At 53.0% G+C, this 57,671-nt stretch carries 47 protein-coding genes (2 of these 47 running past the window's edge); 20 read left to right on the forward strand and 27 right to left on the reverse strand.

Going from position 1 to position 57,671, the window contains the following annotated elements; all coding sequences use genetic code 11:
* The 6 genes from H5P27_RS11895 to H5P27_RS11920 all read left to right on the forward strand — a co-directional run.
* Positions 1 to 323, forward strand: partial view of a hypothetical protein gene (locus H5P27_RS11895; RefSeq protein ID WP_185660611.1) — the end only. Its footprint begins 1,615 nt before the window's first position; 323 of the gene's 1,938 nt are visible here — the last part of the coding sequence; its start codon lies off the left edge, out of view; it ends in the stop codon at positions 321 to 323.
* Between the two features lie 91 nt (positions 324 to 414).
* Positions 415 to 933, forward strand: a complete 519-nt coding sequence (locus H5P27_RS11900) for an asparaginase domain-containing protein (RefSeq protein WP_185660612.1) — start codon at positions 415 to 417, stop codon at positions 931 to 933.
* 100 nt (positions 934 to 1,033) lie between these two features.
* Complete coding sequence (locus H5P27_RS11905; RefSeq protein WP_185660613.1) at positions 1,034 to 1,342, forward strand: DUF4870 domain-containing protein; 309 nt, start codon at positions 1,034 to 1,036, stop codon at positions 1,340 to 1,342.
* A gap of 195 nt (positions 1,343 to 1,537) precedes the next feature.
* Positions 1,538 to 2,413: a mechanosensitive ion channel family protein gene (locus tag H5P27_RS11910; protein WP_185660614.1), complete on the forward strand. Its 876-nt coding sequence runs from the start codon at positions 1,538 to 1,540 to the stop codon at positions 2,411 to 2,413.
* A 208-nt stretch (positions 2,414 to 2,621) separates the two neighbouring features.
* Entirely contained in the window at positions 2,622 to 4,163 is a 1,542-nt protein-coding gene (locus H5P27_RS11915) for a cache domain-containing protein (protein ID WP_185660615.1), read from the forward strand.
* A 126-nt stretch (positions 4,164 to 4,289) separates the two neighbouring features.
* Positions 4,290 to 4,946, forward strand: coding sequence for a YqjF family protein (locus H5P27_RS11920; RefSeq protein ID WP_221774692.1), 657 nt, complete (start codon positions 4,290 to 4,292; stop codon positions 4,944 to 4,946).
* A 255-nt stretch (positions 4,947 to 5,201) separates the two neighbouring features.
* Here H5P27_RS11920 and ppnP read toward each other — a convergent pair whose 3' ends face one another.
* The 10 genes from ppnP to H5P27_RS11970 form a co-directional block, all read right to left on the reverse strand.
* Positions 5,202 to 5,513 carry a pyrimidine/purine nucleoside phosphorylase gene (ppnP, locus tag H5P27_RS11925; protein ID WP_185660617.1) on the reverse strand — a complete coding sequence of 104 codons (312 nt, stop codon included), beginning with the start codon at positions 5,511 to 5,513 and terminating at the stop codon, positions 5,202 to 5,204.
* A gap of 106 nt (positions 5,514 to 5,619) precedes the next feature.
* Positions 5,620 to 6,870, reverse strand: coding sequence for an L-lactate MFS transporter (locus H5P27_RS11930; protein WP_185660618.1), 1,251 nt, complete (start codon positions 6,868 to 6,870; stop codon positions 5,620 to 5,622).
* Positions 6,871 to 6,928: 58 nt separating this feature from the next.
* On the reverse strand, positions 6,929 to 7,708 hold the full coding sequence (gene pflA / locus H5P27_RS11935; RefSeq protein ID WP_221774693.1) for a pyruvate formate-lyase-activating protein: 780 nt from the start codon (positions 7,706 to 7,708) through the stop codon (positions 6,929 to 6,931).
* Between the two features lie 33 nt (positions 7,709 to 7,741).
* Positions 7,742 to 10,015, reverse strand: coding sequence for a formate C-acetyltransferase (gene pflB, locus H5P27_RS11940; RefSeq protein WP_343075584.1), 2,274 nt, complete (start codon positions 10,013 to 10,015; stop codon positions 7,742 to 7,744).
* Positions 10,016 to 10,204: 189 nt separating this feature from the next.
* The gene (locus H5P27_RS11945; RefSeq protein WP_221774694.1) at positions 10,205 to 10,507 is read right to left on the reverse strand and encodes a DUF3817 domain-containing protein; all 303 of its coding nucleotides are present in this window, start codon (positions 10,505 to 10,507) and stop codon (positions 10,205 to 10,207) included.
* Between the two features lie 63 nt (positions 10,508 to 10,570).
* Positions 10,571 to 11,641 (reverse strand): methyl-accepting chemotaxis protein, encoded by a 1,071-nt coding sequence (locus H5P27_RS11950; RefSeq protein ID WP_185660620.1) that lies wholly within the window; start codon positions 11,639 to 11,641, stop codon positions 10,571 to 10,573.
* Between the two features lie 173 nt (positions 11,642 to 11,814).
* Positions 11,815 to 12,177: a rhodanese-like domain-containing protein gene (locus H5P27_RS11955; protein WP_185660621.1), complete on the reverse strand. Its 363-nt coding sequence runs from the start codon at positions 12,175 to 12,177 to the stop codon at positions 11,815 to 11,817.
* Positions 12,178 to 12,180: 3 nt separating this feature from the next.
* Entirely contained in the window at positions 12,181 to 12,561 is a 381-nt protein-coding gene (locus H5P27_RS11960) for a cupin domain-containing protein (protein ID WP_185660622.1), read from the reverse strand.
* A 96-nt stretch (positions 12,562 to 12,657) separates the two neighbouring features.
* The gene (locus H5P27_RS11965) at positions 12,658 to 14,085 is read right to left on the reverse strand and encodes a methyl-accepting chemotaxis protein (protein ID WP_185660623.1); all 1,428 of its coding nucleotides are present in this window, start codon (positions 14,083 to 14,085) and stop codon (positions 12,658 to 12,660) included.
* A 3-nt stretch (positions 14,086 to 14,088) separates the two neighbouring features.
* Complete coding sequence (locus H5P27_RS11970; RefSeq protein ID WP_185660624.1) at positions 14,089 to 14,586, reverse strand: hypothetical protein; 498 nt, start codon at positions 14,584 to 14,586, stop codon at positions 14,089 to 14,091.
* Positions 14,587 to 14,990: 404 nt separating this feature from the next.
* Here H5P27_RS11970 and H5P27_RS11975 point away from each other — a divergent pair, with 404 nt between their 5' ends.
* The gene (locus tag H5P27_RS11975; RefSeq protein ID WP_185660626.1) at positions 14,991 to 15,860 is read left to right on the forward strand and encodes a tetratricopeptide repeat protein; all 870 of its coding nucleotides are present in this window, start codon (positions 14,991 to 14,993) and stop codon (positions 15,858 to 15,860) included.
* Between the two features lie 13 nt (positions 15,861 to 15,873).
* Here H5P27_RS11975 and H5P27_RS11980 read toward each other — a convergent pair whose 3' ends face one another.
* The 5 genes from H5P27_RS11980 to H5P27_RS12000 all read right to left on the reverse strand — a co-directional run bounded on the left by H5P27_RS11980 (position 15,874) and on the right by H5P27_RS12000 (position 21,245).
* Entirely contained in the window at positions 15,874 to 16,521 is a 648-nt protein-coding gene (locus tag H5P27_RS11980) for a DUF2959 family protein (RefSeq protein WP_185660627.1), read from the reverse strand.
* Positions 16,522 to 16,573: 52 nt separating this feature from the next.
* Positions 16,574 to 17,794, reverse strand: a complete 1,221-nt coding sequence (locus tag H5P27_RS11985) for a glycosyltransferase (protein WP_185660628.1) — start codon at positions 17,792 to 17,794, stop codon at positions 16,574 to 16,576.
* 158 nt (positions 17,795 to 17,952) lie between these two features.
* On the reverse strand, positions 17,953 to 19,059 hold the full coding sequence (gene holA / locus H5P27_RS11990) for a DNA polymerase III subunit delta (RefSeq protein WP_185660629.1): 1,107 nt from the start codon (positions 19,057 to 19,059) through the stop codon (positions 17,953 to 17,955).
* Between the two features lie 70 nt (positions 19,060 to 19,129).
* Entirely contained in the window at positions 19,130 to 20,803 is a 1,674-nt protein-coding gene (locus H5P27_RS11995) for an ABC1 kinase family protein (RefSeq protein ID WP_185660630.1), read from the reverse strand.
* A gap of 85 nt (positions 20,804 to 20,888) precedes the next feature.
* Entirely contained in the window at positions 20,889 to 21,245 is a 357-nt protein-coding gene (locus H5P27_RS12000) for a phasin-related domain-containing protein (protein ID WP_221774695.1), read from the reverse strand.
* Between the two features lie 79 nt (positions 21,246 to 21,324).
* Between H5P27_RS12000 and H5P27_RS12005 the strand changes: the two genes are divergently transcribed.
* The 3 genes from H5P27_RS12005 to H5P27_RS12015 all read left to right on the forward strand — a co-directional run bounded on the left by H5P27_RS12005 (position 21,325) and on the right by H5P27_RS12015 (position 23,625).
* Positions 21,325 to 21,807 (forward strand): arsenate reductase/protein-tyrosine-phosphatase family protein, encoded by a 483-nt coding sequence (locus tag H5P27_RS12005; RefSeq protein ID WP_185660631.1) that lies wholly within the window; start codon positions 21,325 to 21,327, stop codon positions 21,805 to 21,807.
* A 30-nt stretch (positions 21,808 to 21,837) separates the two neighbouring features.
* Positions 21,838 to 22,707: a fructosamine kinase family protein gene (locus tag H5P27_RS12010; protein ID WP_185660632.1), complete on the forward strand. Its 870-nt coding sequence runs from the start codon at positions 21,838 to 21,840 to the stop codon at positions 22,705 to 22,707.
* 129 nt (positions 22,708 to 22,836) lie between these two features.
* Positions 22,837 to 23,625 carry an undecaprenyl-diphosphate phosphatase gene (locus H5P27_RS12015; protein WP_185660634.1) on the forward strand — a complete coding sequence of 263 codons (789 nt, stop codon included), beginning with the start codon at positions 22,837 to 22,839 and terminating at the stop codon, positions 23,623 to 23,625.
* Here the strand turns inward: H5P27_RS12015 and H5P27_RS12020 are convergent.
* Positions 23,622 to 24,275, reverse strand: a complete 654-nt coding sequence (locus H5P27_RS12020; RefSeq protein WP_185660635.1) for a hypothetical protein — start codon at positions 24,273 to 24,275, stop codon at positions 23,622 to 23,624. The two genes, H5P27_RS12015 and H5P27_RS12020, sit on opposite strands and share 4 nt — an antisense overlap.
* Before the next feature lie 235 nt (positions 24,276 to 24,510).
* On the opposite strand from H5P27_RS12020, the gene purN reads away from it, so the two are divergent.
* Positions 24,511 to 25,104 (forward strand): phosphoribosylglycinamide formyltransferase, encoded by a 594-nt coding sequence (gene purN, locus H5P27_RS12025; RefSeq protein WP_185660636.1) that lies wholly within the window; start codon positions 24,511 to 24,513, stop codon positions 25,102 to 25,104.
* A 13-nt stretch (positions 25,105 to 25,117) separates the two neighbouring features.
* Here purN and H5P27_RS12030 read toward each other — a convergent pair whose 3' ends face one another.
* Entirely contained in the window at positions 25,118 to 26,194 is a 1,077-nt protein-coding gene (locus H5P27_RS12030; protein WP_185660638.1) for a LacI family DNA-binding transcriptional regulator, read from the reverse strand.
* Positions 26,195 to 26,347: 153 nt separating this feature from the next.
* On the opposite strand from H5P27_RS12030, the gene H5P27_RS12035 reads away from it, so the two are divergent.
* The 4 genes from H5P27_RS12035 (at position 26,348) to H5P27_RS12050 (ending at position 30,389) form a co-directional block, all read left to right on the forward strand.
* Complete coding sequence (locus H5P27_RS12035) at positions 26,348 to 28,507, forward strand: glycoside hydrolase family 3 C-terminal domain-containing protein (protein ID WP_185660639.1); 2,160 nt, start codon at positions 26,348 to 26,350, stop codon at positions 28,505 to 28,507.
* Between the two features lie 6 nt (positions 28,508 to 28,513).
* Positions 28,514 to 29,545, forward strand: a complete 1,032-nt coding sequence (locus tag H5P27_RS12040; protein WP_185660640.1) for an NAD(P)-dependent alcohol dehydrogenase — start codon at positions 28,514 to 28,516, stop codon at positions 29,543 to 29,545.
* A gap of 189 nt (positions 29,546 to 29,734) precedes the next feature.
* On the forward strand, positions 29,735 to 30,181 hold the full coding sequence (locus H5P27_RS12045) for a DUF5069 domain-containing protein (RefSeq protein WP_185660641.1): 447 nt from the start codon (positions 29,735 to 29,737) through the stop codon (positions 30,179 to 30,181).
* A 43-nt stretch (positions 30,182 to 30,224) separates the two neighbouring features.
* Positions 30,225 to 30,389 (forward strand): hypothetical protein, encoded by a 165-nt coding sequence (locus H5P27_RS12050; protein WP_185660642.1) that lies wholly within the window; start codon positions 30,225 to 30,227, stop codon positions 30,387 to 30,389.
* Between the two features lie 76 nt (positions 30,390 to 30,465).
* On the opposite strand, the gene hflC is transcribed toward H5P27_RS12050, so the two are convergent.
* Together hflC and hflK are read right to left on the reverse strand one after the other, a co-directional pair.
* Entirely contained in the window at positions 30,466 to 31,440 is a 975-nt protein-coding gene (gene hflC, locus H5P27_RS12055; RefSeq protein ID WP_185660643.1) for a protease modulator HflC, read from the reverse strand.
* Between the two features lie 25 nt (positions 31,441 to 31,465).
* Positions 31,466 to 32,443, reverse strand: a complete 978-nt coding sequence (hflK, locus tag H5P27_RS12060) for an FtsH protease activity modulator HflK (RefSeq protein ID WP_185660644.1) — start codon at positions 32,441 to 32,443, stop codon at positions 31,466 to 31,468.
* Between the two features lie 142 nt (positions 32,444 to 32,585).
* Between hflK and H5P27_RS12065 the strand changes: the two genes are divergently transcribed.
* The gene (locus H5P27_RS12065; protein WP_185660645.1) at positions 32,586 to 35,912 is read left to right on the forward strand and encodes a 3-keto-alpha-glucoside-1,2-lyase-like domain-containing protein; all 3,327 of its coding nucleotides are present in this window, start codon (positions 32,586 to 32,588) and stop codon (positions 35,910 to 35,912) included.
* A 23-nt stretch (positions 35,913 to 35,935) separates the two neighbouring features.
* Here the strand turns inward: H5P27_RS12065 and mdoH are convergent, their stop codons facing one another.
* The 4 genes from mdoH to H5P27_RS12085 form a co-directional block, all read right to left on the reverse strand.
* Complete coding sequence (mdoH, locus tag H5P27_RS12070) at positions 35,936 to 38,029, reverse strand: glucans biosynthesis glucosyltransferase MdoH (protein WP_185660646.1); 2,094 nt, start codon at positions 38,027 to 38,029, stop codon at positions 35,936 to 35,938.
* A gap of 1 nt (position 38,030) precedes the next feature.
* Complete coding sequence (locus H5P27_RS12075) at positions 38,031 to 38,603, reverse strand: hypothetical protein (protein ID WP_185660647.1); 573 nt, start codon at positions 38,601 to 38,603, stop codon at positions 38,031 to 38,033.
* Positions 38,591 to 40,108 carry a glucan biosynthesis protein G gene (locus H5P27_RS12080; protein WP_185660648.1) on the reverse strand — a complete coding sequence of 506 codons (1,518 nt, stop codon included), beginning with the start codon at positions 40,106 to 40,108 and terminating at the stop codon, positions 38,591 to 38,593. The genes H5P27_RS12075 and H5P27_RS12080 overlap by 13 nt, the downstream gene beginning before the upstream one ends.
* A gap of 221 nt (positions 40,109 to 40,329) precedes the next feature.
* Positions 40,330 to 41,691 carry a voltage-gated chloride channel family protein gene (locus H5P27_RS12085; RefSeq protein WP_185660649.1) on the reverse strand — a complete coding sequence of 454 codons (1,362 nt, stop codon included), beginning with the start codon at positions 41,689 to 41,691 and terminating at the stop codon, positions 40,330 to 40,332.
* 161 nt (positions 41,692 to 41,852) lie between these two features.
* On the opposite strand from H5P27_RS12085, the gene H5P27_RS12090 reads away from it, so the two are divergent.
* Positions 41,853 to 44,390 carry a U32 family peptidase gene (locus H5P27_RS12090; RefSeq protein WP_185660650.1) on the forward strand — a complete coding sequence of 846 codons (2,538 nt, stop codon included), beginning with the start codon at positions 41,853 to 41,855 and terminating at the stop codon, positions 44,388 to 44,390.
* 15 nt (positions 44,391 to 44,405) lie between these two features.
* Here the strand turns inward: H5P27_RS12090 and H5P27_RS12095 are convergent, their stop codons facing one another.
* Positions 44,406 to 45,590, reverse strand: coding sequence for a XylR family transcriptional regulator (locus H5P27_RS12095; RefSeq protein ID WP_185660651.1), 1,185 nt, complete (start codon positions 45,588 to 45,590; stop codon positions 44,406 to 44,408).
* Positions 45,591 to 45,778: 188 nt separating this feature from the next.
* Here H5P27_RS12095 and H5P27_RS12100 point away from each other — a divergent pair, with 188 nt between their 5' ends.
* The 3 genes from H5P27_RS12100 to H5P27_RS12110 all read left to right on the forward strand — a co-directional run bounded on the left by H5P27_RS12100 (position 45,779) and on the right by H5P27_RS12110 (position 49,922).
* Positions 45,779 to 46,996: an AGE family epimerase/isomerase gene (locus H5P27_RS12100; RefSeq protein WP_185660652.1), complete on the forward strand. Its 1,218-nt coding sequence runs from the start codon at positions 45,779 to 45,781 to the stop codon at positions 46,994 to 46,996.
* Between the two features lie 21 nt (positions 46,997 to 47,017).
* Complete coding sequence (locus H5P27_RS12105; protein ID WP_185660653.1) at positions 47,018 to 48,241, forward strand: glycoside hydrolase family 130 protein; 1,224 nt, start codon at positions 47,018 to 47,020, stop codon at positions 48,239 to 48,241.
* A 295-nt stretch (positions 48,242 to 48,536) separates the two neighbouring features.
* On the forward strand, positions 48,537 to 49,922 hold the full coding sequence (locus tag H5P27_RS12110; RefSeq protein WP_185660654.1) for an MFS transporter: 1,386 nt from the start codon (positions 48,537 to 48,539) through the stop codon (positions 49,920 to 49,922).
* A gap of 92 nt (positions 49,923 to 50,014) precedes the next feature.
* Here the strand turns inward: H5P27_RS12110 and H5P27_RS12115 are convergent, their stop codons facing one another.
* The 3 genes from H5P27_RS12115 to H5P27_RS12125 all read right to left on the reverse strand — a co-directional run.
* Positions 50,015 to 52,336 (reverse strand): hypothetical protein, encoded by a 2,322-nt coding sequence (locus H5P27_RS12115; RefSeq protein ID WP_185660655.1) that lies wholly within the window; start codon positions 52,334 to 52,336, stop codon positions 50,015 to 50,017.
* Positions 52,337 to 52,428: 92 nt separating this feature from the next.
* Positions 52,429 to 55,950 carry a TonB-dependent receptor plug domain-containing protein gene (locus H5P27_RS12120; protein WP_185660656.1) on the reverse strand — a complete coding sequence of 1,174 codons (3,522 nt, stop codon included), beginning with the start codon at positions 55,948 to 55,950 and terminating at the stop codon, positions 52,429 to 52,431.
* Positions 55,951 to 56,306: 356 nt separating this feature from the next.
* Positions 56,307 to 57,671: the 3' end of an FG-GAP-like repeat-containing protein gene (locus H5P27_RS12125; protein ID WP_185660657.1), read on the reverse strand. The gene runs 2,847 nt beyond the window's last position; the window shows 1,365 of its 4,212 coding nt (coding positions 2,848-4,212); its start codon lies beyond the right edge, outside the window; its stop codon occupies positions 56,307 to 56,309.

A 57,671-nucleotide genomic window follows, 5' to 3' on the forward strand; every position in this document is an offset into this window, starting at 1 on the left:
TGCTGGAAGCCCTCGACGGCATGCAGGAAAATCAGAGGAAAATCTCTTCTCTGGCGAAAAAGGCGGCAGACAGGCTAAAGGCCAAGGCCGACGTGCCTATGATTATGAGCAGTCTACTCTCCCGGTACACGATGCGATCGGAGAAGGAGGTTCATCTTAAAACGCTAGGACAGGATGCTCACCCAGCCGAATCGGATTTCGAGACCGGAGGATTTGAGGAGTTCGAGGATTTTAGCCTAGACCGGCACACCTATCCAGCCTCTACAGAAACGAGCTCTTCTCAGAAGGCTAAGGACCTCGGAGACAACGTAGATTTATTCTGATCCCGGCTCGTTTGCCTCCAGAGACAGCCAGAGTGGATAGGGCTGGCCTTCCCGAAGGGAACGATAATCATCGGTCTAAAAATAGAGACGGATGAGTATCGAAAAAAAACGTATCCTTGCGATAACTACTGGCGGGACTATAGAAAAATCGTATTGCGAATCAGAAGGAACGATCGCGAATCGGGAATCAATCCTGCAAAAGAAGCTCGTGCAGCGACTTCGCCTGCCCCACACGGATTTCGCCGTGCATGAAGTAATGGCCAAGGACTCTCTTCAAATGACCGAGGAAGATCGCTTAAAGATCTCCGAGGAAATATCTCGGCTCGCTTCTGGCTACGATGGCATGATTGTTCTGCACGGGACCGACACAATGGCCGATACCCTTCGCTTTTGCTACGAGAGAACGGCAAAAACACCCATACCTGTCATTTTCACCGGAGCTATGAAACCTGCGGAATTCGAGGATTCGGATGCGCGTCAAAACGTAACGGAAGCCCTGTTGGCAGCCCAATTCCTCCCGCCAGGCTACTACCTCTCATTCCACAGCAGGATTTTTCCCGCCCCAAATGTGTTCAAAGACCGCTCCCGTCTGACCTTTGACGCGAACTGATATCCGTTGATCCAGCGCAAGTTCGAGGTTGTTACACGGTAAAACACTGCCTAACCTATCACCCTTAACCTTAATCCTATCCTCAAAGCATAAAGTTCCTATGGATCCAAAAACGAGAGGCATCGTTGCCTACATCACCATCATCGGCTTAGTTATCGCAATCGTCACCAACAATCCCAAAGACGAACAAGCCAGCTTCCACATACGCCAAATGCTCGGGCTCGTATTACTCTGGGTAGCCACCGGTATCATAGCGGTTATCCCTATCCTCGGTTGGCTCATCTGGATAGTCGGCACCTTAGCCGGCTTTGTATTCTGGATTATGGGTTTGATCAGCGCTCTCGAAGGTAGCCGCAAGCAAGTGCCCATTTTGGGAGCAAACTTCCAAGAATGGTTTAAAGGACTCTAAACAACCAAAGCTAAACTTTCGCATTGAGCCCCGTTCGACCTCGGTTCGTTCGGGGCTTTTTCATGCCCAATCGTGGGAGCGAGCTTGTAACCTGAAAGACATTGCCGAACACCAATTGAGAGAACAGTTTTCACTAAGGACGAACAGCAAAGCGATTCGTGCCCCCAATTCCCCTCTACAACCAATCAAACGAGCATGGCACAAGAAGAAGTAGCGTCTAGCGGCGCCATCGAGAAGTCATCTGAACTTCTCGGAATCGATATCAACGGAATCGGCGAAAAGATAGTCGAAGCCGTTTCCCTCTACGGACTTTCCGTTCTGGCAGCAGTCATCATATTCCTAGTCGGAAAGTTCATAGTGAACTTGATCACCAAGGCGGTCCGAAACGTGATGGAGAAACGAAAAGTCGACGCTTCCCTCGTCGGCTTTGCAACAAGTCTAGCGCACGCTTTGATGATGACGTTCGTCATTATCGCGGCCCTCACTCAAGTTGGCATCGAGACGACCTCCCTCGTCGCGGTGGTCGGTGCAGCTGGGCTCGCAGTCGGCCTCGCGCTTCAAGGCTCTCTTTCGAACTTCGCGGCAGGAGTGCTAATTATTATCTTTAAGCCGTACCGAGTCGGCGACTACGTAGTAGCGAGTGGAGCGGAAGGCGTCGTAGAGGAAATCGGGATATTTACCACCACGGTGGTCACTCTCGACCACAGAACACAAATAATACCGAACTCGGTGGCTACGAGTGGAGTCATCGAAAATTACACTAAAAAGGGTATCCGTAGATTGGATATAACGCCTGGAGTCAGCTACGGCGACGACATACGAAAAGTCAAAAAAATCCTGGAGGATATTATCGCTGCCGAACCAAGAGTACTCGCGGATCCCAAACCTTTTGTTGGAGTCGCCGAAATGGCAGATAGTAGCGTTAACTTCGCATTTCGCCCGTGGGTAAAAGTCGGAGATTACTGGGACTTGTTTTTCCATTTCAACGAGCAGATAAAGCTGCGATTCGACGAGGAAGATATCACAATTCCTTTCCCACAAAGAGACGTTCACCTCTTCCAGCAAAAATAAGAGAGGACAACTTTTTCCAAAACACAAAGGTCGAGAACGTGGAGCTCTCGGCCTTTTCCTTTAGTAGCGATCTGCCAAACGATTAGGCGATAAAAGCTGGGTAAAAAGACGCCCACTCGCTCCAAAAACCTTGGTTTCATCCGTTACCGAGCAAAGAGAAAAAGCAACTTTCCCTCTCCAAAAAACGATACCCCTACCCCATTTCCAAATGTTTAGTAAGTTGAAGCTCAATACTCGTATAACCACGCTCGGTATCGCAGTTACCCTGCTCTTCTCATTGGCAACGGCTAGCCTATATCCTCAGCTAAAAACGAAGTTCTATTCGGAGAAAAAGGAGAAAACACGCAATTTGGTCGAGGTAGCTCACGCTGTGATCCGTAGCTACGTCGAGCTTGAAAAGGCAGGAGCTTTAAGCCAAGAGGAAGCCCAATCCGCAGCCAAATTGATGCTCGAGAAAGTACGCTACGACTCTAGCAACTATTTTTGGGTTAACGACATGGGGCCCAAAATGGTTATGCACCCAGTCAAGCCTGAGCTCAATGGCCAAGATCTTTCCGAGATCTCTGATCCGAACGACAAATTTCTTTTTAACGAGATGGTAGCGATCGCCAAAAAAGAAGGAGCCGGCTACGTAGATTACTACTGGCCCAAACCCGGATTGCAAAAACCTGCCCCTAAAATTTCCTACGTTAAGTTGGAAGACACTTGGAATTGGATCGTTGGTTCAGGGATCTATGTCGACGACGTCGAAGCAAGCATCAACTCACTTTTTCTTAAGTTGTTTTCAATTCTTGCGACCATCACCATCCTCGGATCGCTCGCATTTCTCTATTTCTCTCGCAGTATCTCAAAGCCGATAGATAACATCATAGAAAAAATTGAATCGGGAGCTGAACGTATAAATGCCGCCAGCCTTCAAGTATCGAACTGTTCCTCCCGATTGGCAGAAGAAGCCACCACACAAGCTGCGTCTTTAGCGCAAGCCTCGACTGCGTCCGAGGTTACGAGTACTATGACTACTCAAAACGCACAGAACAGTTCTCAGGCACAAGACTTGATGAATTCGACAAAATCGGTCGTAAGGGAAGCTAGTCAAGCCATGGACAATCTGACTCAAGCCATGATCTCCATAACCGAGTCGAGCTTAGAGTCGTCTAAAGTAGTCAAGACAATCGATGAGATAGCATTTCAAACAAATATTCTAGCTCTGAACGCAGCAGTCGAAGCAGCAAGAGCAGGAGAGGCAGGAACTGGTTTTGCGGTAGTTGCAGATGAAGTACGAGGCCTAGCACAAAGAGCGGCAACTGCGGCTCGTGACACCGGCCGATTAATTGACGATACCGTCCAGAAAATCGAAGCAGGTTCCAAAACGGTAACCGACACCGCAAATTCGTTCAAAGGAGCAGAAGAGCAGAGCTCCCGGTTAAGCGGATTGATCGAGGAAATCCATTCAGCCTCAAGCAAACAGTCTTCGGGTATTCACGATATAAATACTACGATTCTTAGTATCGATAAAATCACCCACGAAAACGCAGCCAACGCAGAGGAAACAGCAGCGGCTGCCCATGACTTAAAATCCGAAGCGCAACAGCTAAATGCTCTAATTGACGACCTAGCTTCGATTGTACACGGAGCAAAGGGTAGGTTACCACAAGCGGCCAAATCCCCGCTTGAGTGCACGACCTCCTTCACCTCGCAGCCGACTACGAATCAAGTGAGCGAGAGGAACTCCGAAGTTCTTTGGAATTAGTACCCGCAATCTCTGCCTCCGCCGAAACGTTTACCATCGTTCAAGCTCTTGAGAAGAACGATGAGACATCCCGCTTTTGAACAAGTCGACCATCGACCTTGGTCGTTACCCGACAGGCCGTGGGTCATGCAACAAGAATGGCACGACCTTTTGTTCCTTCATTGGGAAATCGATGCTAAACATCTTCAGTCACTCATTCCGTCCAACCTAGAGGTTGATACTTTTGAAGGATCCGCATGGCTGGCAATCGTTCCTTTTTCCATGAGAGGCGTTAGCCCGCGAGCTTGCCCCAAGCCTTCCTTCCTGAGCGACTTTCCAGAAATAAACATCCGCACCTACGTCATCAAGGATGGGAAACCTGGAGTCTGGTTCTTTAGTTTGGACGTACCAAACCAGCTTCCTGTCTGGCTCGCTCGAACCTTCTTTCACCTCCCCTATTTCAAAGGCCAAATGGATGTGCAAAACCAGAACGGGGAGACGCGATACGACTCGCGCTATGAGCGACGCGAATTCAGGGCCACTTACTCGGGATCGAAATTGATCACTCCCCAAGCCGACAGTTTTGAACATTGGTCGACAGAGCGATACTGCCTCTACTCCCAAAGCCGAAGCGGTCAATTACACAGAGCCGAAGTTCAGCATCCGAAATGGCCACTGCAAAAGGCAAACGTTCACATCGAGAAAAATTCGATGCTGGATAACTTCAAGGTCGGCTCACGCCACCCCAGCGCACTCTTCGCAAAAGAGATTCCTGTCGTAGCTTGGTGGCCACAAAAATGTTGAGCCCAGCTAAATCGATTTAGGATCATTTCTTTAAGTGTATCTATTTTTCCATTACAAAAATGTCCAATTGCGGATCGAAATGCACTGAGTCAATCGGGTCTCGATCAGGTCTAGCGCTTTTCGAATGGAGAGGATCAACTGCATAGGCAAAAGGATAGCGCAAAGCTTTGCTCAAAGGCTTGACCGTTTGTGCGAAACTGAGGCACAGAAGTCTGAAATCAGCACCTCCTCACCGCAGGGAAAGACCCAGCTCGGCTAAGCGAGGTAAGAGCAAACGTAATCGCAACGCTCGGCCACTTCGATGGAGAAACCGGAGTTGGCCGGTATCTCGAAATAGCTGCCCTTTTCGTAGCCACGGGTCTCGGATTCGCCATCGAGCGTCACGAGACAAGATCCAGCAGTCACATCCATGCGTTCTGCAGCCGCGGTGCCGAAATGAAAACTTCCCGGAAGAATAACTCCCAAAGTCTTCTTATCGCCACTCGCAGTGATGATGGTATGGGAAACTACTTTTCCCTCGAAATAGATGTTTGCTTCGGCAAGGGCGGTTACGTTCTCGAATTGCATGCGGGCTGAATCTAGAATTTCGGAGTCTTTGGCAAGTCCCGAAGCCAACAATAAAAAAAGCGGCCCCGCACTCGCGGGACCGCCCTCCAGAATTGCTAAAATGACTTTAAGCCTGGCTCAATTGAAGCTGACGGATCTTGCGAATGTTAACGTAGATCAATGCTGCTCCCACCAAGGCGAAAACGAACAGTCCGGCGAAAATCTGTAGCGTTTGTTCATAGCTACCAGTCGTCTCGCGAACCTTTGCGGCGATCAAAGGCCCCACCAAACCGGCAGCTGCCCACGCTGTAAGCACGTTGCCTAAAATGGCTGAGAGCCGTTTTGTCCCAAACAAATCTCCGATAAAGGCAGGCGTCACCGCGAAGCCACCGCCGTAACAGGAAACAATGAGGCAGACGACCACTTGAAACATGATAACCCCAGTTGTCTTGGGCAGGATCAAGAAGGCGAATATCTGCAGCGTGAAAAAGACCACATAGGTCATCGTGCGCCCAATTAGATCGGAAATGGATGCCCAACCTATTCTGCCGAGCCCATTGAAAATCCCCATGAGACCCACCATCGTCGCGGCAGCCGCAGGCGTAAGACCCGCGATCTCTTGCGACATCGGCGAAGCCACAGAAATCACCGCGATTCCACAGGTGATGTTGATAAAGAACATGCTCCAAAGCAGATAAAAACGCACTGTTCCCAAAGCTTCGAGCGAGGTAAGTTGAGCCAAGTCCTGTACCTGACGCGACTTGCCTGACTTGAGTGAGTCTTCGTAGCCATCAGGCAACCAGCCTTCTGGGGGCGGCTCCAGATACTGGGAAGCCAGCATCATCACCACAAAATAACCAGCCGCTAAGACATAAAAGGTCTGAGGAATACCCAGTCGGGTTATGAATGCCTGTATCAGTAAGCTCGCGAGCAAGGCGCCAAAACCAAAGCCCATGGTAGCAAGCCCAGTCGCCAAACCTCGACGGTCAGGAAACCACTTCACCAAGCTAGACACAGGGCAGATGTAACCGATTCCAAGTCCAATTCCTCCGATAACTCCGTATCCAAGATAGAATACGTAGAGCTGTCCGATCTGGACTCCAAGCCCTGCCACAGCCAAGCCGAGCCCGTAAAACACAGCCGAAATCATTCCACTTTTTCGCGGTCCAATTCTCTCCACCTTTGGGCCAAGAAAGGCCGCAGATAAGCCTAAAAACAAAATGGCTATACTGAAGGCCCATGCCGTTTGCGTAGGCTCCCAACCTTTGCTTTCCAGTAGTGGCTTTTTATATACACTGTAGGCGTATACAGCGCCGATCGAAAGATGCACGCATACCGTACAGGCGGCTATTAGCCAACGATTCTTAATCTTTTTCATTTTCTGAAAACAGTCCCTTAAAAGGGAGGATCGCCTGGCATCTGCCAGGCGATCCGTTCTAAATAGCCTTCACGCCGTGACGCGCGAAGATTGAGCGTGCCCTTTCGACCTCTTCAGGTTCGGGCTCAGATGTATCTGCCAAATGATAAGGCAAATCCATTTGCTTGTACTTGCTTTCTCCCATCTTGTGGAAAGGCAGGATCTCGACTTTTGCGACATTGCCGAGCTCGGATACGAACTCGGCCAATCCGTCGATATTCTCTTCTGCGTCGGTCAAACCCGGAACAAGGACGAAACGTATCCAAACATCGATACCCTTTGCGTCCAACCGCTTCGCGAACTCTAGAGTCGGACTCAAGGTCACTCCGGTCACTTTCTTGTAAGTGGTGGGATCGAAGCTCTTGATATCGAGCAAGACAAGATCCACGTTATCCAGCAAGCGATCGCTGGCGCGATGCCCCAAGAAGCCAGAAGTATCCAATGTCGTGTGCAGACCCTGTTCTTTTGCTCCACGGAATAAAGCATGCACAAACTCAGGCTGCATAAGCGGCTCGCCACCACTGATAGTAAGCCCTCCGCGTTTGATGAAGTTCTTGTACTTCACCACATCGGCAAGAACCTCACCTGCCGTCTTCTCGCTACCCGCAGGTCTTCCTTGGGCATCGGGATTGTGGCAGTATTGGCATCTCAGTGGGCAGCCGGAGAGGAAGAGTACGTAACGAAGGCCTGGACCATCGACCGTACCACAGGTCTCCACAGAATGGATATGCCCGATTGATTCGAGCATAACCTCTGTAGACACTTCCTCAATTGTCGGTTCAGCTAGGAAAGCTGTCATAGCGACATCCTCTATTGGAAGCTTAGCAGTTGATCAAAGGATGTTGTGGAACGTCCGATTGATCACGTCTAGCTGCTGCTCGCGGGTAAGCTTGATAAAGTTAACCGCGTATCCAGAAACACGAACAGTAAGCTGTGGGTACTTCTCTGGGTGGTCCATGGCATCCATCAGTGTTTCCCTTTCGAAGACATTCACATTGATGTGGTGACCTTCTTCGGAGAAGTATCCATCAAGTAGGTTACTTAGATTGGAAACCTGCTCGGACTGCGTCTTCCCAAGGGCCTTGGGCACCACCGAGAAGGTATAAGAGATACCGTCTTGCGAATGCTCGTATGGAAGCTTAGCCACTGAAGCCATGGAAGCAACCGCTCCCTTGGTGTCACGACCGTGCATTGGGTTCGCTCCTGGAGCGAATGGCTCACCCGCCTTACGACCATCTGGAGTATTTCCAGTCTTCTTTCCGTATACGACATTAGAAGTGATCGTCAAAACAGACTGGGTCGGCAGGGAGTTACGATAGGTAGGCTGTTCGCGGACCTTGTCCATGAAAGTCTCAACCAATTTGTTAGCGATCGAATCAACGGCGTCATCGTTGTTTCCGTACTTTGGAAAATCGCCTTCGATTTCGTAGTCGACCGCCAAACCTTGTTCATTGCGGATAACCTTAACCTTGGCAAACTTCACAGCAGAGAACGAGTCGGCCGCCACAGAGAGACCAGCGATGCCGCAAGCCATCGTCCGTAAAACAACACGATCGTGCAGAGCCATCATGATGTTCTCAGCAGAGTACTTGTCGTGCATGTAGTGGATGATATTCAGAGCTTTGACATAGGTCGCAGCCAACCAGTCCATCATCTTGTCGAAACGCTCGACCAGATCGTCGTATTCGAGGTAATCACCAGTGAATGCTTCGCTCGCCGGGGCAACCTGCTTTCCGCTCTTTTCGTCTACACCGCCATTGATTGCGTAGAGGATTGCCTTCGCCAAGTTGGCGCGAGCTCCAAAGAACTGCATTTGCTTGCCGATACGCATCGCGGATACACAACATGCGATTCCGTAGTCGTCACCCCAATACGGACGCATAAGATCGTCGTTCTCGTACTGGATGGAGCTTGTTTCGATCGAAACCTTGGAGCAGTAATCCTTGAAACCTTGAGGAAGGTTTTCAGACCAAAGTACGGTCAAGTTTGGCTCAGGAGCTGGGCCGAGGTTGTAAAGGGTTTGCAGGACACGGAAGCTGCTCTTGGTTACCAAGGTGCGACCGTCTTCACCCATACCACCGATGCTTTCGGTTACCCATGTTGGGTCGCCTGAGAAGAGCTCATCGTAGTCTGTGGTGCGAATGAAACGGACAATACGCATCTTCATGACCAAATGGTCCATGATCTCTTGAGCTTCTTCTTCGTTAAGAACACCCTCTTCGAAGTCACGCTCGAAGTAGATATCGAAGAAAGTCGCGGTACGTCCAAAAGACATGGCAGCGCCGTTTTGGTCCTTAACTGCGCCTAGGTATCCGAAGTAAGTCCACTGAACCGCTTCTCTAGCGTTTTGGGCAGGCTTGGAGATATCGAAGCCGTAAGCTTCTGCCATAGTCTTCAGATCCTTCAAAGCTTGGATCTGGTCTTGGATCTCTTCGCGATCGCGTACCCACTCTTCGCTGAAGTCCTCGCTCTCCATAGCCTTGAATGCCATCATCTTGTCGGCGATGAGACGATCCACTCCGTAGAGCGCGACGCGACGGTAGTCGCCGATGATACGGCCACGACCGTATCCGTCAGGGAGGCCAGTTACGATACCCGCGCTGCGCGCTTTGCGGATATCTTCGGTGTAGCAGGCAAACACACCGTCGTTGTGCGTTTTGCGGTGCTTCTTGAAAATATCTAGAGTCTCGGGATCCATATCCCGGCCGTGAGCTTGCAGAGCCTTTTGGGCGATGCGGTAACCTCCATAAGGAAGCATAGCACGCTTGAGTGGCTTATCAGTCTGCACACCAACGACTTGCTCCAAGTCCTTATTGATGTAGCCGGCTCCGTGAGAAGCGACTGTTCCAACCACCTTGGTATCAGCGTCGAGTACTCCACCTGCGGCACGCTCTTGCTCGAGAAGAACCTTCAGCTCATTCCAAAGCTGTTCTGTACGAGAACTTGGACCCGTCAGAAACGAGTAATCCTCGAGGTATGGCTTGTAGTTGCTCTGGATAAATCCACGAACATCGATCTCGGCTTGCCAATCGCCTGGCTGGAATCCTCTCCAAGGATGGAGGCTGGATGCGTCAGCGTTTTCGGTACTAGGTTCACGTTTTTCAATGATAGGCACTGCTATTTTTATCTCCTGATGCGAAACGACGCCCTAGTAGGAACGTCGTCTGTTAAACATTAGATTTGTTTATACGGTAAGGGTCTCAAAAATCGCAGAAATTATCGAGGAAATACTTACCTTTAGGTATTTAATAAAATCCGATAATCATCATCAGCGCATCAGCTTATCAAAAACGCCCTAAACAGGGGCGTTTTTGTCCTTCAGCGATCGTTCCACCCAAAAAGGAGCTAGAGGAACAAGAGATGCCAAAAAGTATATGGCTACTCGGGAGGGTTTCCAGCGGAGCTTAAACCAGTTCAAGGCGAGCAACCCCGCATAGAGCATAAACAGAAGTCCGTGGGCCCAACCCACATAGGTTACCGGCTCCGGCATCCCAGCTCCATACTTGAGAGGCATTGCGATACCAAACAACACCACGGTCGAAACACCCTCCCAAAAGGCGATTCGGCGAAACCAAATAAGGCAGGAATTCATATTCATCGGCACCACCAAAAGATCTGCCTGCGGAGAAGCAAGCCCATCAGAAAAACCGGCAAATGGCCGCTAAGTCCGATTCGCCTGGATTTCCAACTCTTTGCCCATCAGACGTTGCAAATCAGCCACTGCCGAAAGCACGCTATCCGCCTCTGTTCGCAATCCCTGAGTAGCCCGAGCGCTTCTTCCAGACGCTTGAGCATTCATCTGCGTGACGCCATCGATCTGACTGATCGCTTCCCTTAGCCTGCCGATTCCAGCATCCTGTTCGCAACTAGCTCCCGCCACCTTTGCCGCCAGCAGGTCTACTTCTCGGTTTATCTCTACTATAGAATTGAGACTGCCGCGCACCTTTTTCACGAGCTCAACCCCTTGGCCTGTTCTAGTAATAGCGTTTTCAATTTTTCGCGTGGTCTCGCTCGCCGCCGAACTGCTGCGTTGGGCCAAAGACCTAACTTCATCTGCTACAACAGCGAATCCCGAACCAAACTCCCCTGCTCTGGCCGCTTCGACCGCAGCGTTTAGTGCTAGGATATTAGTCTGAAATGCAATTTCGTCGATCGTCTTGATGATCTCCGCGACTTCATCGCTGCTAGACTGAATCGCGAGAATCGACTCGATCATGCTTTCCATATCTCGAGCCCCAATCTCCGCGGCTTCCCGAGCTTTACCGCTCAAATCGTTGGCTCGATCCGCATGGTTCGCGTTATCTCGAACTGCGCCCGCCATCACCTCCAAAGACTCCAAAGTCTGCCTCAAACTGCTAGACTGACTGCTAGATCCACTTTCTAGATTCGAACTGACTTCCGCCACATGTTGGGCATCGGACATCACTTTTTCGGAACTTACCTGTAGTTTGGAAACGATGCCAGAAAGTGTACGAGTAAAGATCTGCCTTACCCAGATCATGGCCGCTAAGGAAACCACAGTACCGATAGCTCCAATGATCAAAACCTGCCGAATAGAACTAAATACGTGGGACTGAACGACCCCATCTTCGGGTGGTTCAGACAACCAAGACTGAGCATCCTGACCGAACTGCCAGATGAGCAAAATCGAACTTAAGGCCAAAACGCCAGCCGATGACATGACGACTGAAAAACCGATTAGGACTTTCTGGTGAGGGGGTATTTGAAACATCGATAGCAAGAATTGATCGAGCCGGCAAAGGGGTACTAGCACCTACTGCCGAGCCAGGTTTCTTGAGTATCGGACCCTAGCTTCAACAACTTGAAACAAGGGCCATAGCTTTAACCTTTGTTTACTGGAGCATCTCGGCCCCTCCCCCCCTCTATCTGGGTGGACCGTTAAAGCTAGTTCCGCAAACTTAGCGCCTTCTGGTAGGAACCAATATTGTGGGCATTCGCATAGCCTGCCTGCTTAAGCTGGCTAACCGCAGAGGCTGACCGCATGCCGCTGGCGCAATGGCAAAGCAACACTGTCTTCTTATCGGGAAAACGCTTTGAGACTCGAGCCACAACTTCGTTGAGGGGGAAATTCAAGGCCCCGGGGACCGAGCCGGACATATACTCCTGCTGAGTGCGAACATCGATGATCACGGCCCCCTTTTCCAAAGCGGCCTTAGCCTCTTCTGAATTCATCTGCCCTCTTTGCTTGAGAACGTAGAAAATGACAGCCGCGAGTATAAGCAGCCCAAAGAACACGTAGTTATTCATTACCTAACAACCCGTGTCGACCAACTCAATGCGGTCATCTTTGTTGGGAACGATGCAGAGGAACTCAAACCCGGTCTGAGCATCCGCCTTGTACCAGTGAGGCACTCCCGCCGGGATGAATACCACGTCCCCTTCACGGACTGAGAATACCTTCTCGCCAATACCCACCTCAGCTCCGCCCTTGAGAATGTATTGCTCGTGTTCAACCGTGTTCGTGTGAGCCGGCATTCCGCCCCCGGGCTCCATCACGAATTTACGCAGAGCGAAATTCGGAGCATCGGTCGGACCGATCAAAACGGAGCGACTGGTTCCTTCGCCTGCCGCGACAACCTCGAGCGGAAACGAAGTGGATTTCTCGACGATAACCTTATTGGAACTGTCCATATGCAAAAAATGAATGGCTAGGCCAGCACGGCACAACCATTCATTTTGTACGAGAATAAAGACGCTTCGATTGAAGCGAAACTGACTTAACCTAAGCTAGTTCCAAAGCACCAAGTCGTCTTGGTTTTCCTTTTCGCGATTCGACTCGAATTCGTCCTTCTCCGGAGCTGGGCTTACACTAGCGACCGAAGCAGTCGAACCCGAGGAGCGATTCACCTTCTTGAAAGAACCTTGACCCAAAATCGCCTCGATCTGATCCAAGGCGCCAAGCAATCGATCCGCGAGGGAACTCAATTCGTTAGAGTCCGATTCCGTACGCTCTGCGTTGGAAGCCGCGAACTGAGTCACCTTGTCGATTTCTACAACCGCCTGAGAAATCTGATGAATTCCAGTGCTCTGTTGAGAGGAGGATTCCGCGATGTCTGCAACCAAGCGGTCAACATCCTTTGTGATAGTGAAGATATCATTGAGCTGCTTGGACACGCTCGCGCTGATCTCGCTGCCGCGGCGGCTTCTGCTAATGGCATCTTGCACCTGTTGAGCCGTTTCATGAGCGGCGCGAGCGCTACGCTGAGCTAAGCTGCGAACCTCGTCCGCAACTACCGCGAAACCTGCTCCAGCCTCTCCAGCGCGAGCCGCTTCGACTGCCGCATTCAAGGCCAGTATATTTGTCTGGAATGCAATCTCGTCGATTGTCTTTAGAATATTAGCGATACTGTCGCTGGAGTTGCGGATGTCCTCCATGGCTTCGCTCATGACCTCAACTTCCTTAGCCCCTTTCTCTGCAATTCCTCGTGCTTCACTGGCGTGTTGCTTCGCTTCTTGCGCATTTCCGGCGTTAGCTTTCGTCGCAGCAGCTAATTCCTCAAGAGAAGCGCTCGTCTCCTCGACGGAAGCAGCCTGACGGCTGGCGCCATCTGCCAAATCCCTCGCAGACGTGCTCAGTTGCTGAGTCTGACCACTAACGGAGCTAGCAATATCCTGGAGTTGCTCAGCAATGATACCCTGAGCCCTTACAAAATTGCGGTAGCGGGCGGCGATATAAAAAGCTGGAACACCAGTCACGATCACGAAGGTTGCGTGAACCACTACAATTCCGAAGCCCGCATCGTAATTGAAGATGCTGGCTGGAAGCAGAAAGAAAAAGAGGACGTGGTGGACTGCGGTAGTCGTCGCCCCAGCCAAAATTGAGGATCGAGAACCCAAGCCAATCAAGGCGGCTAGCGCGGCGAAAATGTGGAAGTGCATCTCGATCATTCCCCGACTCAAATGAATAAGCAGGGCCGACATGGAAGTAGCGGCGATACCGATGGCAATCGGGACAAGCAAAGATCGCGGAGCAGCGAGAAAAATAGCAATAGGACCGGCCGCGATTAGCAGACCCAGACCAACAGCCACCAGAAGCCCCATCTCAAAATAGAGGCTTACTCCCGCCAATACTGGCACGTGAAGCAGAAGGATCCCCAAAGCCAGCTTGTGAGTGCGGCGGTCGAAATCGACTTCGAAATGTGTATCAGAATTCATTATTTAGTTCCGTATTGCGTATTTTAGGCCGAGCGGATCGAGCACCGCCTTAAGTCTGTCAGAGGTAGCGCACCCGTACACGGGGCGGTTCACAACGATGCCGCCGCCTTGCAGCCTCGATAAAGTTTTCAGGTCCAGGAATCCGCCTGTCGCGCGGAATGCGTTGTCGAAATATGCGCCGCTGTAGGAGGGCTTAGCTCCTCCTTCGACGACCTGGAAGAAGGGCACTCCCTCCGATCCGAAACGGGAGCAAAAACCCTCCGAGTCTGCGGTGGATACTAGAAATCCGAGCTCGCGCAGCTTTTCCACCGATTCGTCGGTGGCATCTAAGAGTATGACCTCTTCGCGAACTCCAGAATTCGCTCCGCGTTCGAGAAGGTAGTCGAGCACGCTGCGCGAACAGGGACATTCCTCCGCAAGCACGTGGACTAGCCCCCAGTCCTCGGAATCTCCTTCCACAAACGAGGAGACCGAATCGGTCGCCACGGGCAATACCGCCATGTGCCCAGCTGAGAAAAGGCAAAGAGGAACCGAGATAGTAACCGCCCACACGAGTGCACAAACAGTCACGAAGCCTTTACCTCGTTTCTTTCGGCAAGGCTTACTCAGATTTGCCTGCATTCGATGCGACTCGTCATAACTCATGAATGTTGAAGTTTCGACCAATTCAATGGGGACTTTACCTTGGGAAAGTTTCACTTACCCCAATTTTACGAGATAAAGACATAAAGGTCGACTTTAAGTAGTAACACGAAAAATAGCCCGCAGGGCATAGTGCTCTTATGCCCATCATAAGCCTTCCACTGCCTCCACGCAAATCGGGATGGTGGAAAAGATCTGCTAAAAAGCGGCCTAAGAATAAGCTTCCGCTTGCAACAATTCATCTCCAGAGGGTCTAAGCTACTGTGAAAAATTTAACCCTACTTTCCCTCTTGGTCTCCGCGATCCTACTTCCCTCGGGTCTTCAGGCAAAAAAAGAGAAAGAGCCAGTCGAGAAGACGAACATGGCGGTCTACTTGCTCCAGCAGCTTAACGAGCGCGAGCAAGAAGCCTACGAACGCTATGAGAGCGCCGTATCGGATCAGGACGTCGATCAAGTAAGACGAGAGCTCCAGTCCATACTCGACGGCTATCAAAAACTTGTGGCGGACTCTCCCAATTACGCGCCCGTATACGTGTCTTACGGCCTCATGCTAAACCGGACCGGAAATCGCGAAGAATCCTATGCGATGATGCTCAAAGCCGACGAGCTAGACCCCATGGTTCCAGTGGTGAAAAACCAATTGGGCAACTATATGGCAGAAGAAGGTAAATACACCGAAGCATACGGATTCTACATGCTTGCCCGAGACATGAATCCCGATGAGCCACTCTACCACCACCAGCTTGGTGAAGTCCTTGTAGCCTATCGCGATTATTTCTTGAAAGACGGTCTGTTCGCACCCGAAGAGATCGACGACCAAATCATCAAGCATTTCCGGGCTGCCACGAGGCGAGCCCCCCAAAGCCCCGAGCATAAATTACGTTACGCTCAAGCTTACTTCGATGTGGAAAACCCAAATTGGGAAACAGCCCTTGGAGTCTGGCAAGAGCTCTACAAGATGGCCGGTTCAGAGTATGAGCAACAAGTTGTTCGCCTCTACACCGCTAGAGTGAGGTTCGAACTCGGGCATCACACCGCTGCTCGTAAACTGCTCAAACAAATCGATCATCCGAGCCTCGAGGAATCGAAAAACAAGCTACTCGACGAAATCAACGCCGAGTATCCAGAGTGATTCAGCCCCCCTTCTAAGAGGAAGACCGCATCTGGGCTACAAAAGCGTTAGCCTCTTCGATTGAGGCCTCCATCTGGCGAATCAGGACTTCGACCTCTTCTCGCAGGCCGATCGAGGTTTTGTTCAGGGCAGCGATCGCTTGGGCGTTCAGGTTGTGCTTCAAGAATAGTACCTGATCTCGAAACGCATCCAGAACCGGATCCATTTTGACCGCCGCTTCGTTCATGGCTGACATAAGTCGATCCGACTGTTCTCGAGTCGACTCCAATTGCTCCGCGCTCGCCTGCCGCAAATCCGCGTTGGTGTATTGGTCGAGCTCCGATTCCCATTCCTTAAACAAAGCCTTGGAAACGTCTTGGATCGCCTCGATTCGATCGATCACATCCCCTGCCTTCTTTTCGCTTTCGTCGAACGCAGACTGTAGTCGATCGTACACCGCTCGCAGCTCTGCGACATCTACTTCGGAGACTGCTAAAAACTCATCGAAAGCGCTTTCAAACTGCTCCTTAGCTTCCTCTTGAGCCTCGCGAGCCTCCTCTACCCGGTCTACTAAAATATCCCTCTTGTGGACCCCAAATTTCTCCATCGCCCCGTAGTAGGCGCTCTGGCAGGAGCAAAGCATGAGGCATAGGAGGCTAAAAACTAAAGGTAGAGTCTTCATACAGAAATAGGATAAGCGGTTCGCGTGCCGGTAAACAATCGCAAACAACGATCTAAACAGAGGGAAAAACCTGTCCCAAAACCTCCGCTTTCTTTCCCGCGATCGCGTTCAAGTAGATAGCCTCTAGCTCGTCGCCAACATGCTGCAAGTCGTGGGTGCCCGCCGTCGCAAGCGAAGCTTCCCGCATTTGATTGTGCAACGCTCGATCTCCCATCAGTCGCGACATGCAAGCGGCCATCTGCTCCACATTGTCAGGTTCAAAGATCAAACCATTCACCCCATCATCGACTAATTCAGGAATCCCCTTTGCTCTCGGGCCAACGAGAGGAAGCCCAAAAGCCAAAGCTTCAAGAATGCTGACAGGCTGATTCTCAGTCTTGCTAGCAGTCACGAAAACGTCTCCCAAGAGAGGATAGTTCTCCTTCATCAAGCGATCTCGCTCTATCCGCCCAGTACGGATCACAGAATTTTGGATTCCTAGCTCGGCGATTTTCTCATCGACCGCGGCATCGCCGGGGCCATTGCCCACTAGTACGAATTTGGCTTTCGGGTTTTCGTGTAAGACTTGGCGAAACGCAGCCAAAGCCACTTCGATCGATTTCTCGGGGGAAACGCGTCCAATATAAATGAAGGCAAAATCCTCGATCCCGAGTGATTTCCGAAAGGCCTGAATTTCCTCAGGCGGACGAAGGCTCATACGTTCGATCCCATTCGACAATACGGTGGCTGGACGGTGCAACCCCCTCGAGACCAGGTGATCACGCACCGATTTGGAGGGGCTGACGATATGGGCGCAGCGATTGAAAAATCCCACCGAGTACTTCCACATCGCTTTTTGTGTCCAGCCAAAGGCAGGCAGGTAAAACTGCTTCAAGTAATCCGGCTCAGCGAAAAAGGTATGGAACGTACCGATCACAGGAACGTTTTTCCAACGCCCCAAAAGCATCCCTTCCAATCCGCAGCCAAACTCAGTGTGCACATGAACTAGATCCGGAGGATCCTGCCTCAATCTACGGTACGAATAGAGAAAAAGAGGCATCGACCACCGCAATTTCGGAATATTGAAAGTCGGTACAGAAAACGGAAGTCCGTACACGCTGACACTGGAATCCAAGCCAGGAACGGTTTCGAATGAGTCGTTACGGCTGGGTCGAGGATGAAAAATACTCACACTGTGCCCTCGCCGGCTCAACTCGTTCGCTTGGTTGTAAACCGCTGAGCTGACGCCAGATATGTAAGGAAGGAAACTGTCAGTAAAAAGGCAAATTCTCATAAGGGATCCTCGAGGGACTCATCTGGCGGGAGGCTACCAGAAACAAGGCGAAAAAGGCTGGCGCCGCCATTGTACCCGATCAAGCGGAAACCCACACCGCTTCTTGAACAGATCTAGCAGCCAAGGTTCCTCAAGCGTGCACATTTCCGACCTTGCCCCTAAGCGAGACAACGAATCGCCATGGCCCTCAAGGCCTCCTCCTGCTCATTCGGACGATCTACGATCTCCTCAAAGGCTCGGATAAACTCGAGTTGATGATCGATCAGAGCCTTGAGCGTGGGAAACTTACCTCCGCTGATCAGCTTGCCCATGTACCAAAGATTCTGGGTAAACACGTTGAAACCGCTCTTACTCTTCAGTCCGTCGTAGAAAGCGGCGTACTTCGCCGCGGCTCGCTCAAAAGTGGGTTTGCTAATGCCGCTTCCCCCCGTCTGGATTTCGCCCCCGTCCACCAAAGATCGAAGCTGGATGAGTAAGCGGTTTCTGTTCTGCAAGGAGGCAATCACTGGTCTCGCGTCGTTTCCGCTGAAAAAATGGCGTCTCAATGCCGCCAGAGTCCAATTGATATCCCGAGCGAAAAAAGCTTCCGTGGTCTCGAAAAAGTCACCTTCTCCAAAATTCGGGGTCAACTCTTCGATCAGCTTACTCGTAATCTGCCCGCCCGGCTCGCCTAGGTAAGTTCCAAGCTTACGAATCTCTTCGATCAACAAACGGGAATTTCCATTCACCTTGCTAATCAACACCTCCACGGCATCTCGGGCGATGCTTACCTGCATGGCTTCGCATTCCCGGCTCATCGCCGCGACCAAAGCCTCTACTCCCTTACCCTTTCCATCCACTCCACCAGAGGGTCGGTAATCACCCGTCTTCTCCAGAAACTTCGCAAAACGCTTACGCCTGTCGACTGGAGAGGCTGAAATCAAAACCCCAACCTCATCCGAATTTACTCCCTCCAAAATTTCCTGCAGGTCCTCACAAGCCTTGGTTGTCCCCTCAGAACGGCCGAGTACATTGTCAGCGATGAAAGTCACGTCCTTGAGCCAAACTACTCGTCTCCCCCCGAATAGCCCCAAAGTCTGAACGGCGTCGCGAAAACGATTCACCGCCTCCTGAACCTCGTCCACTTTGCCCGCCTGGCCATTGATTACCTCGATAGAAAAATCATCGGTGACATCCTTTTTGAGTTCTGCCCAGATATCCTTAGCCATGCGACTAGCCAAATAGTCGTCGGGGCCGGAAACGTAGATGAAAGGAGCAGTGGACATGGCAGACAAAAAAGCCCAGCGGCCTTCTCGAGGAAAGAAAAATCTATGGGGCGCGAGCGAAGTTCCGACCCTACTTCGGCCGACCTCTCAAAATATCAAACGCAACATAGAGACCCAACAGAAGAGACATCACGTAGCCCACGATACCCAGTATCGGGAAGCCAAATACAATAGGTGGAGTATTAGAGGTGACGATTAAAGATGAACCGACCAAGAGACAACCTATGATGATGCCTAGGGTAATCTTGTTGCTGGCGTCGCTAATCGTATCTCCCAAATCGTCTAGCCCGCGGTGCTCTAGGTTAATCTTGAGATTATTCTTTTCGACTTTTTTGAGAATCCGAAGCGTCTCCTCCGGAATAGCCTGAAACTGATCTAGTCCGGTGGCGAAACCATCCCGAATTTCCGCTGCGATCCGCTTGGGATTACGTCGCTTCTGTATCAACTTCTTCAGGACAGGAGCAAATTCATCCTTCAGATTATAATGTTCATCGAGCGAGACGCCCGTCTCCTCTACGCAAAGAATCGCCTTCGCCATCATCGAATAATCGCGAGACAAATCTATCCCATTTCGCCCGAAGATGTAAAGCAGTGCCAGGATCGCGCGTCCCACATCCCCTTCCCCTGTATCCGGATTATAATGCTCTCGGATCGCTACATTCACATCCCGCTCCATCCGGCGTCGATCAACCGATTCTCCGGTATCGGCCAAGGTCATGGCGATCCTTGTAACTTGCTCGGGATCCCCTTTCACAAAGGCGTGAAAAAGATCCATCAAGCCGTAGCGCATTCGATGCGTCAGCTGACCAGTCATCCCCCAGTCTAGAAAGCACAACTTCCCGTCATTGGTTACGCGTATGTTTCCGGAATGAGGATCGGCATGGAAGTAGCCGTTGATCATGATTTGGTGAAACATGGAGCGAGAGCCGACCCGAGCGAGACGCTTGGCTTCCGCGCTTCCAGTTGGAATTTTCTCCAACCGCAATCCGTCGATCCACTCCATCACCAAGACACGACGGGAACAGTGTTCCTTAAATATTTGAGGAGCCGTTACGGATTCGGGGTAAGCGTTACCTCGGGAAAAAAAACTCAAGTTTCGAGCTTCTCGCCTGAAGTCGAGCTCTCGTTCCAAGCCTTCCCGCATCGCGTCTATTACGGCTGGCAAATTCAAGGGGCGAAGATCATCCAGCCTTTCATGAGCCTGTCTCCCGAGCCAAACAAGAATATCGAAATCCGCATCGATGATCTTTTCCAAGCCCGGTCGCTGAATTTTCACCGCGACCTCCACTCCATTCGACCTGAGTCTGGCCTTGTGAACTTGGGCCATGGAAGCGGCCGCAATCGCATTTTCATCGAACTCTGAAAAAACGGAATCAATGGAACTGCCCAGCCCCTCTTCAAGGATAGGCCGTATTTGCTCAAATGATACAGGTGGCACGTTCTCCTGCAGCTTTCGCAATTCCTTAATAAGCGACTCCGGCACCACATCAGGCCGCATACTCAAGAGCTGACCAAACTTAACAAAGGTCGGCCCGAGCTCCTCCATTGCCACCCGCATACGCTCCCACTGGCTCCGCTTTCCTGGGGCAAGTTTCCCCAAAGCCATTGAACGCAGCAAGTTCGTCAAACGCGGAGGAAGATCCAGCTTAAGCAATAGATCGGCGAATCCGTATCGAGCCAACACGGTTACGATCTCTTTCGCACGAACCGCGTTGGTAAGGATTTCTAAAGGATTTATCGACATGTACTGCTAAGAGACGGCAACAACAATAAAAACGTGGAGCGAGACAAATCCCCCACGGCAACCGTAAACAAGCGACGAGCTAAGCTTAATCGGAAACTTCGACCGCGTTCTTCGCCTCTAGCTCCAGCACCTTGGCTTCGAGGAGAGCGATCTGAGTCTCCAATTTCTCGATACGCTCAGCTTGGCCACGTCCGAGCTTTTTCAGAACAGAGTCAAAACGTTCCTCCAAGTTCTTCGACGCTTCGTCCAATTCCTTCTTTCCGTCATCCGCCAATTTCTTGGCAGCTTCTTTTGCGTCCGTGGCCGAAAGTTTTCCTTTGGCTACCAGATCATCGAGGGCTTTCTCTGCCTTCTCTGCACTTACCGCCGCGGCACCTACGCCTGCCAGCATGACTTTCTTAATGGCATCGATCATAGACACGAAGAGTAATCGATAGATCACAGGTCAAGCAACGCTAATCCTCGCAAGTTCAGAAACGATTTGCCCCACCGCAAAACTTCGCCTAGTCCATCGACCCAACATGGCAAAATCGCACCCGATCACATCGCTTTTGTTCGTTTGCATGGGAAACATTTGTCGTTCGCCCTCGGGGGAAAACGTCATGAGGAAGCTTCTTGAGGATGCCGGCTTAGCCGATTCCGTAAAATGCGATTCCGCAGGCACCATTGGCTACCACACTGGCAACCCTCCGGATCCACGCATGACCGTAGCGGGCAAAAAACGAGGCCTCCCGATGACCGGTTCTGCACGACAAGTCACCGCCGAGGATCTCGACGAATTCGACCTAATCCTGGCTATGGACGACGCGAACTACGCTGACCTGCTCGCGCTTTCGACCCCGGAAAACGAACATAAGATCAAGCGTTTCTGCGACTTTTGCATCCAGCACCCGGATACCGAGGTGCCCGACCCCTACTACGGGGGAGCCCAAGGCTTCGAACACGTTTTGGACTTACTGGAAGACGGTTGCCTGCAGATACTAAAGGAAATCCAAAGCTCATAAGCTCGCCCGACAGAGTCGTCGCCACGAGAAATGGAAGAGGATAAAGCTAGGATCGAAGCCGCGATATCCGAGCAACTTGGCACCATTTTCCAGATCGAATCCCAGAAGGCTCTGGGGGGAGGCTGCATCAACGACGCCTACTGTCTGCAGGGAGACGGTCATCGCTTTTTCCTGAAATCAAACCGCCCCGATTTCTCATCCGCCTTCAGCAGCGAAGCCGAAGCTCTCAACGAGTTGGCAGACACGCAAACCGTTCGCGTACCAAAGGTGCTCGCCTCCTTTGAAAGCTCAAATAAATCGTACCTGATCCTCGAATACATCGAGCCCGCTCGCAGCGGCTCTAGGGACTGGGCTAAATTGGGCCGGCAGCTGGCTGAGCTTCACAAGATCCAGAAACCTTTCTTTGGCTGGAAAAGGGACAATTTCATTGGGGCGACCCCTCAACCGAACCCGAGAGGCGAGAACTGGGACGAGTTTTTCAAAGAACATCGCCTCAAACGCATGCTAACGCTCTGTCAGAAACTGGGCTACCGCATTCCGGGAGCAGATCAGCTACTACAAACGCTACCTGATTTCTTCGAATCCTACGCGCCCCAACCCTCTCTTCTGCATGGCGACCTTTGGTCAGGAAATGTCGCCTTTGACTCGGATGGAGCCCCCTTTGTCTTCGACCCAGCTTCCTATTACGGCGACCGGGAGACAGATCTCGCCTTCACTGAGTTTTTTGGAGGCTTTTCACCCGAATTCTACACCGCTTACCAGGATGCCTTTCCTCTCGCGGCCGGATACGAGAAACGAAAAATCCTCTACAATCTCTACCACTGTTTAAACCACTTGTACTTGTTTGGCAGCAGTTACTCCTTTCAGGCGGAGCAAATGGTGCGTCAATTGCTGGAGTGACCCCGTGAGCACTCTGAACCAGGAAGCATTTGAACGCGGAAAAAACCAGCAACACCAAGCTCCGAGCTTGCTCCATGTGTCGTTGCAAGCTCAGGTAGCGGCTCGCAACTCTTTGAAACCGATCCAATAATGTCTCTACTCGAAGCAATCATCCTTGGCATCATCCAGGGCCTAACGGAATTCCTACCCGTCAGCAGCAGCGGGCACTTAGAGCTCGGCAAAGCCATCCTCGGCATCGAAACGACCGAAGATGTGACCTTCACCGTTGTCGTGCACGGAGCCACCGTTCTCTCTACGATTGTCATTTTCTGGCGAGACATAATGGACCTTTTCCGAGGCCTCTTCACCACCAGCTGGAACGAGTCGAAACAGTACATCGCCATGCTGATCATCTCCTCCTTTCCAGTCATTTTCGTGGGACTGTTCTTCAAGGACGAGGTCGAGAGCTTGTTCACCGGCAACGTGCTCCTAGTCGGTTGCATGCTCCTACTCACCGGGGCGCTCCTCTCATTCACCTACTATTCTCCCAAGGAGGGCGGCCCCGTCACCTACAAGAAGGCCATCATCATCGGCATCGCTCAAGCAATCGCCGTCATGCCCGGAATTTCCCGCTCGGGCTCCACCATCGCAACCGGATTGCTGCTTGGCGTGGACAAGAAAAAGGTGGCTCGTTTCTCTTTCCTTATGGTGCTCATCCCCATCCTCGGGGCGAATTGCAAAGAAATCCTAGACGGAGAGATGGCCAATAGCGTGGTGCCGCCCATCGGTTTAATTGCGGGAGCTATCGCCGCTTTCCTTGCCGGGGTTCTCGCCTGCAAGTGGATGATCGCCATCGTCACTCGCGGCAAGTTGATCTATTTCGCCTACTACTGCTTCGCCGCCGGAGTCATCGCTATCGCCTCCCACTTCCTGGTTTAGGCACCAGATTCCGAGTTAACCCGGGAAGCCGCCACAAGCTTGCTCGCCCGAGCGGAAATTCGTTCCAAATAAGCGAGCTTCGCATTTACGGGGCTCGCCAGTGAAGTTGCTTCGCGCTCCAAGCGAAGGCTTCCTCCCTCCCGCACAAGACATCCCCAGGCCGGAGGGATTTCCCGCGCATCGGCCAACACTCCTTCCTCCACTACCAAATAAAAGAAGTTGGCCGAAGCGTAGCGAACCAAACGAGAAAACTTCACCCCCTCGGCGAGTTTTCTCTCGAGGAGCGAAAGCCGAGAAACGAGGCGTCGCCACCTCTCGTGACGCAAATCTCCGAAATCGTACTCGTCAAACTCCCGAAAGAGGACGGAACCTTGGCGGCAATCGGGCAAATGTACGCCTAGCAACTGCCGTAGCTCCTCCACCTCTTCTTTGACAACTCCGAGCTCGCGGACTGCCGATACCTCCACTCCCGCATCCCGCAAAAAGTCAGCCCGACTTTGCTTGCACTCCATTGCGTAAGTCTGCCCCCACACTCCCATGCGAGGTACCGCTCGATACCCCGCAACATCCACTCGATAGGGCGAGAGAGGGATCCTCACCTCGCTTGCCACCGACTGACATCCAGCTTCCGCCAACCAAAGAGCAGTCAATCTCTTCAGCTCAAGATGCCGCTGGCTCTCCCCTCTCTTCCTTTTTCCCTGCCTCTCACTTTGCACCTGATTCTTTTATCAATAGATCTAGGACAAATGCAGACCGCCCCCCGAAAAAGCGCCGCTACACTCGCTTGGCATTTACTGGAAAATCCCTTCATTTCACCCTTTCAATTCCCACCAAGCCAAACAGCATTCGGCTCCCTCGCTCTCCTTCCGCCAAACCTTGACGCCCATGAAACTCGGATTTCTCGCTTCCCACGGAGGTTCCAACATGCAAGCCATTCTGGACCGCTGCGCCGACGGCTCCATCGCCGCGACTCCCGCTCTGTTGGTCTGCAACAATCCGAAAGCGCACGCCATCGAACGTGCCGCGCTCGCCGGCATGCCGGCCAAAGTCCTCAATGGCAAAACCCACCCCGACCTCGCGGACCTCGACGCCGCCATCCTCCAGTCCATGCGGGAGGCCGGAGTCGACCTTTTGATTCTAGCCGGCTACATGAAGAAGATCGGCCCGCAGGTTTTGACCGCCTTCCAAGGCAAGATCCTAAATATACACCCTTCCCTGCTGCCAAAATTCGGAGGACACGGCATGTACGGCATGCGGGTGCACGAAGCGGTGCTTGAGGCGGGCGAAAGCGAATCCGGAGCAACGGTGCATCTGGTCACGGAGAAATTCGACGAGGGCCCGATTCTTCAGCAAGCCCAAGTACCGGTACTGGAAAACGATACTGCAGAGAGCCTTCAGGCTCGGGTGCTTGAACAGGAGCACCGCCTTTATCCAGACACCATTGCCAAGATAGCTTCCGGCCAGATCTCGCTCTCTTGAGCAAGGCCTGCCGCTACTTCGTAGGGAGCGATTCCCCGTCCGTCCAATCCGCCTCCACGAAACTGGTCCGGCCATAGGTCGGCAAACCGAGGTCGTTACGCATTAGCCGGGAGGCCAACATGTTGATAGCGGTGGCCCCGACGAAACGATGATTCTGCACGATCCCCGCATCCTTGCCGTTCTTCTCGTAAAGGAATAAGTCGATTAATCCAAAATCACGGGGAGCTTCCAAACCCAGTTCTTTCATCGCATCGGCTATGAAAACCCGATTGCCAATGATGACCTCCGGTTTCCACTTCTCATACCACTCCTTAAAGCGAGCCGTATCGATCTTGACCTCCACCTCCGTCTCATTCTCCCAAACCTCCCGAGGCTCCGCAGCTGGAAAATAGCAGACTGGAAGACGATCCTTCTCCTCCACTAGATACTGCTCTACTAGAAAGCCTGCCGTCCACATGCGGTCCACGCTCATGTCCCAGCCGCGATGCATCACCAAACCGATCCGCTTGGCCCCCGATTCCAGAGCCTTTTGGAAGGCGAGACGCACCGAGCCGCACTGGTCGTTGCTTACGTTGGGCAACTGCGGCTTGTGCGGGAAAAAGTCGATTTTGATACAGCTAAAGCCCTTCCAGTCCAGTTCCAGTGGAGCCTCGTGCTCCCGGCTGTGAGAAGCGATGATTATTCCACGAATGCCACGCGTGAAGAGAATCTTACTGAAGCGGCTGTGGGTCATACCTGGCTCGCTCAACCAAAAATGCTCCAGCTGGTAACCTATCGCATCGGCAGCCTCGGTTGCCCCTTCATAAAACTGGGCATGCGAGCGGTCATCTTTCCAGCCCCAACGGCTAGTCCAATTTGTCACGTAAGCGAGCGTCTCCTTGCTTCGGGTCTCTTTCGCCCTGCGTCGGTAAGAAGCAAGCGCCCCTAAGGCCGGATCTGGCACGTAGCCCATCTCTTTGGCTAGTTTCTGAATCCGCTTCTTGGTCGCTTCGGGCAGCTTCGGACTGTTCCGCATGGCTAGAGATACAGTTGTCACATGCGAGCCGTCGCGCTTCGCAATGTCCGAGAGGGTTACCCGTTTTCCTGCCATAGAAAACCCGTAGTACAATCACCCCAATTTTGCCAATTCTAAAAGTAGAACCTTTCTCAATTTGCGGGTCGGTATTTTTTGAATGAAGTTCCGAGGGTCGTCCGATGCCTCTGGCGACAGTGCTTACCCCGCTCAAATCCAGCTGTGCCCCCAATGGAAAATCTCAACCAAAGCGAAAGCTCACTCGCCCCCGACCTCGCAGAAAAAATCAGCGATCCGAACCTCCCAGTGGAGGAGCGTCTCGAGATCTTGATGCAATCCCTCACCTTGAAGGAAAAGGTGCGGCAAATGATGCACGAGACTCCTGCCGTGGAACGCCTAGGAATCCCCGCCTACGACTGGTGGAATGAAGCCTGCCACGGAGTTGGTCGGGCCGGATCCGCAACCGTTTTTCCCCAAGTCATCGGCATGGCCGCATCGTGGGACCGGGAACTGATGCGGGAAGTGGCAGAGGTAACCGCCACTGAAGCCATCGCCAAACATCAGGATGCCAAGCGTCGCGGCTGGCGAGGACAATACCGCGGACTTACTTTTTGGACACCCAACGTTAATATCTTCCGCGATCCTCGTTGGGGCCGTGGCCAAGAGACCTTTGGCGAAGATCCCCTCCTCACCAGCGAATTGGCAACCGAGATTGTGAAGGGGCTGCAGGGCGACGATCCAGAGCGGCTCAAGACCGCAGCCTGTGCCAAGCACTATGCTGTACACAGCGGACCGGAAAGCCTTCGCCACGAATTTGACGCCGTTCCCACCGCCAAAGATCTTTGGGAAACCTACCTCCCCGCCTTCAAGTCTCTGGTCGACACCGGCGTCGAAGCAGTCATGGGCGCCTACAATCGGACCTACGGCCAAGCCTGTTGTGCCAGCACCCTGCTCATCGACGAAATTCTTCGCGACCAATGGGGATTTCAAGGCCACTTCGTGAGCGATTGCGGAGCCATCGACGACTTCCACCTTTATCACGGCGTGACTGAGACTCGAGCCGAGTCCGCAGCCCTCGCCATTCGAAATGGTTGCGACCTAAATTGCGGCTGCACCTACACCCATGTAGTCGAGGCAATCGAAAGCGGACTGCTAACCGAAGAGGAAGTCGACCGCTCCGTTCGACGCCTGCTCCGTACCAAACTCAAGCTCGGACTGCTCGACCGGGACGATTCCGCCAAAGGCAGCGTTGACCTTTCCGTAGTTGAATCTCCAGCACATCGAGCCCTCGCCAAAAAGGCAGCTCTCGAATCGATCGTTCTGCTGAAAAACCAGGACAAGGCCTTGCCTTTGGATAACAACCCAGAGCGCGTCCTCGTAGTCGGTCCCTGCGCTGCTAACGTGGGAGCCTTGATCGGAAATTATCACGGCATCAGCGCCAACCTCGTTACCATCCTGCAAGGTGTCTTGGAAACACTTCCGGAAAACACGGCGGTCAAATATCGTCCGGGTTGCCCAATCCTCAGCGAGCAAGCTCCCGGGGTTAACTACACTTTCGACGCGGCTGAAAAGTCCGACTACGTCGTAGCAGTAATGGGGCTCGACCAAACCCTTGAAGGCGAAGAAGGAGATACAGTCGCCTCTACTTCCGGCGGCGACCGCGATCGCGTGGAGCTACCGCAGCCGCAAATCGACTTCATAAAACAACTACGCCCCTACTGCAAAAAACTGGTCGTGGTGCTGACTGGCGGCGGAGCAATGGCGATTCCTGAAATCCACAAGGTCGCAGACGCGGTCATGCTTTGCTGGTATCCAGGTTGCGAAGGTGGGCGAGCCGTGGCGGATGTATTGTTCGGCAAGGCTTCTCCGAGCGGAAAACTTCCTATCAGCGTTCCTTTTGCAACAAGTGATCTGCCGCCCTTCGAAGACTATTCCATGCAGGGCCGCACCTACAAATTCCTTGAGAAGGAGCCGCTCTACCCATTCGGCTTCGGATTGAGCTACGGTGAGTTGAGCTACGAAGGAATACCTCTCGATAGCGACGAGTTCGGGGAATCGGATACGGTCATCGTAGAGACCATAGTGCGGAATCCTTCCGATATCGACGTGGACGAAGTAGTCCAGTGCTACAGTGAACCTCCTCAGGATTGGCCGCTCGCACCGAAGGCTCAACTTCTGGACTTCCAACGAGTCACCATCCCTTCCAAATCCGAAAAGAGGATACGCTTCGAGATCCCCGTGAGCTCCCTAGCCTTATTTTCCGAGTCCGGTGAAAAATCGTATCAGCCGGGCAGTTACGCGATTGTAGTCGCTTCTTCCTCACCTTCCGCACGTTCGGAATTTTTAGGAGCCTGCAAACCGGTAAGAAACTTCATAACTCTAAAAGCTTAAAACTCCATGAATGCCCTCGTCCTAGAAAAAGCGGGAAGCCTAACCCTCCGCGACATAGAAATCAGTGAAGAGCTGGGACCTAAAGACGTGCGAATCGACGTCCGCACCGTTGGTATTTGCGGCAGCGACGTGCACTACTACAAACATGGAGCCATCGGACCCTTTATCGTGAAGGAGCCTATGGTCTTGGGCCACGAGGCGGCGGGAGTAATCACGGAAGTCGGTAGCGAGGTCAGTGACTTGAAGGCTGGCGACCGCGTCTGCATGGAGCCAGGCATTCCCGATCCTGAGAGCAAAGCGAGCAAGCTCGGTATCTACAATTTGGATCCCGCAGTACGTTTCTGGGCGACGCCTCCTATCCATGGCTGCTTGCGACCATCCGTAGTACACCCAGCAGAGTTCACCTTCAAACTGCCGGACTCGGTTTCCTTTGGCGAGGGAGCCATCGTAGAACCGCTAGCAGTGGGTATCCATGCTGCCAATAAGGCGAAAATTAAACCAGGCTCCACAGCCCTAGTTATCGGAGCGGGACCTATAGGCATGGTCACTGCCCTGTCCGCTTTGGCCAAAGGATGCAGCCACGTATTCATTTCCGATATACAAGAGGTCAAGCTAGCGAAAGCAGCTGAGCTGGGCAATATTACACCCATCAACGTCAAAAACGAAAACTTGGTCGAGGTCATCAAAAAGGCGACCGACGATTGGGGCGTAGACATCGTCTTCGATGCAGCCGGAGTGCCAAACGCAGTCTCCGACGGCTTGGAAACAGTTTGCCCAGGTGGTTGCCTCGTGCTGATCGGCATGCCGGGAGCTCCCGTCTCATTCGACGTTGTGGCCGCCCAAATCAAGGAGGTCCGCATCGAGTCAGTTTTCCGCTACGCCCACGTTTACCCAGAAGCTCTCGAGCTCATGGGAAGCGGCAAGCTAGACGTTCGTCCTCTTATCACGGATACATACCAATTTAAGCAGAGTGTAGAAGCCTTCGACTACGCCTGCGATCCATCTCCAGAAAGCGTAAAGATTCAGATCGAGCTGTAGGGGCAGCTTCCTGACTAGTCCTCCTCAGGAGAGTGTGGAGGAACTTGCGCTTTGTTCCTGGTAACGCCCTTGTCCGTTGCGATTAGGTAGCCGCGGCGGATAAGGGCCAACCAGTGGAGCGTTTCGCTCCATTTGGTTTAGGTTCTAAATTCTCAATCAAGTGCAGCCTAACCGCGTTTGATCGAGGTAATGAATGACCTGAAAACCCTGGCAAAAGACCTTCGTACTGAATTTCCACGAAGTCCCCGTGAAACCCTCGCCGGCTACGTGGTCGCTAGCAGAGCATTAGACAAATGCCGAGCCGTGCTCGCTGAGACCAACGGCGAGTACCACTTTGGTTGTCCTTTGGACAATACGTTCTTTAATTTCTCCGGTATCAGCAGCGACTCTTTCAAAGAGTTTGTAGCGAGTGGAGCCGATGATGCCGCAGTCGCGGCCTGGATAACTGAAAAGTCGCAGATCAAAAACACTCGCGAAATCATTGCCTGGAACAACGAGATGCGTTCCAAACGGCCCGTCGACATGCCTATCGAATTGCAGGAATTCCTCGAAGGCTACATTCCGCAGTTTATCCCAGAGGGAAAAATCGTCCGCGTCTGGTTCGACGTCTACGACATGGAAGAGGGACGCCTCTAGGCCCGCAATTCAACCGGGCTTTAGTTCGGTCGATATCTGGAGGATGCAAAAGCTATGCATCTTCGTTTTTATGACTCTTTTCAGCTACCTTGGTTGGTACCTCGGGAGTCTAATCGGTGGCTTTATGACTGCCTTTTTCGTGAGCGGAGCCTGCTCAATGGTCGGCGTATGGGCAGGATGGAAAATCCACCTTCGCTACCTCGACTAACTCTCTGCAACAATCTTGCCGTCACAGAAAAGGCCCGCCAATCCGGCGGGCCTTTCTTGCGAAATGGAACGAAGACTTACGGTGCGGGTGTCATTTTCCCGTCTATCGTCTTCAGGTATTTGAAGAGCTCGCTGTCGGTGGTCATGATCAACGTGGTTTCACCCTTCAGTACTGTCTCATAGGCCTCGAGCGATTTGATAAACTCGTAAAACTCGATCGCTTCAGGCGATTGGTTGTATGCATCCGCATAGATCTGAGTCGCCTTCGCATCCGCCTTACCCCGAATTTCGAGGACGGAACGGTAGGCTTCCGATTCTATTTCCTGCAAGTCCCGACCACGCTTACCGGTGATCTTGGCAGCTTCACCTTCACCCTCGGAACGGAAACGCTCCGCGATCTGCTGACGCTCAGAGATCATTCGCTGAAAGATACTTTGCTGCACGCTCTCGTGGTAGTTGATACGCTTGAAGCGTACGTCCAAAAGTTCGATACCGAAGCCTTCCAACTCTCCCGCTGCCGATTCGAAGATCTCCTCCTCGACCGCTACACGGCCAAGTTCGATCTGTTGCAAGTTTCCGATACTGCCCGAACCGCTTGCGATACTGGCTTCTGGATCCGGCTCGCGATCCTTAGTGGAGCGAACAACTTCGACCAAATCGTGGTTGGCGATAGCGCTCAAGGTCGAAGAACGAAGAATGTCGTCCAAACGGGATTGAGCGCTGCGTTCGTCTCGAAGGCGGAGGAAATACTGTTTCGGATCCGCAATTCGCCAGCGAGCGAAGGTATCCACCTCGATAAAGGTCTTATCCTTGGTCGGCATTTCGCGAGCATCGCCATCCCAATCAAGTATCCGCTTCTCGATTACGTTGGGCGTCTGCACAAACGGAACCTTAAAATGCAGTCCCGATTCCGTGACTGGTTCGCCAATCACCTTTCCAAATTGAGTAATGATCACCTGTTCCGTTTCGCTAACGGTATAGATCGAATTGTAGCCAACGACCACCAGGGCCAAAAACACTAGAATCGCAAAAAACTGAGCTATCTGTTTCATTTCTTTTCTGAGTTCCGGATTGCGATTACTGGTTCAGCTGCAGAAGCGGCAGCACTCCGCTGGCGTCACTATCGAGCACTATCTTCTTATCGATACCAGACACCACGTCCTGCATCGTCTCCAAATATAGTCGACGCTTGGTCACTTCCGGAGCTTTCACGTATTCAAGAAGCAATGCTTCGAAACGGGCGACATCCCCTTCCGCTTCATTGACTCGGGCCAACGCATAACCTTCCGCCTCTTGGATCGACTGATTCGCCTGTCCACGAGCGCGTGGGATGACCTTATTGTATTCACCATTCGCTACATTAATTAGATTCTCACGCTCTTGCTGAGCTTGATTCACCTCATTAAACGAAGGGCGGACTTTGTCCGGCGGGTTCACGTTCTGTAGCTGTACAAGGTCGATACTCAAACCGAGCTCGTACTTATCGACCAAAGTCTGCATCATACGCAAAGCGACGATGGCGATCTCTTGACGGCCCACCGTAATTACTTCGTCCACTGTCCGGTCGCCCACAACCGTTCTCATCACAGACTCGGAAATGTCGCGCAAGGTGTCCTTCGGATCGCGAACCTTGAACAGAAACTGTCTTGGATCTTGGATACGGTACTGAACAATCCACTCTACTGTCGCGGCATTCAGGTCACCCGTCACCATGCTTCGCTCCAGAGCCTGCTCGCGTCGATTGGGAGAGTACTGGCTGCGATCCGTAGCGCCTTGAGTCGCAAACCCGAACTCTTGCTTGAGCTGACGCCTTACCTGCACGATCGAAACTTGGTCGATGCCAAAAGGCACTTTGAAACGTAGCCCGGGATCCACCGTTTCTAGGAATTTGCCAAATCGCAGCACGACGCCTTGGGATTCGGCCGGCACTGTGTAAACACTGGAAAATCCGGCCCATATGAGGAGAGCGAAAATCGCGATACCAAAGACGCCACCAAACTGGCCCTTCAACTGTCGCAGATTTTCGGGGATATTTATCTCTATTTTTTCCGCCATAAGGGCTGATACTTGAGGGCTAAGCATCGGGCGCAACGCATTTCGGAAAGGCGAAAATTTCCTAATTGCTCCGATTAGCGCCTTGCCGCACTTTGACCGGCTTTCCGCGGCCGAATAGACGACTCCTTCGTTTCCAAGCAATATGACCCTTTCTCAACGCTCCCCCCTCTCCCTTTTTTTCCTGATCCTGGTCGCGGCGGCCCAGCTGCAAGCAGCCGAGCTGAGCCCCGCCATCTTCAACCCCAGCGATGACTGGGAACTCGCAACAGATATCGGTTTAGACGCAGATTCAGGAGAACTCACCCCACAACAGCATCCAGAAGGGGACATCTTTTACACAAAAGGTGAAGCGAGCGACGGGAACGGCTACCTCAGGACCGGAGCCACCTACGCCGACCAAATAATAAGCTTCGAATACATGGTTCCTCCGGAATCAGAGGCGGCCGTCTACGTGCAAGGCCGCTACGAGATAAGGTTGTCCAGCCACGGCGAGCAAACACCTTCCGCTTCAACCTCTGGGGCTTTGCAAGCTGGATTCGACACGGAGCGCGACTTCGCTTTCGACGCCCAAGCCCCACTCCTCGATGCCGCCAAGCCCGCCGGCGAATGGAACACTGTGGAGATCCGCTTCCGCCCCCACCGCAAGGACGAGGCCTTCAACAAGGTGGCCAACGCATTCTTCCTCGATATAAGCATCAATGGCGAAGTCGTGCAAAAGGAAGTCCAGATCCCCTACTACAATTCCGGATCGATCCAGCACTGGGAGCAGTACGATGGCCCGCTGGTTTTCCGAGCGGCAAACGGCCCTATCGCCATCCAAAACGCTAGGATCGACCACGCCAATTTCGAAGAAGTCCTAGTACCATCTGATGAAGAAAGCTCAAACATCTCCGAACTCGTCGATCAAGTGGAGTTAGGCAAAGAAACCTTCACCGCCCTCGGCTGCATCGAATGTCACACCACTAAAAAAGGAGACACCTCATTCAAGACTGGCCCCAATCTGTACGGTCTCTTCCAGCGCTACCCGCGTAAACGGGAAATCGTGGAGCCAGCCACTGGGGCCCATTTTTCCATCGATGCAGACCGCTCCTACGCCAAACGTTCCATCCGATTACCCGCCGCCGAGCTAGCCATCGCCGAGTCGGGCGCTAATGCCGGCGAACCCTACCTGCCAGTCATGGTTACCTACACGGAGGAAATTCTTTCCAACGCCAAGGTCGACGCCATCTACCGCTACCTCGCTACGCTAAACGATCCGGAAACTCGCGACGCGGTGCAGGTTCTCGTTCCGAAAGATGGCCCCACCGAATACGACCCAACCGCCGATCCCATGGAAGTTCTGGTCCTGGATCGGACCCGTATCCAACGCGGCACCATGGAAGGACTCTCCGGACGCAGCATCCACGTGGGCTTGCCCAATGGAGTCAACTACACCTTCGACCCGCGGACTTTAGCGATCGAAAAGCTCTGGCAAGGCGGCTTCGTCAATGGAGCTGGCGAGTGGGAAAACCGCGGCGGCGGCGGATTCTCGCCAGGATTTGCAAGCAAGGAGATCGACTTTGCGGGGCAAGGCGGCTTGCTCACTCCGCTCGATTCCGAGGGCTCTCCCATCGACTTCTCCTTCAAGGAAGCGGTCTTCCGGGATTGGGAAACCATCGACGCCTCCCTCCACTCCAGCGAAGACCACCTCGAGATGCTGGCCAAAATCGACGCGAAATTCCTCGGCTACTCCCTCGATTCCACCCAGCCAGATGCAGCTCCTTTCTTCAAATATCGCATTGGCCCCAACACCCTTGCCGTGCAGGCCAACATCAACTCGGACGGGACCGCGACCTTCCTTCTCAGCGGGAAACTCGTGCAAGAGCAGGCCTTCTCAATAAATGCAAACGCCCTGGGCGAAATCACTGTTGATTCCGGAACTCTCGGCGAGGACGGACGCTGGATCTTGCCTGCCACTGCGAATCTGCAAGCCAGCCTTACCGCGAAAATCGGCCTCGCCAGTTTGGTCTGGAGACCGGAACCTGTTGAGGAAAACCACCTCGTCCAGCCATTAGTCGTTAAGGAAACGGAAGCCGATCTCCCTGCAGGCTACCGATCGGAGCAATACGTGCAGCCGGTCGACAACTACGGGCGCGATCTCCTTTTCGAGGCCACCGCCATCGACGTGGCCCCGGATGGAACAATCGTGGTCGGTACCCGAACCGCAGGAATCTGGCGAATTGTCGACGGACAATGGCGACTCTTCGCCGAGGGGCTATTCGACTGTCTCGGCCTGGTGGTTGAAGACGAGAAAGGCCTCACCATCGTTGCCGGGCAGAAGCCGGAACTCACCCGCATTAGCGACACAGACGGCGATGGAATAGCGGACAGCTTCGAGACCTTGGCTGACCAATTTAGCTATCACGGCAACTACCACTCCTACATGCACGGACCGGTTCGCGACGCGGATGGAAACTACTATTTCAACCTAAACCTCTTGCATACCGACGACGCCATTTACAAGGGACAAGGCGCCTACATGGGCACTTCCGGAGGATTCAGTGGCTGGACGATTAAGGTGACGCCCGAAGGCGAATTCATTCCCTGGGCCAATGGTTTGCGCAGTCCGGCCAGCCTTGGGATCGATCCTGAAGGCACGATCTGGTACGCGGACAATCAGGGCGAGTTCGTATCCACCTCTAAACTCTTCATCTTGCAGGAAGGCAAATTCTACGGACATCCCGCCGGCCTGATCGACTTGCCAAATATGACACCTGACTCCGCTGAAATCCAGTGGTCGGCAGTGGCGGAGGGCAGAGAAAAAGCAGTCGCTCTCTTCCCTCACAACCGAGTCGCCAACTCCCCCGGCCACATGGCTTGGGATACCACGGGCGGAGCTTTTGGTCCTTTCGCTGGGCAAATATTCATCGGAGACCAGACCCAGTCCAAACTTCTGCGCGTCGCGACTTACGAAGTGGGCGGGCAACTGAGAGCTGCCGTCATCCCATTCGGATCCGAGCTGCAATCCGGCTTGATGCGGCCCGTATTTCTGCCGGATGGAAGTTTACTGATCGGCCAAACAGGACGCGGCTGGCACGCCCAAGGCGGAAAGATCGCCAGCTTGCAAAGACTGGTTTGGGACGGGGAAACCATAGCTCAAGGCATTCTTTCCGCTTCTTTGGATGAAGCGGAAACCACGCTGAAAATCGAGCTGACTCAGCCTTTGGAGAAATCGCTGACCGAAGAGATTCTATTGTCCGAAACTCAACTCGAATCCTGGTACTATCGTGACGCCCCCGACTACGGCTCGCCGGAGCTTGACCTGATCGAGCATAGCTTCGCCGCAGCCACGATCAGCGAAGATCGCAAAACAATCACCTTCAAGATCGAGCCCTCAGAATTCGAACCACACGAGCACAAAACATCCCGCGTCTACCACCTCGAACTCGCCCTTCCCGAGCAGCTCGAAGCCTACGTGACAGGGCTCTAGCTCAAAAAGCGAAAACCCAAAGCTCACGAACTCCAGCGATAGCGGTCGAAGAGCGGTTTCCAGCTGGAGTGCAGGTCTTCAGGATCCATGGTCCAGACCTCGGCGTGCAGCTGCGTTAACATCTCCACATCGCTTAGAACCTGCTTTTCCTCATTGGACCTCAGCGCCCCGTTGCCTTGCTTGAGCAAGCGCTCTGTCAGGATCTTATTATTCGCTTCCGTGTTTTGTTGAGTCGCAGCAGCGCCTGCCAGACTCACTCGGATGGCGTTAAGATAGGGATCCACCACTGCATTCATTACCCCCGGGATCGGCTTTTCGTCGTCAAAAATCCAATTGGACTGCGTGAAGCGTTCCTGCAAAACCGGGACCGCTTCGAGTTCGGCAGATGTATCGATCTCCACCGGAGTCGACAGGATTTTCATCCGCCCCAAAGCTCGGCCGATGGAAGGCTTGCTCACGATCCAGGAGACAAAAGGAGAGACCATCATGGCACCACTGACTGGCAGCGTCCAATACAAGTAAGTATCGCTGACCTGTCGGGCCAACAAGGTGGCAATCAAGCCAACTAGTGCGTGCGTGCGGTGCGACTTGAAGGCATCGTAAAGTCGAAGTCCATCACCCGCTAAGCGGTTTTGAGTGGACCAGCCGACTCCTTTACCAAGCGCGGTGAAAACAACAAACTGGCCATGATAAAGCATCATAACCGGAGCCACCGCAGCGGAAGTTATGATCTCCAGCAAGACGCTGACCGTGCACTGAATTCCGCCGCCGAATAACCGCGTCCGGCCCTTGGTCAGGAAGGCATCGAGCAATGCCAACACCTTCGGCAAGAAAAGCAGGCTAAAGGTCACTCCTCCAATCAAAGCTCCATGCTCAGCCAATGGGATTTGGAAAATGTCGCCTACACCGCTGGTGGGCAGAAGCGAAAGCTGACTGCGAACCCGGTTGTAGATCAGAATCCCGCTCAGGATCAAAAAGATGGCCCAGAGCAAAGAAGACGCGTAGCCCATGATGCCATTGCCCAAATGCAGGCGGCTGGCAAACGTGAGACCGCGCGAGAACAGCAGCCAGAAGTGCTGCATGTTTCCTTGGCACCAGCGTCGATCACGCTTGGCGTGCTCGATCATATCCTGCGGACATTCTTCGTAAGTCCCCTCCAAATCTTCCGCCAAACGTACCTCGTAACCGGCTCGCTGCATGAGGGCCGCTTCCACGAAGTCGTGACTCAGGATCTTGCCTCCGAAAGGTTCGCGACCGGGCAAATCCGGCAGGGCGCAATGATCGATAAAAGGTCCCAAACGGATGATCGCGTTGTGCCCCCAATAGTTGCCTTGCCCCCCTTGCCAGAAGTTGAGTCCAGCGATGAAAACCGGGCCATAGAAGTGATTGGAGAACTGCTGAAGCCGTCCCCAGAAACTCTCGGAGTATACGATCTTGGGAGCAGTCTGCAGGAGTCCGATTCGCGGGTCCGCTTCCATGCGGTCGTAAAGCGCGACCAGCGTGTCGCCAGTCATGACGCTATCCGCGTCAAGTGTGACCATGTAACGGTAGCGGGATCCCCAGCTTTCGCAGAACTCGAGCAAATTGCCGGCTTTCTTATCTGTATTCACCGTGCGGCGACGGTAGTGTATACGGCCAAACGCATCCAGATCCCGACACAGGCTAGCCCAGCTTTGCTCTTCCTCCAGCCAACGTTCTGGCTTAGTGGAGTCGCTGAGTATGAAAAAGTCGAATACCTCGCCACGTCCGGTTTGCTTCAGCGATTCGTACATAGTGCGAAGCCCCGCGAACACGCGCTTCGGGTCTTCGTTGTAGACTGGGAGCACGATCGCGACGCTTCCAGGGTTGTCCGGATCGACAGGAGTCTCGTTGATCTCCTTGGCTCGGCGGCGGCGGTAGAAAAAGCCGATCAGCGAGTGGGTCGCTCCCCAAGAGATGTTCCAATTGAGGATAGCGAAGAGGATCGTGAGTGGCACGATGCCCTGCTCGATACCGAGCCGCCAAAGGAAATTGGAAAAGAGCACCGTGGGAAAAGCGGTGAACATGAGAGCCGTAACAAAGAAGAAGAGCCTCTGCCAATCGAGGAACTGCCGGCCTTTTTTAGGTTCGTTCTTCATCTTATCTGAGCAAGTAAACGACTAGGCCAAATATTCCGATGTAGATAGTCCACACCACAAGAGCTCCCACAAATGGCCAACGGTCGATGACTCGCCAAGTCTCGTCCGCCACTGCGGAAACCGGTCCCAAGTCGATCTTTCTAGGGATCATGCGAGCTTCGCTAAAGTCAGGCCCCGTGCGCAGGAACGTGTTCTTCATCGAATCGAGGAATTCCTGAGGCCACGGGCCGGGATGCAAAAATTCGCCCTGCCAACGGGTCGGCATATCAGCCAAAAAAAGTGCCAAACGCCCTTGGGCGCCGATCTCCTTCTGCGGCACTCCTGCCGCTTCCAATACTTCGGCAAACCAGGTTCGCACCACCTTTTTGGCCTCTTCCATGGCGAGCACCGAAGGACTTTTGCCAGAGGGCTCTACGCGCTCCGCCGCGCGTGAAAGGATCTTGGCCACCAGCTGGCTCAGCAAAAGGCGGTCTTGGATGTGCAAGGCGCAAAAGTAGCGCTCCACCCGCTGGTACGCGTCGCCCCAGTCAATGAATCCTTCGGAGCGAGGGGCTATTTTCTCTAGTGGGTCCATTGATAAGCCCAAACTTCAGAGTTCTCCCCAGAAGGGAACAACAGTTGACTCCTCAGTTCAGTCACACCCGCTTCCACTGGTTCCAACCTAAGAACCACACGCCAAGTTTGGGAGTACGGATTCCAAACGACCTGCTCGTCGATCATACGGGCAGCCCCTTCCACCGCAGTTAGAAGTTCAGGTGATTCAGTGGTCTCGGAGCCGCTGAATTCGATTACGAAAACCTCAGAACCGGGATAAGACGGATCCGTGCCAGTGCGGGTAGAAACCACCGTAGCCGAAGGATAGGCTTCCGGAGCTGGCTCTGGCGACCAATGAAGATCGTACTCGAACTCCATGGAGCCCCCTTTCTCTGGCAAAATCGCTGGCTCCCAGAACGCTACCACGTTATCTTCAAATTCTGTGTTGGTGGGCAGTTCCACCAACTTCACGAAGCCCTTGCCCCAATCTCCCTTGGTCTCGATCCAGACAGAGGGACGATTGTGGTATTCGGCTTCCAAATCCTGATAGCTATCAAAATCGCGGTCGCGCTGCATGAGCCCAAACCCGCTCAGCTCTTCGGTGCTGAAGTAAGACAAGCGCGTCTTGTCCGAGAGATCGAGAGCTCTCCAGAGGGGGCTATCCTCAGCCTCGAGGACGATGAGCCCATCCGTGTCGTGCACTTCCGGACGGTAGTCGTGCTCAAAACTGGTTCGGTTTTCACCCCGCCAGTACATGCTAGTCAGCGGAGCAATGCCAAAGCTCTCCACCGATTCACGCAGGAAAACCCGGGCTTTTACCTCCATCACTGTGCTGGTGCCCGGACGGATAACGAACTCGTAAGCTCCGGTAACACTGGGCCCATCCAGCAAAGCATACATCACCAGCTTGCTTGAGTTGCCCAATGGCTTGCCAAGCCAGACCTCACGGAAAATCGGGAATTCTTCCTCGATGCCGAGGCCGGAATTGATGGCTAGACCGCGGGCTGAGGTTCCATACCGGGTATCGAAACCCGTACCGCGAAAATAGCTCGCTCCTAGAAACGAGGCCACTTCACGGTAGTCCGTTCCTTCGTTTCCCGCGTCGTAGGAGAGACGCAGGCCAGCGTAATCGAGCGATGAAGGCATGCGGGCCTCCAACTCGGCATCATCGAATTCGAAGAACTCTTTCAGATAACGAACGTGCTGAGCGTGAGTGGGAGTGAACTCGTTAACTTTGAGTCGATTCTTGTGCAGAAAACCCGGATGAAAAAAGCCGAGGCTAAACGGCAGCCCCTCGTCTTTCCACATGTACTTGTCCGCGTCATAGCGAATCTTGCGGTACGCGTCGTAGTCCAAATCGTTCAGAAATCCTGGAAGTGGCTCGGGAGCGACATAGGGCGATTTGGACAAATCTTCCGCCAAATCGGCGACGTATTCGAAATCGACTTCCACGCGGCGCATGGCGTCAACAGATGCGCAGCCGGAAAGCAGGATTGTAGCGGCCGCGACTAAAGGAGCGCGTCCAAAAAGGGAGTTTCGGCACATTTTGATACAGGAAGGAGTTGGTAAAATAAGTTTCAAAACAAGGAGGATGCTAGCACCACCGCATACCGCATCGAGCACGAAATGTTCCATAAGCTATGCGCATACTAAGCTCACAGTCTCCGCCTTTCTACGCGGGGTTAATTTTCGCCATAAGTATCTCCAGCAAAGATTTTTATATAGAATTCACTTCAGAGAGGATTTTTTTATAGACCCTCTGAGACCTATTTTCTGTCCCTGCTTTTTGCCTTTCTGGAGGAGGCATTTTGCAAGGTTTTCACGTCTCGCAGCGGCAAGTCTGGTGGCAATTTGGAGCTGCTATTTTTGGGCACTCCTAGCCTCTGGGCCGAGTAGATCCCCGAGTGTCCAGAACAGTAGTAAGCGATAAAACTTCCGACCGCGAAATAGATGCCGTAGTGCGATCCAAACAGCTCGATCCCCATGATCGTGCAGGCCAGAGGCGTATTGGTCGCACCCGCAAATACAGCCACAAGCCCCACTCCAGCCATCAAGTCAACTGGAGCTCCCAACAAAACCGCCAAGGTATTTCCTAAGGTCGCTCCTATAAAAAACAACGGGGTAACCTCGCCCCCTTTGAACCCGACAGACAGGGTGACAGCCGTGAACAAGAGCTTCCACCACCAGCTCCAAACATCTGCTCCACCAGCCTCGAACGCGGAGAGCAAAGTAACCGCGCCTTCATGCGAACTCCGCACCCCAAGCCCGATATAGTCGCGAGTCCCTAACAGATAGACCAATCCGATCACTACCGCGGCACCCATGGCGACGCGCACCGGAGCGTGAGGCGAAATCTTGCCAAAGCCAATTTGCAGGCCGTGCGTCAATTCCGCGAACACCTTGCTAGCCAAACCAAACGCCACCGCCGCCAAAGCGACCTTTCCCAGCAGCGGGATATCGAGCAAAGCCCGCAGGTGCTCGGGGTCGCTTATGGAAATGTGGTAAGTCGCGTGGTGCACCCCCCAAGCCGAGCAAGTGTAGTCACCCACCAAGCTGGCCACCATCACGGGAATCAAAGCTCCATACTGCATCCGCCCGATGACTAGGACCTCCATCGCGAAAATCGCCCCGGTCAATGGGGTTCCAAAAACGGACCCAAACCCGGCCGCCACTCCGGCCATCAGAAGGATACGCGTATTCTCCGCTCCGAATTTGCAAAGCCGGCCGTAGGCACTGGCCAGGCTCCCGCCCATTTGCACAGCGGTACCTTCCCGACCGGCCGAGCCTCCGAACAAGTGCGTCACCAAGGTGCCAAACAAAACCAACGGGGCCATGCGAGTCGGCACGCCTCCTCCGGGTTCGTGAATGCGATCGAGGATCAGATTATTACCGCCTTTAGCCGATTTTCCAATCCACTGGTCGAGGTAAGCCATTCCTACACCCGCAACCGGAAGCAGAAAAAGCAGCCACTCGTATTGCCAACGCAACTCCGTCGAACGATCCAAAGACCAAAGAAATAAGGCGCTGGCCGATCCGGACAGAATTCCAACCGGAATCACCAACAAGGTCCACAGGAGCAACTGCCGGAGATTCTCAAAATGTTCGCGGATATCGAAAAGGGATTTCATCGAGGAGCCTCAGACATAAAATGCATGCGGCCCTAGGTTACAGAACAAAGTCGCACGGAATTACCGATAATCGACAAAGCTGCTCTCCCTTGCTCGCGCTTGCCTTCCCTCCACTTTGCTTCTCAATTCAAAAGAACCGACGCCACAACGCCTAAACCAACATGCCTAAACTAATACCGAAGCGCTTTTCCTCCCAAGAGGGAAACAGCCGCCAAGTCTCCAAGCCGGAGCTGCTCTCTCCCGCGGGAGATTGGGAGTGCGCCCGCGCCGCGGTCGAAAACGGGGCCGACGCCATCTTCTTTGGCTTGGAGCGTTTCAATGCTCGCATGCGAGGCAAAAACTTCACCGTAGCCGACCTGCCCGAGCTGATGGCTTACCTGCACTCCCGCGGAGTCAAAGGATACGTCACCTTCAACATTCTCGTATTCGGAAACGAGCTACGCGACGCGGAAGATTTTCTGCGCTCCATCATCGCATCCGGTGTTGACGCCGCGATCGTGCAGGACGTCGGAATCTGCCGCCTGATCCGCCGACTTTCCCCCGACTTCCCTATCCACGCTTCCACACAGATGAGCGTCACATCCGAGGCTGGCGTCGAATTCGCTCGCGAGCTGGGAGCGAGCGTCGTCGTCCTAGCCCGTGAAACTTCCCTCAAAGAAGTGGGGGCGATCCGCGAAAAGACCATCGCCGCGGGGACCGAAGTGCCAATCGAACTCTTTGTCCACGGAGCTTTGTGCGTGGCTTATTCAGGACAGTGCCTTACCTCAGAATCGCTGGGCGGCCGCTCCGCAAATCGAGGCGAATGCGCCCAGGCCTGCCGTCTCCCTTACGAACTCTATTCTGACGGGAAACAGGTCGAGCTGGGGAACCGCCGCTATCTGCTCAGTCCGCAAGATCTTTCCGGCTTGGACGCCATGCCAGAGATCATCGAAAACGGTGTGGCGACTTTGAAGATCGAGGGTCGCCTAAAATCTCCAGAATACGTCGCCGCCGTAACCAAAGTTTACCGACAAGCCTTAGACAAAGCTTGGGAGAGCTACATCGGCGAAACGGAAAAAAACCTTGTCCCCTTCGACCGCCAAGCTGGCAAGTACGCACTCGAGATGACTTTTTCCCGAGGCTTATCCGATGGATGGCTGCACGGGATCGACAACCAGAAACTAGTCCACGCCCGCTTCGGCAAGAAGCGAGGCTTGCGACTCGGCGTAGTCAAATCAGTCGAAAAGGACGGTGTCACTTTACTACTCGAAGCCCCACTGAAAGCGGGAGACGGAGTCGTCTTCGATCGCGGCCGACCAGATGAAAAAGAGGAAGGCGGCCGTATCATTTCCGTAGATACAAAAGGGGCAGATTCCTATATCCGTTTCCTCGGCGACTCCATCAACTGGAACCGAGTCAAAGCCGGCCACACTCTTTTCAAAACGTCAGACCCGTTATTGGATAAAGAACTTCGCCAAAGCTACCAAGTTGAACAGCCCAATTTTACTCGCCCCGTCAAAGCGGTCGTCCACGGCGAGCCCGGCAAACCGATAACGCTGGAATTGCAAGACGAGCTCGGACGCACGGTCCGGTCCGAATCGAGCGAGCCCTTGCAAACCGCTGCCAAACGTCCCCTCGATCTGGATACGCTGCAGAAGCAACTATCCCGCCTCGGCAATACACCCTTTCACCTAGAATCCCTGGACAATCGCCTGCAAGGCAACTGTCATTTCCCGGTCTCGCAGTTGAACCAATTGCGACGCGAGGCAGTCGAATCGCTGATCGAACTCCGTCGCCAACCGCTCCGTTGGACTCTCAAAGAGCGAGCCAACGCCACAGGAATCCAAAATAAGAAGGAAAAGGACCAAGCCAAGACGAAGCCTCAAATCATCCCCTACCTCCGCTCCTTTGAACAATTAGAGACTGCTCTAAGCCTTCCCTACGATGAGCTATACTTAGAGCTGGAAGATCCAAAAAAATATAAGCAAGCCGTCGAACTCACCCACTCATCCCATCCGAACAAAAAGATCTGGGTAGCCCCGCCTCGCATGTTCAAAACAGGCGAGGACTGGGTCATTAAGCAACTTACCCAATGCGGTGCAGATGGATTCCTGGCCCGTAATCACGAGCACTTAAAATCCTTGTCAGACTTCCGCCTACGCGGCGATTTCTCGCTCAACGTCTCCAACCCGCTGACCGCGGAGTATCTGATCGATCGTTACAAACTCGAGCGACTTACCGCCTCATACGACCTCAACGCCACCCAACTCGCCGCCCTGATCGAACGCGCGCCTCCAAAATGGTTTGAGATCACGCTTCATCAGCACATGCCCATGTTTCACATGGAGCATTGCGTGTTCTGCAGCTTCCTCTCCGAAGGGAAAGATTTCCGCGACTGCGGCCGCCCCTGCGACAAACATTCTGTATCCATTAAAGACCGTACAGGCATGACCCATCCGCTGAAAGCCGATGCAGGCTGTCGCAACACCGTCTTCAATGCGAAAGCCCAAACCGGAGCGGAATTCGCTCGCGACTTGCTCGATCTTGGAATCCGAACCTTCCGGGTTGAATTCCTAAACGAATCGCCACAAGAGGTCCGCGAGACTCTTGACCGCTACGAACGCTTGCTGGCCGGCCAACTGAGCGGACAATCCCTCTGGCGGGAGCTCAAACTCATTAACCAGCTGGGAGTCACCCGCGGAACATTGCGCGAACGCTAAGCCGCCCACTATAGTTTACGAGCCCGCACCCACCTGAGCCTTGCTCTTGCGACGATAGGCGCTTGGGGTGACGTTCGTTAGGCGTTTGAATACTACGCTCATGTACTCCGGATGCTCGAAACCCGTCATCTCAGCGACTTGAGCGAGCGAGTATTCAGTTTCCACTAACATTTGTTTGATACGGACCACTTGTGCATGTCGAATTTCCACCTGAGGAGATCGACCCACATAACGACGAAACCGCTTCTCCAATAGGCTGCGGGAGATGTGCACCGCCTTGGCTACCTCTTCCACGGTAATTCCTTTGCAGGCGTTTTCCCGGATTAGGTTTAGCGCCTGGGCTACGGAGGGATCCTCCACTGCCATGATGCTGGTTGATCGCCGAGTCACCACTTCGAGAGGATCGATTAAGGTCTCTTGCTTGAATTGGCTGTAGTGGGTGCCGCTCAACATTCCCTCCAGAGTGGCCCCCGCGATGCGGGCAAACTCAGTCACGTCGACAGGGATGCTGGACAGAGAGGGAGCGCAAAGCTCGCAGCGAGCACTGTCATTGTTGATCCCTAGCACCGCCACTTCCTCCGGCACCCGCAGGTTCTTCTGATGGCAGGCATTGATGACATGCACCGCCCGCAAATCATTACAGGCTAAAATCGCTACCGGCTTGGGCAAAGTATCCAGCCACTTCGCCATCTCTTCCTCTTCCGCGAACTCCCAGGCAGGCTGGCTAACGCCGGGGTAATCAGAGTCGAAAACCGCACAGGTCTTGCCGGCCAATTTTAGGGCCTCGATGAAGCCATTGCGTCGCTCTTGGGACCAAAGCTCGTTGCCAAATCCGCAAACCGCAAAATTCCGGAATCCCTTCTCGATGAAATGCTCCGCGCCCGTGTGACCTATGGCTACGTTGTTCGGGCGGATTTTCGGGCAACCACTGCGGCAAGTCCCGTCATCCGAAAGGTCAACACAAGCGATGCGACGATCTCTCGCCTTCTCAAACAGTTCGTCGGAGCTCTCCTTGCAGATTATCCCATCCCACCCTTGATCGAGCAGCCAATCGGGGTCTTCCGCTCCGCGGGCTTGGTCGTCGACGAAAACGTGCCACTGCGCGTTGAAACGCTTAAATTTAGCTAGGCCGTGGAGGATGTTCAGATTCTCCTCCAACCAACCTCTCACCACTATCGCTACACGGGGTCTGTTGATCATACTCGAAATTCGTTCTTACGGGAAAAGAGAATCAACTATGTCTATTTCAGGAAATTGAGCAAAGGATTTTTACTCAAATTCTCATTACAATTTAGATTAATTACGGTAGACTCCCTTGAAAATTAGACGTAGTTTCGTTTCTTGCGCCGACCAAACCCCTCCTTCCAGTCGCCTAGAAGCATTCATCGATGAAGACACACCCTCTCCTCAAATTACAGAGCGATCTCAAAACAGAGTTGTTCGAGAACATCCTGCCTTACTGGCACCGACTTCGGACCACCGATAGCTTTATCTCGGCCTTGGATTCCGCCAACCAACCGATGGCGAATGTGGATCTCGGGGTCATCATGGTGTCACGTCTTCTCTGGACCTACAGCCGCGCCTTTCACCTCTACGGAAACCCGGAATGCAAAGCGCTCGCCGACCACGCGAAGCACGTCTTGACCACTCGCTTCGAGGACAAGGAACACGGCGGCTACTACTGGACGGTCGACGCAAGCGGGCAAGCGGCTGAATCGAAGAAACAATGCTACGCCCAAGCCTTTTGCATCTATGCCTTTTCAGAGCACTTCCAAGCAACAGGAGAAAGCGATAGCCTCGAGCGGGCGGAAAAGCTTTTCGACCTCGTCGAAGCAAAGGCATGGGATTCGCAAAAAGGCGGTTACTTAGAGACCTTCAGTGCCGACTGGACTCCATTGGAAAAGATGAGACTGGGAGCGGAGGATTTGGACGCCCCCAAAACCATGAACAACCATCTCCACCTCATCGAAGCGTTCGCCAATTTGCAAAAGATCGCTCCGAGCGAGAAGGTCGAAGCGAGCTGCCGCCGTATTCTCCGAGTGATCGCGGATCGGATTATCCTCGGCGACCAGCCGAGGTTTGGGCTTTTCTACGATATGGACTGGAAACTACTCGATCCGGTCGTCTCTCCAGGCCACGACATTGAAGGTAGCTGGTTACTGCACGAGGCGGCAGAGATCGTCGGAGATTCGGACTTGATCGGAGAGTTTGAGAAATTGGCCATCGAAATGGCCGAACTGGTTCTCGCTACCGGGATCGATCCCAAGGACAACGGCCTTTATGACGAATTCCACAACGAAAACCCGCAGAGCGCCACAAAGTGCTGGTGGCCACAAGCGGAGGGAATGGTTGGCTTCTTCAACGCGTATCAGATTTCCGGCGACAAGCGATTCCTAGAAGCGAGCTCCGTAATCTGGGAGTACATCCAGGACTTCATCATCGAGAAGGAAAACGGGGAATGGCTCTGGGGTGTGAATGCCGACGGCACTGCCATGGAAAAGGAAAAAGCCGGCCCTTGGAAGTCCTCCTACCACAACGCCCGGGCATGCTTCGAAATGATCGAACGCATCGATAAAGCGCTGCCCACCCTGCCCGACGAACTTTAACCAAATACCCGATAACATAAAATGAGTACTTACGAAACGCGTCTCTCCCAGTTGGTCGAACAACAGGAAACCCTCCTCTCGCGCCCCAATCCTCCCGTTGAACCGGGAAATGGCATCTTTAGCCGACACGAATATCCGGTCCTGACGGAAAAGCACGCTCCCCTCTTCTGGTCTTACGACCTCAACCCGGAGACCAATCCTTTCCTCATGGAACGCATCGGCGTTCACTGCGCGTTCAACTCCGGTGCTATCGAGATCGACGGTACCTACTACCTCTGCGCTCGCGTCGAAGGAAATGATCGCAAGTCATTCTTCGCCATCGCCGAGAGCCCCAACGGAGTGGACAACTTCCGCTTCTGGGATCACCCGGTAACCATGCCGGAAACTGAAATTCCGGATACAAACGTGTATGACATGCGTTTGACCAAGCATGAAGATGGCTGGATCTACGGTTTGTTCTGCACCGAACGTAAAGATCCAAACGCAGCTCCCTTCGACCTTTCGTCGGCAGTCGCCCAGTGCGGCATCGCTCGCACCAAGGATTTGAAGACTTGGGAACGCCTCCCAGATCTGAAAACATCCTCCGCTCAGCAACGCAATGTCGTGCTCCATCCGGAATATGTAGATGGCCAATACGCTCTCTACACTCGCCCGCAGGATGGCTTCATCGATGCCGGTTCCGGTGGCGGCATCGGTTGGGGACTTTGCAAGGACATGACAAATGCCGTGGTGGACAAACAGACCATCATCGACTCACGCGAGTACCACACCATCAAGGAAGTGAAGAACGGGCAAGGTGATGCACCTATCAAAACGCCGAAGGGCTGGCTCCACATCGCTCACGGCGTGCGTGGCTGCGCGAGCGGACTCCGCTACGTAATCTATGCCTTCATGACTTCGCTGGAAGACCCATCCAAGCTCACCTACGCCCCAGGCGGTTTCCTCATCGCTCCTGAAGGCGAGGAACTGGTGGGCGATGTCATGAACGTGGCATTCACCAACGGAACCATCGTTACCGATGACGGCAAGGTCTACATCTACTACGCATCCAGCGACACCCGCTTGCACGTAGCGACTTCGACCATCGACCAGCTCGTCGACTACGTAATCAACACGCCAGCCGACCCGCTCTACAGCGCCAAGTGCGTCGCCCAGCGAAACGAGCTAATCGACAAGAACCTGGAGTTCATGGCGAAGAGCGAAAACGCTCTCATCAAAAAAATCGAATCCCAGAGAGTCAAATAAGACGTATTCACTTTTACCGCACGGAAGGCGTTCACCAGTTGAACGCCTTCCCATTTATTGAAGATCTAACAAAATCCAATTACGGCGCTTACATAAGCGGCAGAAGAAACTTTTCAGAACGCCTACCCTCGCCTAAAACCGCGGCTTCCCCGAGCTAGCCTCCCACAACGCCCCAAACCCGATTTATACCGCAACAGCCATTTTCACATTGCGAATTCGCCACTAGGCAAGACGCTCCCAGCAACGCGATTCCCCTACTAGCGTTCACCCAATACAACATTACCAAATCAAGATTATGCAGTCCCAAGAAACATCCTCAAAACCGGCGGCCGAGTCCGTGCCGCCTTTGAAGTGGACCGAAAAGATAGGCTACGCCTCCGGAGACTTCGCCTCCTGCCTATATTTCGGCGTATTCATGAACTTCCTGCCGATCTTCTATACAGACGTTTTTGGGATTTCAGCCGCTGCAGTGGGTACCATGATTTTCGCGACTCGCACCTGGGACTGGATCAACGACCCGATGATGGGAATGGTCGCCGACCGCACCAAAAGCCGGTTTGGAAAGTTCCGTCCTTGGCTGCTTTGGATCTTACCATTCTGGGTAGCATTAGGCATTCTGACCTTCACCACCTTCGACCTCGGAGCGACCGGCAAGATCGTTTACGCCTACTTGACCTACACCCTACTCATGATGGCCTACACCGCCATCAACGTTCCTTACTCCGCGCTCATGGGGGTAATGACACCTCGCTCTGACCAACGTACTCTCCTGTCCTCGTTCCGCTTCGTGGGAGCCTTCGCAGGTACCGGTATCGTGAGCCTTACTCTACAACGCATGGTCGCTTTTTACGGCGGAGGAAACGACCAAAAGGGCTACACCCTTACGATTGCGACCTACGCCGCGGTTTCCGCTCTCGCCTTCTTTATCACGTTTATCACTACCAAGGAACGCGTCGCTCCCCCAGCTACACAAAAGACCTCTCTGAGTAAAGACCTCGGAGCCGCCGCTAAAAATGGCCCTTGGCGCGCCCTCATCGTTATCAGCGTTTTGACCGTTCTATGGATCGCAATTCGCGGAGGAGCGACCATCCACTTTTTCAAGTATGTATCCGGAAACGAACTATGGGGTGGTACATTCCTTTTTGTAGGCAGCCTCGTACAGCTCGTCGGGGTAATGTTGACCAAGCAATTCACCCAAATCTTTGGTGGCAAGAAAAAGACCTTCATCGCGCTCACGCTCATCAACGCCGTATTCCTAGCGGTCTTCTATTTCATTCCACCTAAGAACTTCACGCTCATCATCGCACACCAAGCGGTCAGCGCCTTCATGACCGCCCCTTTGATGGCCCTCTTCTGGTCCATGATCGCCGATAGCGCCGACTACGGACAATGGAAACTCGGACAACGCACCACCGGCCTCATCTTCTCGACCGGTACCTCATCCATGAAAATCGGTTGGTCCATTGGCCCAGCTATCGCCCTGTGGCTCTTAAGCTACTTCGGCTTCCAAGCCAATGTTGCTCAGTCCGCTGATACAATCGAAGGCTTGAAGTTGATCATGAGCCTTATTCCGGCCGGTGTAGCTGTGCTGGCCGCGGCCTCAGTCCTCTTCTATCGCATCGACGCAAAAATGGAAGCGGAGATGGAGAAGGCCATCGCCGAGGAAGCAGAAGCTCAATAAACAATTATATTTCCATCCCACAAAGGATCGGAATTCAATTTACACAAAAAGCCCGCTCTCGGATAGAGCGGGCTTTTTATTTCGAGGCGATCTTACCTTCGGAGACTTGGGGGCAAAATCGCCTCTGAAAAGCTCCTCAATTCGGGAGTGTAGCCATTGAGGCCAAGCGCCTCTACCAGATCCAAAAGTCTACGAAGATCCTCGCCGTTAAGGCTTCGAATCATCTTCTTGTCTAGACGGGCCAAGCTCTCTTCCAACAACCAAGCCGCTAAATCGCGTTGCCCACCGAGTAGTGACAACCCGCTTAGACGTACTGTATCCACCAGTTCAAGACTCTCAAATGAGCTAGAATTTAGATTCAAGACCCCTTGCAGCACCTCAACAAATTCCTGCCCTCGTTCCTGCATGGCGTATGCCCGGCAGAGGGATATTTGAGCCGGTAAACTACCTGGAACCCTTTCCAATAAAGGCACCAAGGCCAGGGCCGCATCGGCGAAGCCCATTTCGAGGAGATACTCAAACCGCACCGCCAGAGCCTCCCCAGGATTCATCTTGGGCACCACTCTGAAAATCAAAACCAGATCGCCTTCCTGACCATCCAATCGGTACGGAATGGGCTCTAACCAATTGGGTATCTCCTGCCGCTCTACGAGCCTCGTCAAAAAGGCATTCTCAAGATCGATACTCTCGTCCTCATACTCTTGATACAATTTCAGGTACTCCTTTTCGAAACCTCCCCACGAGTAAATCACGACGAAGTCGATTCCAGCTTCCGAAAAACGCTTTTGAGCTTCCTCCAAATTGGGAGAAGCAAACAGCCTCGCTGCTCGCTTGAGACCCACGTTGTTCTCCCAATAAAAAGTTCCGATTCCTTTGTGCCCACCATAGTAGAGCAAATTGGTCGTCGCATCGGGACTGGCCAAAATCGTCGACTCCCCAAAGCGAGCTCTCAAATAGCGGGCCACGTCCTTTTCGATTTTCCGCTGACGCACCTCGTCAGCATCGGGACTTATTGCAAAAGCCCCTAAAGCAAAAACCGCTAGCCCGGGAATCACTCCCCCGAAAACAAGCACCTTTCCCAAACGAAATCCAGACACCGAATACAAAGCGACGGATAAAGGCAGCAACAGGGCAGATGCCTCGGCAATCCAGCGAGCTTGATATAGAGACAGAATCAAGAGAAGCGCTGCTGGAAAAAAACCAATTAGAAGTAACAGAGCTGGCTTAGACTTTCGGATTTGTATCCAGATTAATAACGCAGCTGCAATCGAGACGAAGGGAAGCAAAGTGGCGATACTCCGAAGTGCCGAGCTCCCGAGTGCAAGATTAGCAAATAGCCCTTGAAACTCAGCAAGGTAGCGGTTGTGCATTGCGAGCAGGAAGGGATCGAAAATCTGCATCGAGTCCATGCCAGCCAGCAATATCGCCAAAGGAGCTACCGAAAGCAGCCCAAGCCCTAAAACCAAGCGCCTAACCCTTGAGCGATCATTAAACCGGAAAAACAAGGCCAACACTTCCCCCATGCCGATCCAGCTCAAGGAATACACAGGGTGGTTCACTTCGAATCGCCAACCCATATTCGCTGGCGCATACTCGACCAAATAACAGAGCAGACTAAACAAGCCTCCACTCCACGCCCAGAAGCGGACCAAACGCCCATACTCACCCGCAGTCTCATCCGATACAGAACCCTTAGCTATAAGGCCGTGCAAAACGATCGCCGCTGCCAATCCTGCGAAAACGGGTATTACGCTCACCACGTTAATCCACATCCCCAAGGCAAACGAGAGACTGGAGCTGCACGCGAGTAAGGTCGCCCCTTTTGATTTCCCGATCTGCCGGACCGAAATCATCAGAAGAAGCAGCCCCACAACAACGGAAAGGATAGCGGGCGCGTGATGATCTCCGACCCCCAATTTATGCGTATCCCTGAAGGCAAGCAAAGCCGCCATGCTAAAGGGAACCAGCGTCGCAATCCATGGATCGAAAAATCGCCACAATAAGACGGTGAGGCAAGCAGTGGTGATCAGAACGAGAACCAAATTTGCAGCCAAAGCAGCCCATTCGACTTTGCCCTCATCGTTACCGGCAAGCAACCGTATCCAAGATGCATATACACTGGACCAGTGAACTTCTCTCCCTTCCGGAGCATTGTCGTGATCAACATTCCGCACTCTGCCATCTCCGTCTCGGATGGACTGCTGAACATTCATTATCCAATGCAGCTCATCATTTCGCCCGGAAGGCACCAACTCCCTTAGTTCGCTTCCTTCGCCAGAAAACAAGGTGTCGCCATTGTAATCCGAAACAGATCGCTCCTCGATCGCAACTAGCCTCAGTTTGGACTCACGAAACGTCAGCGCCAGAAACAGCGCCAAAGCAAGCAGAGGGAGAACTCGGATTAAACGTGACATGAATTCGGATTACTAAATCTGACCGTAGATAAACGCATAAGGCCCCCGACGTAAATGCCGGGGGCCACATGAATAACTAGATACTATTCAACCTAGAAACTGAAGGTATTGGATATCGTCCACGATTGCCCTTCGACTATACGTGATGTCGCTGGGGAACCATCGGGTTGCACCGTTATCGGAATCAATTTCTCATCCTGGAAAGCGTTCCTGACATTCAGCTGGATTCGCCAATCGACGTTATCATTTATCGGCATACTGTACGCAGCCCACAGGTCGACATTGGTTTCCGAACCACCGTAGAATGGGTCTTCCGTATCGAAGCTGTAGTTACCTTCCGCATCTTCAATTATCGGATAACCAACTACGACTTCGTCTTGCCAACGCATCGCTCCACCCACGTTTAGACCAGCGAGCTTGCCGTCCTTAAACGCGTAGTTGGAGACGAGGTTGAAGCGCCAAGGCCGTAGTTCCGCTACGTTTGAGTCGTTCAAGAGCTGGAACAAGTTGTAGTTGGCGTAGAACTCGCCACCGAACTTGCTGCGAATCGTTTCTACACTATTGCCAGGTCCCCAGAGGCGAACATCTCCGTATGGGCCTTGGTAAAGCTCCCAACGCTTTTCGATGAACGAGGCGTAGGATTCGGCAATATTGAGTCGCTTCGCTTCCGTCTTAGAGGCATTGAGAGCGATGTTCCAATTGTCGGTCGGCTGATAGAATAGCTCATATTCCCAACCTTCGGAGACGGTGTCACCCGTGATGGCAAACTGACCTGGCTCACCCGCCCATGAGGAAGCGCTCGCACCCCATCCGGCTTCTGCAGTTACTTGCGACCAATCTTGATTCCAGAAGTCGAGGAAGCGGGCAAACTCTGGATCGTTCAAGTTATTGTCGCGATCGAGCATGGCGTTGAAAATCGCTGTCTCGGAAGCGAGAGCTTCAGCTGGAGTCTGTCCAGGCATTGGTTCATAGCGAAGCATGGTGACCTCAGGATCGAGGTACGGATTGGTTGCCGCATCGTATTCACCTTCTGGATCGGTGAGAGCAAAGTTCCGCTGAAAATCGAGCACGCCTGCAGTCGCCCAGGTGACGTACATGTTGCCCCAACCTTCACCAGCTCCGATCATGTAGGAGTTGGCGATCGAAGAGTCGCTCAGCGTGTCTCGGTACACCTTGGTCTCGTATTTGTTAACCTTAAGGTTGAAGCGATTGTCTCGCGAGGAGAGGACGATTCCGTACTCTTTGGTTTCACCGGTGGTCGGCTCGATTGGATTACCGATCAAATCGCGACGGCTCGCATCTGGACGGAAGTTCTGAGAATCAGAGTAAGTGAGGCTGACGCCCATTCCACCCAGTGCGTCTCTGAAAGATTCGGGAGCATGAACAACCAGACTGAAGGTACGATTGATGCCACTAGCGCTCACGTAGGTCTTGTTAATCGACACATCCGTGTCACCGCCGTTAGTAGGCACAACCCAATCCTCTGAGAATGGATCCACATTACCTGGAATGCCAGAAGCAGAGTCTGGAACATTGCCAGCGTTGGCGGCAAAGTTCGTATCCTCTCTGTATCCAAAGGTTGGAACTACCATACCATCGAAGAGAAAACCTTGCCAAACGAAGGCTTTGGAATCTGTCTCGTCGCGGGATAAATTACCGGCTTTGTATAGATTATCGATGTCTCCCTGTTCGGAATCCCAAACCATGATTGGTCCGAGGTGGTTGTTTCCATCAGCATCCAGATAGTAAGCGGTGCCATCCGTTGGAGTCAGCTTGTTTTGCAAGGCTGGCAGATTGGCTCCAGATGCGGAAGTCGCATCGAGCAAACTTGGGCCGAGGTAAACAAGATTAGGAATGTAACGCCCTCCACCTGTAATGGTATCAGTGACGTTGATATTTTCCGCGACGGCACGTATCCAAGAAGCGGAACGTTGATCGTATGCCGACTTACTGTAGACGCCGGTGAAGACATGTCGCCCGAGTATCTTACCCAGTTGCTCCGATCCGGATTCATTGAAATCAACATCGTAGTATCCGGTGAAACGGAAGGTTTCGCGATCCGTCAAGTTGCGGTAGTTGTTCTGCGCTTCACCACCGATTATAGGACGTCCGAGATTCGGATTGACCATACCGTCATCTGTTCCGTCTGGGATGGTCGCCATCACGTCGATAGAGATAGCCTGACCGGCATTGTCTAAGAGATTAAGCTGACGATCTTCGTATTGCTGAACGTCATACACCACCTCAAAGCCCAATTTGTTATCAAGCATGGTGCGAGCGAAAGAGATGTCATAAGCCTCCCATTCTTGACGTTCGCTCTTGTTGGGGCCGTCGATCAACTTGTTGTAGAAGTCGAAAATAGTCGGGTCGGACAAAGTCGTGGACTTGTAAGCGCCGATATTGGATCCTGGCAGACCGCGCCCCTCGCTACCGGCAGGCAGACCGTAACCTGCTATCGCATTTTTAGCGAAGGCGTCGTAGGATAGCACACCTTGATAAACACCTTCTACCAAGTCGCTTCCGCCAAAGATGTAGGTGCTAGGAGTGCTGGAAGTGTGATCGTCGTATATGGCAATAGCGCTTCCAAAGATACGACCCAGAGCGAAACCTGCATAGGGAGAATAGTCAGGACTATTCAAAGAAGTGTACTGTTCGCTGACCGTGGTCGCATCGAAAGTCACCTTCCCCATACCGGTATTCGCATCGGAGGTAATGGGGCGGAACCATTGGGTAATACGATCAATCGGCGGAATCACACGAGGGCGGTTGGCGTCGATTTCGCCCTTCTCGAAATTGGCCTTGATCGTAGTGGAAGAAGATTCGTTTTGAAACATCTTCGGCTCCCACTTCATGGCCACATAGTAGCGCTCGTCATCTTCAAACGCTCCATCTTGCATGAACTTCTGGTCGTCCTTGAGAGCGGCGATTCGGATAGCGAATTCGTCCTCAGCAATCACCTTATTGTAGTCGATCGAGCCGCGAACAGAACCGTAACTACCAACTCGGATTTCCGCTTCTCCCGAGTTTTCAAACACGGCCGCATTGGTCGTCGCATTGATAACACCGGCAGGGCTTCCGAGACCAAAGAGTACCGAATTCGGACCGCGTTGCAGGTCGATTCGATCAACGTTGAACGAGTCCCAAGGAATGTCTGTTTGAAAGAAATCGCGGGTGTTGTCGGCAGCAGCTAGGCCACGAACACGTGTCGCCTGATTAGGGCGCAAACGCTGGGCGTCCGTATCAACACGACCACCGTCACCACCACCTGCGAAATTACCATTGATACCACCAACTTCGGTTCCCGTTGTATAAATAAGGAGAGACTCGTTGTCTGTTGCAGCGGTATCTCGGAGGAACTCCTCCGTAACAACCGAGATGGCAGATCCGACGTCTTTCAAATCTGTGCGGATACGCGTACCAGCTAGCGTCGAACTCGCTCGGTACCCCGAATTATCATCCCCTTGCACCGAGAAGGGAGACAATTCGAATACTTCTTCTTCCTCGTCTTGAGCAGAGCTCAGCGGGGCAACGAGAAGTGCCGCTCCGAGAGCAAGCGCTCCACTGGCGGACCTAGACCATGTATATCTATTTTTTCGTTTGATGGATTTATTCATTAGGCAGTGTGAAGACTAATTCACGCATTGGGTTGTGGGGGATTCGACCTAAAGCCGAAATCAGCAAAAGGGGGATGAGCTGATCAAGCAGGGGACAATCGCTCACACGACACCTAAGGCTAGATGTAGCAGAACGACGGATACGTTTGGATTGGGAAGATCTAAGAAACGTCCGGAGTACGTAGAGAGCATCCAGACGGAAGAGAGGGAGGGTAAGTGTATGGGTTTGTCTGGGAAGCAGGACACCAATCCCTAAATACTCCCTTCACATTTTTTTCGATTTTAAGGCTAAATCTAAATCGCCCAAACGCGCATTAGGAATTCAGCGTCCTGTGCTTTTTCAGAACAACGTAGCCTTATTCAGGATTGTCTAAAGGACGCCATCCTAGACTTCTCAAATCTAGCTCCAACAAGACATCGGGCCCTTTGTTTACAACTTCCAGGTGGTAGCTGCCTTTTTCTAGAGCGGCTCTGAGAAACGCATCGTCAGGCTCTACCTCTAGTTCCATGCGACTCCTAAGAAGCAGCACCTCTGCGAGCGATCTCCATTCGTTATCTCGCTGCGTTTGACTAGAAGCGACCAAATCATTTCCCGTCTCAGTCAGCCGATACATTCGTAGTTCTAGATCCCCTACGCTTTCCTTTTCCAAGGGATTACGAGCATAAGCATTAATCAAATTCGGATCTTCACCAAACGCTTCGATACCTAGCGAGAGTACATCTCCTTCTGCCAATCGGGCTTGAACCCGAGCACCTTTCAGATCACCCCGAGCCACTACCATGAGATGTCCCTCTTCTTCTGGGCTCGAACCGGGGTCTGGCGGAAGAATCAAAGCGATCCCTTCTTCCTCGGTGACGGCGGTGCCGCCGAAATAGACCTTCCGTTGCAACGCCTCGCCTTCCGAAACAAATTGAAACAGCGGCGACGACTCGCCTCCGCCTAGCCGTTCGCCGTAAGAGAGCTCCGCCAGCAAACCGGTATTTTCCTGATTACCATTTCGTTGCTGATGCTCTCGCAAAAATGCCTCCACTCCAACGCGAGCTCCCAAAGTGCGACCAATAAGGTCATCCGCTCTAACATGAATTCCACCGTACAAGCGGGAGAGTCCCGCCTGATCTGCAGCGTCATAATAGGTCGCCCACTGCAGAGTCACGTCTTCGCTCGGTCCGTATTCAAATTCCAAAAACTCGCCTTGCGGAAAATGGAACTCCGCTAAGCCTCCGGGAAAATAAGGACTCCCCGTCAAAAGCGTCATAATTTCCGCTGCGGTTCGACTAAAGGTACTATGTCCGGAAACATAACCGGCGAATGCTGGGGTAACGAAAGTGCCGCGCTGATAAGGAAACCAGTTCTCCGCTAAAATCCACGCAACGCCCCCCACCTGACTGTGCGAATCGCTCGGCTCTCCCGCCCACGCCCAAAGCGCAATTTTCCCGATTGATTCTGCGAGATGCTCATGACGCTCCCCTGGTGCAGAACTTTCAGCGGTTACCATTTCGACAAGGCCCGCCTCCAGCGGGAGTCCAAGCTCATTATAGGTTGGAAGGCTAGGGTCTGAAGCTTGGCCTAACTCCGCCAATCCTCGTATCATCGAAATAGGTCGGGCATAGTCGTATTGGGCTTTCAAAGTCCACGCCGCCACTGCCGCATCGTGCAGTCCTCCATTGAGGGCTAGGTAAGCCCGGATGTCCCACTGCAACTTGTCGAGTTCCTCTCCTTT

It is taken from the genome of Pelagicoccus albus (assembly GCF_014230145.1).
In the GTDB taxonomy this organism is placed as follows: domain Bacteria; phylum Verrucomicrobiota; class Verrucomicrobiia; order Opitutales; family Opitutaceae; genus Pelagicoccus; species Pelagicoccus albus.

Coding starts and splice junctions, on each gene's coding strand:
- H5P27_RS11900 (WP_185660612.1), top strand. CDS start 415: ATGAGTATCGAAAAAAAACGTATCCTTGCGATAACTACTGGCGGGACT.
- H5P27_RS11905 (WP_185660613.1), top strand. CDS start 1,034: ATGGATCCAAAAACGAGAGGCATCGTTGCCTACATCACCATCATCGGC.
- H5P27_RS11910 (WP_185660614.1), top strand. CDS start 1,538: ATGGCACAAGAAGAAGTAGCGTCTAGCGGCGCCATCGAGAAGTCATCT.
- H5P27_RS11915 (WP_185660615.1), top strand. CDS start 2,622: ATGTTTAGTAAGTTGAAGCTCAATACTCGTATAACCACGCTCGGTATC.
- H5P27_RS11920 (WP_221774692.1), top strand. CDS start 4,290: ATGCAACAAGAATGGCACGACCTTTTGTTCCTTCATTGGGAAATCGAT.
- ppnP (WP_185660617.1), bottom strand. CDS start 5,513: ATGCAATTCGAGAACGTAACCGCCCTTGCCGAAGCAAACATCTATTTC.
- H5P27_RS11930 (WP_185660618.1), bottom strand. CDS start 6,870: ATGAAAAAGATTAAGAATCGTTGGCTAATAGCCGCCTGTACGGTATGC.
- pflA (WP_221774693.1), bottom strand. CDS start 7,708: ATGACAGCTTTCCTAGCTGAACCGACAATTGAGGAAGTGTCTACAGAG.
- H5P27_RS11945 (WP_221774694.1), bottom strand. CDS start 10,507: ATGAATATGAATTCCTGCCTTATTTGGTTTCGCCGAATCGCCTTTTGG.
- H5P27_RS11950 (WP_185660620.1), bottom strand. CDS start 11,641: ATGTTTCAAATACCCCCTCACCAGAAAGTCCTAATCGGTTTTTCAGTC.
- H5P27_RS11955 (WP_185660621.1), bottom strand. CDS start 12,177: ATGAATAACTACGTGTTCTTTGGGCTGCTTATACTCGCGGCTGTCATT.
- H5P27_RS11960 (WP_185660622.1), bottom strand. CDS start 12,561: ATGGACAGTTCCAATAAGGTTATCGTCGAGAAATCCACTTCGTTTCCG.
- H5P27_RS11965 (WP_185660623.1), bottom strand. CDS start 14,085: ATGAATTCTGATACACATTTCGAAGTCGATTTCGACCGCCGCACTCAC.
- H5P27_RS11970 (WP_185660624.1), bottom strand. CDS start 14,586: ATGGCGGTATTGCCCGTGGCGACCGATTCGGTCTCCTCGTTTGTGGAA.
- H5P27_RS11980 (WP_185660627.1), bottom strand. CDS start 16,521: ATGAAGACTCTACCTTTAGTTTTTAGCCTCCTATGCCTCATGCTTTGC.
- H5P27_RS11985 (WP_185660628.1), bottom strand. CDS start 17,794: ATGAGAATTTGCCTTTTTACTGACAGTTTCCTTCCTTACATATCTGGC.
- holA (WP_185660629.1), bottom strand. CDS start 19,059: ATGTCCACTGCTCCTTTCATCTACGTTTCCGGCCCCGACGACTATTTG.
- H5P27_RS11995 (WP_185660630.1), bottom strand. CDS start 20,803: ATGTCGATAAATCCTTTAGAAATCCTTACCAACGCGGTTCGTGCGAAA.
- H5P27_RS12005 (WP_185660631.1), top strand. CDS start 21,325: ATGGCAAAATCGCACCCGATCACATCGCTTTTGTTCGTTTGCATGGGA.
- H5P27_RS12010 (WP_185660632.1), top strand. CDS start 21,838: ATGGAAGAGGATAAAGCTAGGATCGAAGCCGCGATATCCGAGCAACTT.
- H5P27_RS12015 (WP_185660634.1), top strand. CDS start 22,837: ATGTCTCTACTCGAAGCAATCATCCTTGGCATCATCCAGGGCCTAACG.
- purN (WP_185660636.1), top strand. CDS start 24,511: ATGAAACTCGGATTTCTCGCTTCCCACGGAGGTTCCAACATGCAAGCC.
- H5P27_RS12030 (WP_185660638.1), bottom strand. CDS start 26,194: ATGGCAGGAAAACGGGTAACCCTCTCGGACATTGCGAAGCGCGACGGC.
- H5P27_RS12035 (WP_185660639.1), top strand. CDS start 26,348: ATGGAAAATCTCAACCAAAGCGAAAGCTCACTCGCCCCCGACCTCGCA.
- H5P27_RS12040 (WP_185660640.1), top strand. CDS start 28,514: ATGAATGCCCTCGTCCTAGAAAAAGCGGGAAGCCTAACCCTCCGCGAC.
- H5P27_RS12045 (WP_185660641.1), top strand. CDS start 29,735: ATGAATGACCTGAAAACCCTGGCAAAAGACCTTCGTACTGAATTTCCA.
- H5P27_RS12050 (WP_185660642.1), top strand. CDS start 30,225: ATGCAAAAGCTATGCATCTTCGTTTTTATGACTCTTTTCAGCTACCTT.
- hflC (WP_185660643.1), bottom strand. CDS start 31,440: ATGAAACAGATAGCTCAGTTTTTTGCGATTCTAGTGTTTTTGGCCCTG.
- hflK (WP_185660644.1), bottom strand. CDS start 32,443: ATGGCGGAAAAAATAGAGATAAATATCCCCGAAAATCTGCGACAGTTG.
- H5P27_RS12065 (WP_185660645.1), top strand. CDS start 32,586: ATGACCCTTTCTCAACGCTCCCCCCTCTCCCTTTTTTTCCTGATCCTG.
- mdoH (WP_185660646.1), bottom strand. CDS start 38,029: ATGAAGAACGAACCTAAAAAAGGCCGGCAGTTCCTCGATTGGCAGAGG.
- H5P27_RS12075 (WP_185660647.1), bottom strand. CDS start 38,603: ATGGACCCACTAGAGAAAATAGCCCCTCGCTCCGAAGGATTCATTGAC.
- H5P27_RS12080 (WP_185660648.1), bottom strand. CDS start 40,108: ATGTGCCGAAACTCCCTTTTTGGACGCGCTCCTTTAGTCGCGGCCGCT.
- H5P27_RS12085 (WP_185660649.1), bottom strand. CDS start 41,691: ATGAAATCCCTTTTCGATATCCGCGAACATTTTGAGAATCTCCGGCAG.
- H5P27_RS12090 (WP_185660650.1), top strand. CDS start 41,853: ATGCCTAAACTAATACCGAAGCGCTTTTCCTCCCAAGAGGGAAACAGC.
- H5P27_RS12095 (WP_185660651.1), bottom strand. CDS start 45,590: ATGATCAACAGACCCCGTGTAGCGATAGTGGTGAGAGGTTGGTTGGAG.
- H5P27_RS12100 (WP_185660652.1), top strand. CDS start 45,779: ATGAAGACACACCCTCTCCTCAAATTACAGAGCGATCTCAAAACAGAG.
- H5P27_RS12105 (WP_185660653.1), top strand. CDS start 47,018: ATGAGTACTTACGAAACGCGTCTCTCCCAGTTGGTCGAACAACAGGAA.
- H5P27_RS12110 (WP_185660654.1), top strand. CDS start 48,537: ATGCAGTCCCAAGAAACATCCTCAAAACCGGCGGCCGAGTCCGTGCCG.
- H5P27_RS12115 (WP_185660655.1), bottom strand. CDS start 52,336: ATGTCACGTTTAATCCGAGTTCTCCCTCTGCTTGCTTTGGCGCTGTTT.
- H5P27_RS12120 (WP_185660656.1), bottom strand. CDS start 55,950: ATGAATAAATCCATCAAACGAAAAAATAGATATACATGGTCTAGGTCC.